This window comes from Streptomyces sp. NPDC001532 (assembly GCF_040298625.1).
GTDB lineage: Bacteria > Actinomycetota > Actinomycetes > Streptomycetales > Streptomycetaceae > Streptomyces.
On the sequence record NZ_JBEPAL010000001.1, the window covers coordinates 57,206 to 112,514 of the forward strand.

Annotated in this window: 56 protein-coding genes (2 of these 56 cut by a window edge); 22 read left to right on the forward strand and 34 right to left on the reverse strand. The window is 72.5% G+C overall.

Annotated features, from left to right (window positions below):
* A protein-coding gene (locus ABT232_RS00245; RefSeq protein WP_351833667.1) for an MmyB family transcriptional regulator crosses the window boundary here: on the reverse strand, positions 1–447 show its 5' portion. Its footprint begins 453 nt before the window's first position; only the first 447 of its 900 coding nucleotides appear in the window; the start codon lies at positions 445–447; its stop codon lies beyond the left edge, outside the window.
* Between the two features lie 101 nt (positions 448–548).
* Between ABT232_RS00245 and ABT232_RS00250 the strand changes: the two genes are divergently transcribed.
* Together ABT232_RS00250 and ABT232_RS00255 are read left to right on the forward strand one after the other, a co-directional pair.
* Positions 549–1,976: an MFS transporter gene (locus ABT232_RS00250; protein ID WP_351833669.1), complete on the forward strand. Its 1,428-nt coding sequence runs from the start codon at positions 549–551 to the stop codon at positions 1,974–1,976.
* 55 nt (positions 1,977–2,031) lie between these two features.
* A complete protein-coding gene (locus tag ABT232_RS00255) occupies positions 2,032–2,667 on the forward strand; it encodes a GNAT family N-acetyltransferase (RefSeq protein WP_351833672.1) in 636 nt (211 codons plus the stop codon).
* Between the two features lie 25 nt (positions 2,668–2,692).
* On the opposite strand, the gene ABT232_RS00260 is transcribed toward ABT232_RS00255, so the two are convergent.
* The 3 genes from ABT232_RS00260 to ABT232_RS00270 form a co-directional block, all read right to left on the reverse strand.
* On the reverse strand, positions 2,693–3,280 hold the full coding sequence (locus tag ABT232_RS00260) for a TetR/AcrR family transcriptional regulator (RefSeq protein WP_351833675.1): 588 nt from the start codon (positions 3,278–3,280) through the stop codon (positions 2,693–2,695).
* 24 nt (positions 3,281–3,304) lie between these two features.
* A complete protein-coding gene (locus ABT232_RS00265) occupies positions 3,305–4,327 on the reverse strand; it encodes an aldo/keto reductase (RefSeq protein WP_351833677.1) in 1,023 nt (340 codons plus the stop codon).
* Positions 4,328–4,499: 172 nt separating this feature from the next.
* The gene (locus ABT232_RS00270; protein ID WP_351833679.1) at positions 4,500–5,882 is read right to left on the reverse strand and encodes a glycine--tRNA ligase; all 1,383 of its coding nucleotides are present in this window, start codon (positions 5,880–5,882) and stop codon (positions 4,500–4,502) included.
* A gap of 173 nt (positions 5,883–6,055) precedes the next feature.
* Here ABT232_RS00270 and ABT232_RS00275 point away from each other — a divergent pair, with 173 nt between their 5' ends.
* The 4 genes from ABT232_RS00275 to ABT232_RS00290 all read left to right on the forward strand — a co-directional run bounded on the left by ABT232_RS00275 (position 6,056) and on the right by ABT232_RS00290 (position 9,189).
* Entirely contained in the window at positions 6,056–7,018 is a 963-nt protein-coding gene (locus ABT232_RS00275; protein ID WP_351833682.1) for a metal ABC transporter substrate-binding protein, read from the forward strand.
* Between the two features lie 17 nt (positions 7,019–7,035).
* Positions 7,036–7,803 carry a metal ABC transporter ATP-binding protein gene (locus tag ABT232_RS00280; RefSeq protein WP_351833685.1) on the forward strand — a complete coding sequence of 256 codons (768 nt, stop codon included), beginning with the start codon at positions 7,036–7,038 and terminating at the stop codon, positions 7,801–7,803.
* Positions 7,803–8,705, forward strand: a complete 903-nt coding sequence (locus tag ABT232_RS00285; RefSeq protein WP_351833687.1) for a metal ABC transporter permease — start codon at positions 7,803–7,805, stop codon at positions 8,703–8,705. The genes ABT232_RS00280 and ABT232_RS00285 overlap by 1 nt, the downstream gene beginning before the upstream one ends.
* A 61-nt stretch (positions 8,706–8,766) precedes the next feature.
* A complete protein-coding gene (locus ABT232_RS00290; protein ID WP_351833690.1) occupies positions 8,767–9,189 on the forward strand; it encodes a Fur family transcriptional regulator in 423 nt (140 codons plus the stop codon).
* A 7-nt stretch (positions 9,190–9,196) separates the two neighbouring features.
* Here ABT232_RS00290 and ABT232_RS00295 read toward each other — a convergent pair whose 3' ends face one another.
* From ABT232_RS00295 to ABT232_RS00315, 5 genes are read right to left on the reverse strand one after another with little or no spacing between them, the layout of a single operon-like run.
* On the reverse strand, positions 9,197–9,736 hold the full coding sequence (locus ABT232_RS00295) for a YcxB family protein (protein ID WP_351833693.1): 540 nt from the start codon (positions 9,734–9,736) through the stop codon (positions 9,197–9,199).
* A 25-nt stretch (positions 9,737–9,761) separates the two neighbouring features.
* Complete coding sequence (locus ABT232_RS00300) at positions 9,762–10,598, reverse strand: isoprenyl transferase (RefSeq protein ID WP_351833696.1); 837 nt, start codon at positions 10,596–10,598, stop codon at positions 9,762–9,764.
* 18 nt (positions 10,599–10,616) lie between these two features.
* Positions 10,617–11,363, reverse strand: a complete 747-nt coding sequence (gene recO, locus ABT232_RS00305) for a DNA repair protein RecO (RefSeq protein WP_351833699.1) — start codon at positions 11,361–11,363, stop codon at positions 10,617–10,619.
* Between the two features lie 27 nt (positions 11,364–11,390).
* Complete coding sequence (locus ABT232_RS00310; protein ID WP_351833702.1) at positions 11,391–12,005, reverse strand: DUF1266 domain-containing protein; 615 nt, start codon at positions 12,003–12,005, stop codon at positions 11,391–11,393.
* A gap of 45 nt (positions 12,006–12,050) precedes the next feature.
* The gene (locus ABT232_RS00315; protein ID WP_351833705.1) at positions 12,051–12,275 is read right to left on the reverse strand and encodes a hypothetical protein; all 225 of its coding nucleotides are present in this window, start codon (positions 12,273–12,275) and stop codon (positions 12,051–12,053) included.
* Between the two features lie 400 nt (positions 12,276–12,675).
* Here ABT232_RS00315 and ABT232_RS00320 point away from each other — a divergent pair, with 400 nt between their 5' ends.
* From ABT232_RS00320 to ABT232_RS00345, 6 genes are all read left to right on the forward strand, one after another.
* Positions 12,676–13,209 (forward strand): hypothetical protein, encoded by a 534-nt coding sequence (locus tag ABT232_RS00320; protein ID WP_351833707.1) that lies wholly within the window; start codon positions 12,676–12,678, stop codon positions 13,207–13,209.
* Positions 13,210–13,275: 66 nt separating this feature from the next.
* Positions 13,276–14,751, forward strand: coding sequence for an alpha/beta hydrolase (locus tag ABT232_RS00325; RefSeq protein WP_351833710.1), 1,476 nt, complete (start codon positions 13,276–13,278; stop codon positions 14,749–14,751).
* A 153-nt stretch (positions 14,752–14,904) separates the two neighbouring features.
* Positions 14,905–15,837 carry a class A beta-lactamase gene (bla, locus tag ABT232_RS00330; RefSeq protein WP_351833713.1) on the forward strand — a complete coding sequence of 311 codons (933 nt, stop codon included), beginning with the start codon at positions 14,905–14,907 and terminating at the stop codon, positions 15,835–15,837.
* Between the two features lie 103 nt (positions 15,838–15,940).
* Positions 15,941–16,471: a SigE family RNA polymerase sigma factor gene (locus tag ABT232_RS00335; protein WP_351833715.1), complete on the forward strand. Its 531-nt coding sequence runs from the start codon at positions 15,941–15,943 to the stop codon at positions 16,469–16,471.
* Entirely contained in the window at positions 16,468–17,415 is a 948-nt protein-coding gene (locus ABT232_RS00340) for a hypothetical protein (protein ID WP_351833718.1), read from the forward strand. The genes ABT232_RS00335 and ABT232_RS00340 overlap by 4 nt, the downstream gene beginning before the upstream one ends.
* Before the next feature lie 104 nt (positions 17,416–17,519).
* Positions 17,520–18,455: a dihydrodipicolinate synthase family protein gene (locus tag ABT232_RS00345; RefSeq protein WP_351833720.1), complete on the forward strand. Its 936-nt coding sequence runs from the start codon at positions 17,520–17,522 to the stop codon at positions 18,453–18,455.
* A gap of 28 nt (positions 18,456–18,483) precedes the next feature.
* Here ABT232_RS00345 and ABT232_RS00350 read toward each other — a convergent pair whose 3' ends face one another.
* The 5 genes from ABT232_RS00350 to leuA form a co-directional block, all read right to left on the reverse strand.
* Entirely contained in the window at positions 18,484–19,149 is a 666-nt protein-coding gene (locus tag ABT232_RS00350; protein ID WP_351833722.1) for a response regulator, read from the reverse strand.
* Positions 19,146–20,312, reverse strand: a complete 1,167-nt coding sequence (locus tag ABT232_RS00355) for a sensor histidine kinase (protein WP_351834761.1) — start codon at positions 20,310–20,312, stop codon at positions 19,146–19,148. Before ABT232_RS00355 ends, ABT232_RS00350 begins: the two co-directional genes overlap by 4 nt.
* Before the next feature lie 136 nt (positions 20,313–20,448).
* Positions 20,449–22,530: an MMPL family transporter gene (locus tag ABT232_RS00360; protein ID WP_351833725.1), complete on the reverse strand. Its 2,082-nt coding sequence runs from the start codon at positions 22,528–22,530 to the stop codon at positions 20,449–20,451.
* Positions 22,531–22,679: 149 nt separating this feature from the next.
* Positions 22,680–23,375, reverse strand: coding sequence for a TerB family tellurite resistance protein (locus ABT232_RS00365; protein ID WP_351833728.1), 696 nt, complete (start codon positions 23,373–23,375; stop codon positions 22,680–22,682).
* A 200-nt stretch (positions 23,376–23,575) separates the two neighbouring features.
* Complete coding sequence (leuA, locus tag ABT232_RS00370) at positions 23,576–25,297, reverse strand: 2-isopropylmalate synthase (protein ID WP_351833731.1); 1,722 nt, start codon at positions 25,295–25,297, stop codon at positions 23,576–23,578.
* Positions 25,298–25,618: 321 nt separating this feature from the next.
* On the opposite strand from leuA, the gene ABT232_RS00375 reads away from it, so the two are divergent.
* The 5 genes from ABT232_RS00375 (at position 25,619) to ABT232_RS00395 (ending at position 30,285) form a co-directional block, all read left to right on the forward strand.
* Positions 25,619–26,692, forward strand: a complete 1,074-nt coding sequence (locus tag ABT232_RS00375; RefSeq protein WP_351833733.1) for a M4 family metallopeptidase — start codon at positions 25,619–25,621, stop codon at positions 26,690–26,692.
* 21 nt (positions 26,693–26,713) lie between these two features.
* A complete protein-coding gene (locus ABT232_RS00380; protein ID WP_351833736.1) occupies positions 26,714–26,980 on the forward strand; it encodes a protealysin inhibitor emfourin in 267 nt (88 codons plus the stop codon).
* Between the two features lie 57 nt (positions 26,981–27,037).
* Entirely contained in the window at positions 27,038–28,342 is a 1,305-nt protein-coding gene (locus tag ABT232_RS00385) for a GH1 family beta-glucosidase (protein ID WP_351833739.1), read from the forward strand.
* 236 nt (positions 28,343–28,578) lie between these two features.
* Positions 28,579–30,012, forward strand: coding sequence for a S8 family serine peptidase (locus ABT232_RS00390; protein WP_351833742.1), 1,434 nt, complete (start codon positions 28,579–28,581; stop codon positions 30,010–30,012).
* Between the two features lie 51 nt (positions 30,013–30,063).
* Entirely contained in the window at positions 30,064–30,285 is a 222-nt protein-coding gene (locus ABT232_RS00395; protein ID WP_351833745.1) for a hypothetical protein, read from the forward strand.
* A gap of 136 nt (positions 30,286–30,421) precedes the next feature.
* Here the strand turns inward: ABT232_RS00395 and ABT232_RS00400 are convergent, their stop codons facing one another.
* From ABT232_RS00400 to era, 8 genes are all read right to left on the reverse strand, one after another.
* Positions 30,422–31,321 carry a TauD/TfdA dioxygenase family protein gene (locus ABT232_RS00400; RefSeq protein ID WP_351833748.1) on the reverse strand — a complete coding sequence of 300 codons (900 nt, stop codon included), beginning with the start codon at positions 31,319–31,321 and terminating at the stop codon, positions 30,422–30,424.
* A gap of 63 nt (positions 31,322–31,384) precedes the next feature.
* Positions 31,385–32,737, reverse strand: coding sequence for an LLM class flavin-dependent oxidoreductase (locus tag ABT232_RS00405; protein WP_351833751.1), 1,353 nt, complete (start codon positions 32,735–32,737; stop codon positions 31,385–31,387).
* Positions 32,734–33,468, reverse strand: a complete 735-nt coding sequence (locus ABT232_RS00410; protein WP_351833754.1) for an ABC transporter ATP-binding protein — start codon at positions 33,466–33,468, stop codon at positions 32,734–32,736. Before ABT232_RS00410 ends, ABT232_RS00405 begins: the two co-directional genes overlap by 4 nt.
* The gene (locus ABT232_RS00415) at positions 33,444–34,316 is read right to left on the reverse strand and encodes an ABC transporter permease (protein ID WP_351833757.1); all 873 of its coding nucleotides are present in this window, start codon (positions 34,314–34,316) and stop codon (positions 33,444–33,446) included. Before ABT232_RS00415 ends, ABT232_RS00410 begins: the two co-directional genes overlap by 25 nt.
* A gap of 5 nt (positions 34,317–34,321) precedes the next feature.
* On the reverse strand, positions 34,322–35,389 hold the full coding sequence (locus tag ABT232_RS00420) for an ABC transporter substrate-binding protein (RefSeq protein ID WP_351833760.1): 1,068 nt from the start codon (positions 35,387–35,389) through the stop codon (positions 34,322–34,324).
* Between the two features lie 236 nt (positions 35,390–35,625).
* Positions 35,626–36,837, reverse strand: coding sequence for an ROK family protein (locus ABT232_RS00425; RefSeq protein ID WP_351833763.1), 1,212 nt, complete (start codon positions 36,835–36,837; stop codon positions 35,626–35,628).
* Between the two features lie 85 nt (positions 36,838–36,922).
* A complete protein-coding gene (locus tag ABT232_RS00430; protein WP_351834764.1) occupies positions 36,923–37,009 on the reverse strand; it encodes a putative leader peptide in 87 nt (28 codons plus the stop codon).
* Positions 37,010–37,317: 308 nt separating this feature from the next.
* The gene (gene era, locus ABT232_RS00435) at positions 37,318–38,277 is read right to left on the reverse strand and encodes a GTPase Era (protein ID WP_351833766.1); all 960 of its coding nucleotides are present in this window, start codon (positions 38,275–38,277) and stop codon (positions 37,318–37,320) included.
* Positions 38,278–38,428: 151 nt separating this feature from the next.
* Here era and ABT232_RS00440 point away from each other — a divergent pair, with 151 nt between their 5' ends.
* Both ABT232_RS00440 and ABT232_RS00445 read left to right on the forward strand, forming a co-directional pair.
* The gene (locus tag ABT232_RS00440) at positions 38,429–39,757 is read left to right on the forward strand and encodes an ammonium transporter (RefSeq protein WP_450871576.1); all 1,329 of its coding nucleotides are present in this window, start codon (positions 38,429–38,431) and stop codon (positions 39,755–39,757) included.
* Positions 39,754–40,092 (forward strand): P-II family nitrogen regulator, encoded by a 339-nt coding sequence (locus ABT232_RS00445; protein WP_351833767.1) that lies wholly within the window; start codon positions 39,754–39,756, stop codon positions 40,090–40,092. The genes ABT232_RS00440 and ABT232_RS00445 overlap by 4 nt, the downstream gene beginning before the upstream one ends.
* Positions 40,093–40,121: 29 nt before the next feature.
* On the opposite strand, the gene ABT232_RS00450 is transcribed toward ABT232_RS00445, so the two are convergent.
* Genes ABT232_RS00450 through ABT232_RS00460 form a run of 3 tightly spaced genes read right to left on the reverse strand, consistent with a single transcriptional unit; the run spans position 40,122 to position 41,909 of the window.
* Positions 40,122–40,598 carry a hypothetical protein gene (locus ABT232_RS00450; protein WP_351833770.1) on the reverse strand — a complete coding sequence of 159 codons (477 nt, stop codon included), beginning with the start codon at positions 40,596–40,598 and terminating at the stop codon, positions 40,122–40,124.
* A 54-nt stretch (positions 40,599–40,652) separates the two neighbouring features.
* Entirely contained in the window at positions 40,653–41,006 is a 354-nt protein-coding gene (locus tag ABT232_RS00455; protein ID WP_351833773.1) for a cytidine deaminase-like protein, read from the reverse strand.
* Positions 41,007–41,033: 27 nt separating this feature from the next.
* Positions 41,034–41,909 carry a helix-turn-helix transcriptional regulator gene (locus ABT232_RS00460; protein WP_351833776.1) on the reverse strand — a complete coding sequence of 292 codons (876 nt, stop codon included), beginning with the start codon at positions 41,907–41,909 and terminating at the stop codon, positions 41,034–41,036.
* Positions 41,910–42,012: 103 nt separating this feature from the next.
* Between ABT232_RS00460 and ABT232_RS00465 the strand changes: the two genes are divergently transcribed.
* Positions 42,013–43,461, forward strand: coding sequence for an MFS transporter (locus ABT232_RS00465; RefSeq protein WP_351833778.1), 1,449 nt, complete (start codon positions 42,013–42,015; stop codon positions 43,459–43,461).
* Here ABT232_RS00465 and ABT232_RS00470 read toward each other — a convergent pair.
* The 5 genes from ABT232_RS00470 to ABT232_RS00490 all read right to left on the reverse strand — a co-directional run bounded on the left by ABT232_RS00470 (position 43,423) and on the right by ABT232_RS00490 (position 47,930).
* Complete coding sequence (locus ABT232_RS00470; RefSeq protein ID WP_351833780.1) at positions 43,423–43,782, reverse strand: MmcQ/YjbR family DNA-binding protein; 360 nt, start codon at positions 43,780–43,782, stop codon at positions 43,423–43,425. The genes ABT232_RS00465 and ABT232_RS00470 overlap by 39 nt on opposite strands.
* Positions 43,779–45,083 carry a hemolysin family protein gene (locus ABT232_RS00475; RefSeq protein ID WP_351833782.1) on the reverse strand — a complete coding sequence of 435 codons (1,305 nt, stop codon included), beginning with the start codon at positions 45,081–45,083 and terminating at the stop codon, positions 43,779–43,781. Before ABT232_RS00475 ends, ABT232_RS00470 begins: the two co-directional genes overlap by 4 nt.
* Positions 45,080–45,577, reverse strand: a complete 498-nt coding sequence (gene ybeY / locus ABT232_RS00480) for an rRNA maturation RNase YbeY (protein ID WP_351833785.1) — start codon at positions 45,575–45,577, stop codon at positions 45,080–45,082. Before ybeY ends, ABT232_RS00475 begins: the two co-directional genes overlap by 4 nt.
* 12 nt (positions 45,578–45,589) lie before the next feature.
* Positions 45,590–46,666, reverse strand: coding sequence for a PhoH family protein (locus ABT232_RS00485; protein WP_351833788.1), 1,077 nt, complete (start codon positions 46,664–46,666; stop codon positions 45,590–45,592).
* A gap of 142 nt (positions 46,667–46,808) precedes the next feature.
* Complete coding sequence (locus ABT232_RS00490) at positions 46,809–47,930, reverse strand: carbohydrate kinase family protein (RefSeq protein ID WP_351834770.1); 1,122 nt, start codon at positions 47,928–47,930, stop codon at positions 46,809–46,811.
* 253 nt (positions 47,931–48,183) lie between these two features.
* Between ABT232_RS00490 and ABT232_RS00495 the strand changes: the two genes are divergently transcribed.
* Together ABT232_RS00495 and ABT232_RS00500 are read left to right on the forward strand one after the other, a co-directional pair.
* On the forward strand, positions 48,184–48,969 hold the full coding sequence (locus ABT232_RS00495) for an IclR family transcriptional regulator (protein WP_351833791.1): 786 nt from the start codon (positions 48,184–48,186) through the stop codon (positions 48,967–48,969).
* Positions 48,970–49,164: 195 nt separating this feature from the next.
* A complete protein-coding gene (locus tag ABT232_RS00500; RefSeq protein WP_351833793.1) occupies positions 49,165–50,559 on the forward strand; it encodes an MFS transporter in 1,395 nt (464 codons plus the stop codon).
* A gap of 10 nt (positions 50,560–50,569) precedes the next feature.
* Here ABT232_RS00500 and ABT232_RS00505 read toward each other — a convergent pair whose 3' ends face one another.
* From ABT232_RS00505 to ABT232_RS00520, 4 genes are all read right to left on the reverse strand, one after another.
* Positions 50,570–51,562: an adenosine deaminase gene (locus tag ABT232_RS00505; protein WP_351833795.1), complete on the reverse strand. Its 993-nt coding sequence runs from the start codon at positions 51,560–51,562 to the stop codon at positions 50,570–50,572.
* A 20-nt stretch (positions 51,563–51,582) separates the two neighbouring features.
* Complete coding sequence (locus ABT232_RS00510) at positions 51,583–52,488, reverse strand: ribonuclease Z (RefSeq protein ID WP_351833798.1); 906 nt, start codon at positions 52,486–52,488, stop codon at positions 51,583–51,585.
* Positions 52,489–52,494: 6 nt separating this feature from the next.
* Entirely contained in the window at positions 52,495–52,848 is a 354-nt protein-coding gene (locus ABT232_RS00515) for a histidine triad nucleotide-binding protein (protein ID WP_351833800.1), read from the reverse strand.
* A 140-nt stretch (positions 52,849–52,988) separates the two neighbouring features.
* Positions 52,989–55,309 carry the 3' portion of a S41 family peptidase gene (locus tag ABT232_RS00520; RefSeq protein WP_351833802.1) on the reverse strand. Its footprint extends 874 nt past the window's final position, so only the last 2,321 of its 3,195 coding nucleotides appear in the window; the start codon falls outside the window, past its right edge — the gene reads right to left on this strand; it ends in the stop codon at positions 52,989–52,991.

The following is a 55,309-nucleotide window of genomic DNA, read 5'->3' on the forward strand; positions in this document are numbered from 1 at the left end:
GAGGATGTCGTACCGGCTGTTCTGCGCACAGGCCGGGAACGGCTCCAGTTGCTCCAGGACCGCGCGCAGCGCCGGGGTGAGCGAGGGGCAGACGGTGGCCGGGGTCGGGTCGACGGCACCGGCCAGGCGGAACAGGTGGGCGCGTTCGCCGGAGTCGAGGAGCAGGGCGCGGGCCAGGGCGTCGAGGACCTGGACGGAGACCTGGATGTCGCGGGCCTGTTCGAGCCAGGTGTACCAGGTGACGCCGACCGAGGAGAGCTGGGCGACCTCCTCGCGGCGCAGTCCCGGCGTACGACGGCGGCGGCCCCGCGGCAGGCCGACGCGCTCGGGGCTGATGTGCTCGCGGCGGTGGCGCAGGAAGGCGGCGAGTTCGTGCCGCCGGATCTGCGCGGCCCGGCCGCGGGGGGCCTCGGGATCCCGTGCGGTCTGCTCGGCCGTCGTCGTCATGGGCCAAGCCTGCCTCGGCGCGGACGCTGTTGCCAGGTGGTCCTGGTACCAGGACAAGGACACTCTGGTACCTGCCTCGGCGCCGCCGCAGGCTCGGGGTCGTGACCGAAACCATCACCTCCCGCCCGGCCCGGACCGCCGCCGAGCCACCCGTCCTCGGCGACCTGGGCCTCTGCACCGTGCTGCTGGGCGCGGCACTCCCCCTCATCGACTTCTTCATCGTCAACGTGGCCCTGCCCGCCATGGGCGAGGACCTCGCCGCGAGCGAGGCCGTCCTCGAACTCGTCGTGGCCGGCTACGGCGTCGCCTACGCCGTCCTCCTCGTCCTGGGCGGCCGGCTCGGCGACCTGTTCGGACGGCGCCGGCTGTTCCTCGCCGGCATGGTGGCCTTCGGTGTCACCTCGCTGGCCTGCGGGCTCGCGCCGACCGCCTGGACGCTCGTCGCGGCGCGGGTGGCGCAGGGGGCCGCGTCCGCCGCGATGCTGCCGCAGGTGCTCGCCACCATCCAGTCGGCCACCTCGGGCGCCCGCCGGGCCAAGGCCATGAGCCTGTACGGCGCCACGGCCGGTCTGGCCATGGTGGCCGGGCAGATCCTCGGCGGCGTGCTGGTGGCCGCGGACGTGGCCGGCACCGGCTGGCGGGCGGTGTTCCTGGTGAACGTGCCGGTCGTGCTGGCCGGCCTGGTGCTGGCCGCGCGCGCCGTCCCGGAGACCCGCTCCCCGCGTCCGGAGCCGGTCGACGGCCCCGGCACGGTCCTGCTCGCCGTGTCGCTGCTGACCCTGCTGGTCCCGCTCACCGAGGGCCGGGCCGCGGGCTGGCCGCTGTGGACGTGGCTGTCGCTGGCGGCGTTCCCGTTCGCCGCGGGCGCGTTCTGGGCGGTGGAGCGCCGGGCGGACCGGCGGGGGCGGACGCCGCTGGTGCCGCCGAGCCTGTTCGCGCTGGTCTCGCTGCGGCGGGGGCTGGTGCTGATCCTGCCGTTCTCGATCGGTTTCAGCGGCTTCATGTTCGTGATCGCGGTGGCGCTCCAGGAGGGGGCGGGCCTCGGTCCGGTCGCGGCGGGACTGGCGCTCACCCCGATGGCGGTGGTGTTCTTCCTCGTCTCCCTCGCCGGGCCGCGGCTGGTCGCCCGGTACGGCACCCGGGTGGTGACGGCCGGGGCGGTGATCCAGGGGGTGGGCGTGGCTCTGCTGGCGCTGGCCGCCTGGTCCTCCTGGCCGGACACCGGTCTGGTCGAGCTGCTGCCGGGTGCGGCGCTCGCGGGTGCGGGCCAGGCTCTTCAGCTGCCGGTCATCTTCCGTGTGGTGCTGTCCGAGGTGCCGCCGTCGCGCGCCGGGGTCGGCAGCGGCGTGATGATCACCACCCAGCAGTCGGCGCTGGCGCTGGGCGTGGCCGGCCTGGGCACGCTCTTCCTCTCCCTGGTGCCGGGCCTCGGTATGCGCGACGCCCTGGTGGTGACGCTGCTGGCGCAGGTGGCGGGGGTGGTGCTGACCGGGCTGCTGAGCCTGCGCCTGCCGCGGACGATCGGCTGAGGAGAGGCCGCCGCACCTCTTGTGGGAGCGCTCCCAGGGGCGGCACGATGCCGGGGTGACCAGCACACCCGACACACCCACCGTGCGCCCCTACCGCCCCGAGGACCGGGCGGCCCTCGACGACATCTGCGTCCGCACCGCCCACGTCGGCCAGGACAGCCGCCCCCACTACTCCGACCCCGGGATCTTCCCGGCGACCTTCGCCGCCCCGTACGTCCACCTGGAGCCGGAGCTCGCCTTCGTCCTCGACGACGGCCGGGGCCGGGCGGTCGGCTACGTCCTGGGCACGGCGGACACCCCGCGCTTCGTCGCGGAGTTCCGCGCCACGTGGCTGCCCCTGGTGGCCGACCGGTACCCGGACCCGGCCGGCCCGCCCGCCACGCCCGGCGAGGAGATCGCCAGGCTGCTGCACCGGCCCGAGCGGATGATCCTGCCCGAGCTGGCCGGCCACCCGGCCCATCTGCACATCGACCTGCTCCCCGAGTGGCAGCGCCGCGGCCACGGCCGCGCCCTGATGCACCGGTTCCTGCGGGCGCTGTCGGACGCCGGGGTCCCGGCCGTCCATCTGAGCATGGTGACGGCGAACACCCCCGCCCGCGCGTTCTACGACCGGCTGGGCTTCCGCCCGATCGACGTCCCCGACCCGGGTCCGGTGACGTACCTGGGCCGGACGACGCAGGTCGGGGCCTGACGCCCGCGCTCCGCGGCGGGACCGCTCAGGCCCGCAGCCCTCGGGTCACCAGGTCCACCAGCGCCTCGAACTCCTCCTCGGCGCCGGGCCGTTCCCACTCCTTGGCGTAGCAGGGGTCGTGGAAGCGGCCGGTGGCGTGGAAGACGGCGCGGGCGGTGGTGGCCGGGTCGGCGGAGGCGAGGGTGCCCGCCTCGGTGCCCGCCCGGACGATCGTGGCCAACTGGCCGACGAGGTCGGCGATGTGCTCGGCGACCGCCTCGCCGCTCTCGCCGGTCAGCACCATGTAGGTGGCGAACAGCTCCGGATCGTCGCCCGCCTTGCGGCGCTTGGCGTCGAACAGCGCCCGCAGCCAGGCCCGCAGCCGCTGCTCCGGGTCGCGGTCCTCGGCGACGATGTCGGCCAGCACCTCGGACGTACGGTCCAGCCAGCGCTTCGTCACGGCCTCCCGCAGGGCCGCCTTGGTGCGGAAGTGCCGGTAGACGCTGCCGTGGCTGACGCCGAGCGCGCGGGCCACGTCGACCACGGTGGCCTTGGCCGGGCCGTGGCGGCGCAGCACTTCCTCGGTGACTTCGAGGATGCGCTCGGCGGTCAGGGTCTCGCTGGTCGGTGCCATGAGGTGACGGTACCCGCGGGCCGGTCAGCGCTCGCTGTCGAGGTGTGCCATCTGCGCCGCGGGGTAGCGCTCGCCGGCCGCCGCGTCGGCGGGCACGGCCTGCTCGATCGCCGTGAGGTCGGCGGCGTCCAGCGTGACGTCGAGCGCGCCCAGCGCCTCGGTGAGCCGGTCGCGGGTGCGGGCGCCGACCAGCGGCACGATGTCCGTGCCGTACCGCTCGCCCTGGGCCAGCACCCAGGCGATGGCGATCTGCGCGACGGAGACGCCCTTGCGTTCGGCGATCTTCCGCAGCGCCTCGACGAGGCCGAGGTTGTGCCGCAGGTTGTCGCCCTGGAAGCGGGGTGAGAGGGAGCGGAAGTCACCGGCGGCGAGCTGCCGGTCGGCGGTGAAGTGGCCGGAGATCAGCCCGCGCGAGAGGACGCCGTACGCGGTGACGCCGATGCCCAGCTCACGGAGGGTCGGCAGGATCTCGGCCTCGATGCCGCGCGAGATCAGGGAGTACTCGATCTGGAGGTCCGCGATGGGGGCGGTCGCGGCGGCCTTGCGGACGGTGTCGGCGCCGACCTCGCTGAGGCCGATGTGCCGGACGTGTCCCCGCTCGACGAGTTCGGCGATCGCGCCGACCGTCTCCTCGATCGGTACGGCCGGGTCGAGCCGGGCGATCCGGTACACGTCGATGTGGTCGACGCCGAGGCGCTGGAGCGAGTACGCGGCGAAGTTCCGCACGGCCTCGGGCCGGCCGTCGTAGCCCGACCAGCCGCCGTCCGGGTCCCGCAGCGCGCCGAACTTGACGCTGACCAGGGCCTGTTCGCGCCGGGCGGCGGGGGCGGCGCGCAGGGCCTCGCCGATCAGCAGCTCGTTGTGGCCCATGCCGTAGAAGTCGCCGGTGTCGAGCAGGGTGACGCCCGCTTCGAGCGCCGCGTGGATGGTCGCGACGGACTCGGCCCGGTCCGCGTCGCCGTACAGCGCGGACATGCCCATGCAGCCGAGGCCGAGGGCGGAGACCTGGGGGCCGGTGGTGCCGAGGGTGCGCTTGTGGATCGTCATGCCTCCAGACTGACATGACAGCTGACAGATTTCAACATCTGTCAGCTGTCACTTGCCAGCGCTTCGGAGGCGGGACGTGACGCCCCACGCATTCACCCTGGACGCGCGTCGGCCCCCGCCGCAGGTCCATTCGGGAGCCTGCGTCGGGGGCCGATCGCGAAGGAGAGAGGGGTCAGCAGCCGATCAGGCGGCCGGCCAGGTAGCCCTCGATCTGGTCGAGGGAGACACGCTCCTGCTTCATCGTGTCGCGCTCGCGGACGGTGACCGCGTTGTCCTCGAGGGTGTCGAAGTCGACGGTGACGCAGTACGGCGTGCCGATCTCGTCCTGGCGGCGGTAGCGGCGCCCGATGGCACCGGCGTCGTCGAACTCGATGTTCCAGTGCTGGCGCAGCGCCTGGGCCAGGCCCTTGGCCTTCGGGGACAGCTCCGGGTTGCGGGACAGCGGCAGGACCGCGACCTTCACCGGGGCGAGGCGGTGGTCGAGGCGCAGCACGGTGCGCTTCTCCATCTTGCCCTTGGCGTTGGGCGCCTCGTCCTCGATGTACGCGTCGAGCAGGAAGGCCAGCATGGTGCGGCCGACACCGGCGGCGGGCTCGATGACGTACGGCGTCCAGCGCTCGCCGGCCTCCTGGTCGTAGTAGGCGAGGTCCTGGCCGGAGGCCTTGGAGTGGGCGCCGAGGTCGTAGTCGGTGCGGTTGGCGACGCCCTCCAGCTCACCCCACTCGTTGCCGCCGAACTGGAAGCGGTACTCGATGTCGGCGGTGCGCTTGGAGTAGTGGGAGAGCTTCTCCTTCGGGTGCTCGTACCAGCGCATGTTCTCCTCGCGCAGGCCCAGGCCGGTGTACCAGTTCCAGCGCTGCTCCATCCAGTACTCCTGCCACTTCTCGTCCTCGCCCGGCTTGACGAAGAACTCCATCTCCATCTGCTCGAACTCGCGGGTGCGGAAGATGAAGTTGCCGGGCGTGATCTCGTTGCGGAAGGACTTGCCCATCTGGGCGATGCCGAACGGCGGCTTCTTGCGGGAGGCGATCTGGACCTGGGCGAAGTTGGTGAAGATGCCCTGGGCGGTCTCGGGGCGCAGGTAGGCGATGGAGCCGGAGTCCTGGGTGGGGCCGAGGTGGGTCGACAGCAGGCCCGAGAACTGCTTGGGCTCGGTGAACTGGCCCTTGGTGCCGCAGTTGGGGCAGTTGATGTCGGCGAGGCCGTTCTCCGGGGCGCGGCCCTTCTTCGCCTCGTACGCCTCTTCCAGGTGGTCCGCGCGGAACCGCTTGTGACAGGAGGTGCACTCGGTGAGCGGGTCACTGAAGGTGGCGACGTGGCCGGAGGCGACCCACACCTCGGGGGCGAGGATCACGGACGAGTCGATACCGACGACGTCCTCGCGCGAGGTCACCATGTAGCGCCACCACTGGCGCTTGATGTTCTCCTTGAGCTCGACACCCAGCGGCCCGTAGTCCCAGGCGGCGCGCTGTCCGCCGTAGATCTCACTGCACGGGAAAACGAAGCCACGGCGCTTGCTCAGGCTGACGATGGTGTCGATCTTGTCGGCGGCCACGGTGCTCTCTTCATTACGACGACGGGCGACGAAGCGAGGATGCTTCAGAGCGAATGCCTCAGCGTACCGGCGTGGCCTGCCTCTCAATCAAATCGGTGCCCTTACGGGACCGCTCCGGCCCAGCTCAGAGCGTTTGTTGACAATGGTTTCCATCTCGGCTGAAAATGACTGTCATGAACGTACGACGACAGCACATATCCGGGATCGCCCTCGCGGCGACCGCGGCCCTCGGCATCGGCACCCTCACCGCCTGCTCCTCCGACAGCAGCGCCGCGGGCAACACGGAGAAGTTCGACGTCGTCGCGTCGTTCTACCCGATGCAGTTCCTCGCCGAGCGGATCGGCGGGGACCACGTGAACGTCACCACCCTCACCGAGCCCGGTCAGGAACCGCACGACCTGGAGCTCAGCACCAAGCAGACCGCGCAGCTCCAGGAGGCCGACGCGGTCCTCTACCTCAAGAACCTCCAGCCCGCCGTCGACGAGGCCGTCGGCCAGGCCGATGTGCGGAACAAGATCGACGCGGCCTCGCTCACCGAGCTGGAGGACCACGGCAGCGTCGAGCACGAGCACGCCGGCGAGGAGGAGCACGCGGAGTCCGAGGAGGAGGAGCACGCCCTCGACCCGCACGTCTGGCTGGACCCGGTGAAGTACGCCGAGATCGCCCGGGGCGTCGGCGCCGCCTTCGAGAAGGCCGACCCGGACCACGCGGCCGACTACCAGAAGAACACCGACGCGCTGGTCGCCGAGCTCACCGAACTGAACACGCAGTTCGAGACCGGTCTGAAGAACACCGGCACCAAGGTCTTCTTCACCAACCACGCCGCCTTCGGCTACCTCGCCGAGCGCTACGGCCTGACCCAGGAGGCCATCTCCGGCCTCGACCCGGACTCGGAGCCGAGCCCCGCCCGGATCAAGGAGCTCCAGGAGGAGGCCGAGGCCGACGGCGTGACCACCGTCTTCTACGAGACACTGGTCAGCGACAAGACCGCGAAGACGCTCGCCAAGGACGCCGGCCTCAAGACCGACGTGCTGGACCCGCTGGAAGGCATCACCGACAAGTCCGAGGGCGACGACTACATCCAGGTCATGCGGTCCAACCTCAGCGCGCTGAAGACGGCCCTCGGCGCCAAGTGATCGTTACGGAGGCCACATTGAGCGAGCCCGTCATAACCTTGCGCGGCGTACGCGCCGAGCTGGGCTCGCGCCCCGTCCTGCGCGGCATCGACCTCACGGTCACCCGTGGCGAGGTCGTCGCGCTGCTCGGCGCGAACGGTTCCGGCAAGTCCACGGCCGTACGCAGCATCATCGGCCAGGTGCCCGTCAGCGCCGGGGAGATACAGCTGTTCGGCACGGACCGCCGGCGTTTCCGGCAGTGGGCGCGCATCGGCTACGTCCCGCAGCGCACCACCGCCGCGGGCGGCGTGCCGGCCACGGTCGGCGAGGTGGTCTCCGCGGGCCGCCTGTCCCGCACCCGCTTCGGCGTCTTCCGCAAGGACGACCGCGCGGCGGTGCGCCGGGCCCTGGACCTGGTCGGCATGGCGGACCGGGCCGGCGACTCGGTGAACGCGCTCTCCGGCGGCCAGCACCAGCGGGTGCTGATCGCCCGCGCGCTCGCCTCCGACCCCGAGCTGCTGATCATGGACGAGCCGATGGCGGGCGTGGACCTCGCCAGCCAGGAGGTGCTCGCCGCGACCCTGCGCGAGCAGGTCGCCCAGGGCGCGACCGTCCTGCTCGTCCTGCACGAACTGGGCCCCCTGGAGCCCCTGATCGACCGGGCGGTCGTCCTGCGCGACGGCTGTGTGCTGCACGACGGCCCGCCCCCGAAGGCGGTCGGCCAGCACGCGCTGCCCGGCCACGACCACGTCCATCCGCACGCGGCTCACGACGCCGAACCGATCCGGACGGGACTGCTGAGCTGATGGAATTCCTGAACTACGACTTCATGCAGCGGGCCCTGCTCGCCGCCGTCCTGGTCGGCATCACCGCCCCCGCGGTCGGCATCTACCTGGTGCAGCGCCGTCAGGCCCTGATGGGCGACGGCATCGGCCATGTCGCGATGACCGGCGTCGGCCTCGGCTTCCTGCTGAGCTGGTCGCCGGTGTGGATGGCGACCCTGGTCTCGGTGCTCGGCGCGGTCCTGATGGAGCTGATCCGCTGGTACGGCAAGACCCGCGGCGACATCGCGCTCGCCATGCTCTTCTACGGCGGCATGGCCGGCGGTGTGATGTTCATCAACCTCGCCCCGACCGGCTCCAACGCCAACCTCACCTCGTACCTCTTCGGCTCGCTGTCGACGGTGTCCGAGTCGGACGTCACGGCGATCTGCGTCCTGGCCGCGTTCGTGGTGCTGGTCACCCTCGGACTGCGCCGCCAGCTCTTCGCGGTCAGCCAGGACGAGGAGTTCGCGCGGGTCACCGGTCTGCCGGTGCGCGCCCTGAACCTGCTGACGGCGATCACGGCGGCCGTGACGGTGACGGTCGCGATGCGCGTGGTCGGCCTGCTGCTGGTGTCCGCGCTGATGGTGGTGCCGGTGGCCGCCGCCCAGCAGCTCACCCGCAGCTTCGCGGCGACCTTCGCGATCGCGGTGGCGATCGGGGTGAGCGTGACCATCGGCGGCACCGTCACCTCGTACTACCAGGACGTCCCGCCCGGCGCGACGATCGTGCTGCTGACCATCGGCGCGTTCGTGCTGCTGACCGTGCTGGCGACCCCGCTGGCCCGGCGGCGGGCCCGTGCCCTGGCCGCCGCGCACCCCTCCGGGGACCCGGCGGAGTGCGCGATTCCGGCCAGCCGGAGGACCGGGGACGAGATCGGCGTCTGACCGCTGTCGGTCCGGGCTGGCACAATGGCCCGGACTGAAGCAAGACGTGAGGAGGCAACCGGTGACGACCGCTGGACCGCCCGTGAAGGGCCGCGCCACCCGGCAGCGTGCCGCCGTGGCGGCAGCCCTCGACGAGGTCGACGAGTTCCGCAGCGCTCAGGAACTGCACGACATGCTCAAGCACAAGGGCGACTCGGTCGGGCTCACCACCGTCTACCGCACCCTCCAGTCCCTCGCCGAGGCCGGTGAGGTCGACGTCCTGCGCACCTCCGACGGCGAGTCCGTCTACCGCCGTTGCTCCAGCGGCGAGCACCACCACCACCTGGTCTGCCGCGCCTGCGGCAAGGCGGTCGAGGTCGAGGGCCCGGCCGTGGAGAAGTGGGCCGAGGCCATCGCCGCGGAGCACGGCTATGTGAACGTGGCGCACACCGTGGAGATCTTCGGCACCTGCGCGGACTGCGCGCGGGTCGCGGCGGAGAACTGAGCCGGTCTCAGACCCGGGTGAGATGGCGGTCCAGAACCGCCCGCAGCCGGTCCTCGCCGTCCTCGCCCTGAATCCCCCGCTTGGGCAGCACCGTGACGCCGACGGCCTTGGCGTCACCGCTGAGCAGGACGAACACATCACGGGTCTCCGCGAAGCGCGGCAGCGCGACCCAGTTCGTCGTCGCCGTACCGGTGTCGGTGACCACGCTCAGCCCGGCATCCGACACCACCGCGCGGAACGTGCCCTGCCGTGCGGCGAGACGCTGGAACTGGCGGGCCTGGAGCCAGGGCAGCACCGGGAACATCCCCGCCATCAGCAGCATCCAGACGATGAACTGAGTGTCCCAGTCGCCGCCCGCGATGCCCCTGGCCGCCTGCAGTGCCGCCAGCACGGCGAAGACGGCGGGCAGCCACCGCTGGATCCGCCCCGCCCGGCTGGCCCGCATCCTCGCCCGCAGCGCCTGGGTGAGGTCTCCCACCGTCGGCTTGTACGTGAGTTCGACCGTGCTCTCGTCCCGCACGGCATCCCGCCCCATGTCCATGACCATGAGGCGGGATCGTAGGCGAAAACGATCAGCCCTGCTGGCGGCCTTCCATGGCCAGCAGCTCCTCGTTCGGGATGGCCCCGCCGAAGCGGCGGTCGCGGGAGGCGAACTCCAGGCAGGCGCGCCACAGGTCCCGGCGGTCGAAGTCGGGCCACAGGACGTCCTGGAAGACCATCTCGGCGTACGCGCTCTGCCACAGCAGGTAGTTGGAGGTGCGCTGCTCGCCGCTCGGGCGCAGGAACAGGTCCACGTCCGGCATGTCCGGGTAGTACAGGTACTTCTGGAGGGTCTTCTCGTTGACCTTCGACGGGTCGAGGCGGCCCGCCTTCACGTCCTCGGCGAGGGCCTGCGCGGCGTCGGCGATCTCCGCGCGGCCGCCGTAGTTCATGCAGAAGTACAGGGTGAGCCGGTCGTTGTCCTTGGTCTGCTCCTGGGCGACCTGGAGCTCCTTGGCGACCGACTTCCACAGCTTGGGCATCCGGCCCACCCAGCGCACCCGGATACCCAGTTCGTCGAGCTGGTCGCGGGTCTTGCGGATGAAGTCGCGGTTGAAGTTCATCAGGAAGCGCACCTCGTCGGGCGAGCGCTTCCAGTTCTCGGTGGAGAAGGCGTACAGCGAGATCGCGCCGACGCCCATCTCGATCGCGCCCTGGAGCACGTCGAGCACCCGCTCGGCGCCGACCTTGTGGCCCTCGGTGCGGGGCAGGCCGCGCTCCTTGGCCCAGCGGCCGTTGCCGTCCATGACGATCGCCACATGGTTCGGCACCAGCTCGGCGGGGAACTTCGGCGGCCGCGCGCCGGACGGGTGCGGCTCCGGCGTCCGGTACTCGCGCCGCTGGCGTCCCAGGAACCCGCGTACGACCATGTGCTTCTCGTCTCCCTCTTACTTTTCCACGTACCGAAGGGAACGCAGCCCGCGTTCCAGATGCCAGTGCAGATAGGCGGACACCAGCCCGCTCCCCTCCCGGACGTGCCGCGGCTCACAGGCGTCAGCGGTCTCCCAGTCCCCGGTGAGCAGCGCGGCGAGCAGTTCGAGCGTCTGCGGCGACGGTACGACGCTACCGGGCACCCGGCAGTCGGCACACACGGAGCCTCCGGAGGCCACGGAGAAGAACCGGTTGGGTCCCGGCATGCCGCACTTCGCGCAGTCGCCGAAGCTGGGCGCGTAGCCGTTGACGGCGAGGGAGCGCAGCAGGAAGGCGTCGAGGACGAGGTGGGGCGCGTGCTCCCCGCGGGCGAGGGTCCGCAGCGCCCCGACCAGCAGCAGGTACTGCTGCACGGCCGGCTCTCCCTCGTGGTCGGTGAACCGCTCGGCGGTCTCCAGCATGGCGGTGCCCGCGGTGTACCGGGCGTAGTCGGTGACGATCGCCCCGCCGTACGGCGCGATGGTCTCGCTCTGGGTGCACAGCGGCAGTCCGCGCCCCACCAGCTCGCTGTTGCGGGCGAAGAACTGCACGTCGACGTGGGAGAAGGGTTCGAGACGGGCCCCGAACTTCGACTTCGTCCGCCGCACCCCGCGCGCCACCGCGCGTACTCGTCCGTGACCGCGGGTGAGCAGGGTGATGATCCGGTCCGCCTCACCCAGCTTCTGGGTGCGCAGCACGATGCCGTCGTCGCGGAACAGACTCATGGACTCATTCTCCCGTACGCCCGGACCTCACCGTGCCCGCTCCGGCTGACGGATGCTGTCCCAGGGGGCCAGGTTCCAGGGGCTGGACCGGTTCGCCGGGTCCAGCAGGGAGCGCAGATGGGCGTCGGCGGTGGCCTGCGGCGCGGGGAGGGGGTCGTCGGAGGTCTGCCGGAGGCCGTCCCGCCACACCTGCCGGCCGAGCAGGTAGTGACCGGCGTACTCGTGCCAGGAGGCGTAGGTCCCCGCGACCGCCGGCACGATGTTCTTCAGCGCGGTCCAGGCGTCGGCCTCGGTCAGCAGGCCGCAGGCGAAGCCGCGCCGGGAGATGTCGACGTACAGCGCGGCGTCCCAGGCGAGCGGCGCCACGCCGAGCAGGCGGTGGGCGCGCGCCCGGTAGCCGGTGCGGGCGAGGTCGTCGAGCCGGCCGACCAGTTCGTCACGGGTGGTGATCTCCCACTGGTCGGCCAGCCAGCGCCGGGCGCTGTCGTCGTCGATCCGGGTGAACGGGTACAGCGTGGTGCGCGAGGCGTCGGGGCCCCGGTGCACCGGCGCGCCCAGCGACACCATCCACAGCTGGTGCGTGGTGAGCGGGACGCGGTAGCGACGTGCGGCCCTGGGCTTCTTCCGTCTCCACTTCCACATGGGCCCGCACCCTACGTCAGCGCACCCGGCCCGCCGCGCCGCCCGTCAAGGGACCTCGCCGCGGCTGCGGGCGTTGGCGTACGCGGTGGCGGCCCGCAGCCGCTCGGCGGGGGTGGCGTGCCGCACGGTGCGCGGGTCGGCGTCCCACTCCCTGCCGCCGCCGTACGGTCTCAGCTGTACGTAGGGTCCCTCGTGGCCCATCACGATGCCCACCTTTCCGGTGCGGGTGTCGACGACGTACGAGCCGATCGGCGGCTTCGTCGGTGTCATGGGGTTCCGGCCTTTTCGTGCGGTTCGCATTTTCTGTATTCGGCTTCGTGCCTCCCGGTGGCTCCCCTGAGTATTCGGGTTTCACTCTTTTCGTCTCGGCCGTGGTCCGCGACGCCTACACTCGGCGGGAGCTTGTGTGCGGCATCTGCCGTGCAGGCCAGAGGCGTTGCCGTGCGGTTCGAGCGGGCAATTCGAAAACCTCGGCCGAATTGCGTGCGGCGCTTCGCTCAAGGGCCGTCAACCGACGGTGTCTTCGAATGGCCGAGCCGCGCTCCCGTCAATGAGCGACCGTTCGCCATGCCCGTCCCGCACTAAAGAGGCCGCCGGAACCCAGGGGTGCGGCGACACCCGTCCGCGACCCGTTTTTGAACACGTTCAACTCCAGGCGTACGCTGCCCTCATGAGCGATGCGAGCGGCAGAGCCGCCTTGCTGAAGGGCATCCGTGCCTGGCTGGTCCTCTTCGTCGTCTGTCTGGTGCTGAGCGGTGCCACCGCCTTCCCGCTGGTGCACGAACTGCGCTGGACGGAGAGCGCGTTGCGGGCCCTGTCCGCGCCGGAGCACCTGCCCGGCCTGATGGACTGGATCGAACGGGTGCGGGACGGCCTCGACGAGGTCGACGCGCGCCACCCGTTCGTCCTCTACGGCACCGACTGGCTGGCCTTCGCGCACCTGGTCATCGCGGTCGCCTTCTACGGGCCCTACCGCGACCCGGTCCGCAACATCTGGGTCGTCGAGTTCGGGATGATCGCCTGCGCCGGGATCGTCCCGCTCGCGCTGATCTGCGGGCCGATCCGCGGGATCCCCTTCTGGTGGACGGTGATCGACATGTCCTTCGGGGTGTTCGGGGTCATCCCCCTGTACGTCGTGCGCCGGAAGATCAAGCGCCTGGCCCTGCTCGTCCCAGGGACGACCCCGAGCCTGGCATTGGGGTGAACCCCCGGAAAGACAAGGGAGTTGCCCGGATGTGGGGGCGGGTGGAGATCGGCGAGGCTCGTGGACATGAAGAACACCACCCGCACCGCCGGTCTCGTCGCCGCCTCCGCCGCCCTGCTGCTCTCCGGACTCGCGGTGCCGTCCGCCGCCTCCGCCCGGCCGTCCCTCGCCTGGGAGGAGTGCCCCGGCGGCGCTCCCGACCCCCGGCAGCGGTGCGCCACCGTCGACGTGCCGATGGACCACGCCGATCCCGGCGGCGAGCAGATCGAGATCGTGATCTCGCGCATCCCCGCCGAGGATCCCGCGAAGCGGCGGGGCGCCCTGCTGCTGATCCCGGGCGGGCCCGGCGGCTCCAGCCTCGGCGACCCGTCGAAGAAGGGGCAGAAGTTGCCGCAGGAGGTGCGCGACGCGTACGACCTGATCGGGTTCGCGCCCCGCGGCCTCGCTCCGTCCACCGCCGTGAGCTGCGGCCTGGACCACGCCGACCTCGCCACCTCCCGGCTGCGGCCCTGGCCGGCGGCCGACGGCTCCGTCACGGAGAACATGACCACCGCCCGCCGGATGGCCGAGGCCTGCGCCCGAGGCGGCGGCGAGCTGATCCGGCATCTCAGCACGGAGAACGAGGCCCGCGACATCGACCGCGTCCGGGCGGCCCTCGGCGAGCGGAAGCTGTCCGCGTGGGGAGTGTCGTACGGGACGTACGTCGGCGCGGTCTACAGCCAGCTGTTCCCGCACCGCACCGACCGGATCGTGCTCGACAGCAACGACGACCCCGACCCCCGCCGGGTCGCCCGCGCCTGGCTCGCCGGGCACGAACAGGGCGTCGAGGACGTGTTCCCCGAGTTCGCGAAGTGGGCCTCCGCCCCGGACAACCCCCACCGCCTCGCCGGCACGGCCGCGCAGGTGCGGCCGCTGTTCCTGCGGCTCGCCGCCCGCCTGGACACCGAGCCGATCCCCTGGCCGGGCGCCAACCCGGCGGAGCTGAACGGCAACGTGCTGCGCCAGACCATGCTGGACAGCCTCTACTCCCCCGACCGCTTCCCGGCCCTCGCACAGCTGATGCTGGCCGCCGAGCGCGGCACGGTGCCGCCCGCGCCGCAGACCCCGCCGGAGGAGGTGCTCCAGAACGTCACCGCGGTGGGCGCCGGAACCCTCTGCAACGACGTCGCCTGGCCCCGGGACGCCGCCGCCTACCAGAAGGACGTCACCAAGAGCCGGAAGAGGTTCCCGCTGACCGCGGGCATGCCGCGCAACGCCATGGTCTGCGCCGCCTGGCCGTTCCAGCCGCAGCGGCCGCCGGTGCGGATCACCGACCGGGGGCCGTCCGACATCCTGCTCATACAGAACGAGCGTGACGTGGCCACCCCGCTCAGCGGCGCCCTCAGGCTCCGCGAGGCCCTGGGGGACCGCGCCCGCATGGTCACGGTCGACTCCACCGGCCATGACGCCTACCTGGCCCACGGCAACGCCTGCGGCGACGCCACGGTGTCCCGGTTCCTGGCGACGGGCGAGCGGCCGGAGGCGGACGTGTACTGCGAGTAAGGAGCGGCGGGCGGTGCAACCGGCGCGCCGGGCGGCCGCGTCGGTCAAGGGAAGGAAGATCGCCGAGACCGGCGAGATCCGCTGAGAGTCGCTGAGATGGGCGAGATCCGCGGAGATCGACCGGAACCGCCGAGACCGGCGCGATCCGCCGGGATGGACCGAGCGAAGGAGTCCGAGATCTCAAGCCCCGAACCGTCGCCCCGGGCGACGACCACCCGACGCACCCTGCTCACCGCCGGCGCGGCCGGCGCCGCGGCCCTGCTCGGCCCGGCCGCGGCGCACGCCGCAGGACGACCCGCCGGTGTCCCCGGACGCCTGCGCGAGCTGGAACGGCGCCATGACGCCACCCTGGGCGTCTACGCCCGCAATCTGCGCACCGGGCGGACCGTCCGGCACCGCGCCGACGACCTGTTCCCGATCTGCTCCCTCTTCAAGACGCTCGCCGCCGCGGCCGTCCTGCGCGACCTGGACCGCGACGGAGAGGTCCTCGCCCGCCGCGTCCACTACACGGAGGACGACCTGGTCGAGGGCTCCGACAAGACACGCGAGCACCTGGCCGACGGCATGACGATCGCCGAACTGTGTGACGTCGCCGTCCGGTTCAGCGACAACGCGGCCGGCAACCTGCTCCTGCGCGAACTGGGCGGGCCCACCGCGATCACCCGCTTCGCCCGCTCGCTCGGCGACCCGGTGACCCGCCTGGACCGCTGGGAGACGGAGCTGAACTCGGCGGAGCCGTGGCGAACCACGGACACCACCAGCCCGCGCGCGATCGGCCGCACCTACGCCCGTCTGGTCCTCGGCGACGCCCTGCCCGCCGCCGACCGCGACCGGCTCACCCACTGGCTGCTGAACAACACCACCAGCGCGGACCGGCTGCGCGCCGGCGTCCCGGACTCCTGGACGGTCGCCGACAAGACCGGCGGCGGCGAGTACGGCACCAACAACAACGTCGGCATCGCCTGGACCCCGGACGGCACCCCGGTCGTCCTGGCCGTCCTCTCCCGCAAGGCCGACCCCGCCGCGGTCCGGGTGAACGCCCTGATCGCGGAGACGGCACAGGTGCTGACGGAGGCGCTCGGCTAGAACGCCGGGACGGCACCGCCGCGGCGAACTCCGGAAGATCCCCGAACCCTCCGGGCAACCGATTCCGTCCGACCCGTGGTCTGGAGGGCGAGGAGGGTGCTTGATGAAGGCCGAATCAGAGGCCCAGTTCCAGGAGTTCGTCAGAGCGAGATGGTCCCATCTGGTGCGGACCGCCTATCTGCTGACGGGCGATCCGCACCACGCCGAGGACCTGACGCAGACCGCGCTCGCCAAGGCCTACCGGTCCTGGCGGCGCATATCGCGCAGCGACAGTCCGGAGGCCTACGTCCGCCGGATGCTGGTCAGCTGCAACAGCGACCGCTTCCGCAAGCGGCGGGTGTCCGAGGCCCTGACCGCCACCCCGCCCGAAGCGGTGGGGCACGACCAGGCGGTGGCGCGGGTCGAGGAGCGCAGGTCGCTGCTGAGCGCGCTGGCCGGACTGCCGCCGCGCCAGCGGGCGGTGGTCGTCCTGCGCTACTGGGAGGACCTGTCCGAGGCGGAGGTCGCCGACACGCTCGGCTGCTCGCCCGGCACGGTCAAGAGCCAGGCGTCCAAAGGGCTGGCCAAGTTGCGTACGTATCCGGGGCTCGCGCAGATGATGGGCGTGCCGTCCAGGCAGGGAGACAGCAGGTGAACGGGGAACAGCAGGTCGGCGGGCAGTCAGGCGGGGACGGCGGGCGGGACTTCGAGGAGCGGGTGCGCTCGCTGCTCGCCGACGACGCCCTCACCATCCGGCCGTCGGCGGTGCCGTATCCGGCGATCCGGCGGCGGGGCGCGGTGGAGCGGCGCCGTCGGTTCGCGGCGGTCGGGGCGGTGCTGGTGACGCTGGCCGCGGCGCCGGTGGGGGCGTACGCGCTGAGCGGCGCGGACCGGGGCGTGGACACGGCGTCGCCGGCGGTGTCGGCGTCGGCGACGCGGTCGCCCGCGTCGAAGCCGACGCCGACGGCGACACCGTCCGGGCCGAAGGCTCCGGCCACGGCAGGGCAGTTGCTCGACGGCATCACCCTGGAGACGGCGAAGTCCGCGGTCCAGGACTGCCTCACGGCGGACATGGGCCCGGTGAGCAGCCGTTCGGACCTGGGCGAGGCCGAGGACTACCGGATCCTGCTCGCCATGCGCAGCACCGGCGACAGCAACGCCCCCGGCGACGGCTACTTCGTGGTCGCCGCGCGCACCGGTGACCCCGAGCACCTGCGGGTGATCTGCAACATCAAGGACGGCGAGGTGTCCGGGCTGAACTCCGGCGGCGTGCAGACCGGGCTGCCGGACGAGGGGAAGGTCGTCCCGGACATCAACGGGCAGAAGCTCTACTCGCAGTCCGTCATGGACCGCGGCAACTGGAAGCTGCCCTTCCGCTGGGGTGCCATCGGTGTCGTCGACCCCTCGGTGACCGAGGTGACCGTCTCCTACGGCGACGGCGAAGCCCGGCCCGCGGTGCTGGACGACGGCTGGTTCGTCGCCGCCGGCGAGCTGAACCAGCAGGTGACGCGGGCCCCGCACATCAAGGGCTACGACGCCGCGGGCGAGCTGGTCTACGACTCCGACGACGACAAGTACTACATGGCCGACCTGCCCTGACGGCCCGTCGGACAGAAGTGGGCGGGCGGCGCCGCACAGAGGTCGGCGCCGCCCGCTTCGTACACTGTTCTCCCGCTGTGGTCCCGACCGCCGAGGGAGCTGCCATGCCGATCCCCGCCCCGCTGACCGGTGTGATCCCGCCCGTCTGCACCCCGCTGACCCCGGACCGCGAGGTGGACGTGGGCTCGCTGCGCCGGCTGCTCGACCATCTGACGTCGGCCGGGGTGCACGGACTGTTCGTCCTGGGCTCCACCTCGGAGGCCGCTTATCTGACGGACCGGCAGCGCGAGCTGGTGGTGGCGGAGACGGTGGCGCACGTGGGCGGGCGGCTGCCAGTCCTGGCGGGCGCGATCGACATGACCACGCCCCGCGTCCTGGAGCGGGTGGCGGCCGTGGCGGCGGCGGGCGCGGACGCGGTCGTCGTGACCGCGCCCTTCTACGCCCGCACCCATCCGGCCGAGATCGCCCGCCACTACCGGGTGGTCGCCGCCGCCTCGCCCGTCCCGGTCCTCGCCTACGACATCCCGTCCGCCGTCCACAGCAAGCTCCCCGCCGGCCTGGTCCTCGACCTGGCCGCCGAGGGGGTGCTCGCAGGGCTGAAGGACTCCAGCGGTGACCTCGCCGCGTTCCGCGAGGTCGTCACCGGCGCCCGTACCCGGCCCGGCATCACCGGCTTCTCCGTCCTCACCGGCTCCGAACTGTTCGTCGACGCCGCCCTCGCGCTCGGCGCGGACGGCGCGGTGCCCGGCCTCGCCAACGTCGACCCGCACGGCTACGTCCGCCTGCACCGGCTGTGCCGGGCCGGCGATCATGCCCGCGCCCGCACCGAACAGGAGCGGCTGTGCGCGCTGTTCGGCCTGGTGCACGCCGGCGACCCGGCCCGGATGGGCCGGGGTTCCTCGGCCGTCGGCGCGTTCAAGGCGGCCCTGCACCTGCGCGGGGTGATCGACTGCCCGGCGACGGCGGAGCCGCAGGTGCCGCTGGACGCGGCCGAGACCGAGCGGGTGAGCACGTTCCTCGCGGCGGCGGGCCTGCTGTAGGGCCTGGCAGACACCCCCTGGGGCCGGTTCACCCGCCGCCCGGCGTCACCAGCCCCGACTCGTACGCCACGATCACCAGCTGCGCCCGGTCCCGCGCCCCCAGCTTGCCCATGATGCGGCTGACGTGCGTCTTCGCAGTGAGCGGGCTCAGGCCGAGGGCCTCGGCGATCTCGGTGTTGTTCAGGCCGCGCGCGACCAGGGCCAGCACCTCCCGCTCCCGCTCGGAGAGGCATTCCGGGCCCGCGGCCGGCGGGACGGCGGCGGGGCCGCGCAGGAAGCGGGCGATGAGCCGTGAGGTCGGGCCGGGTGACAGCAGCGCCTCTCCGGCCGCGACCGTGCGGATGGCGTCCAGCAGATCGGCGGGCCGGGTGTCCTTCACCAGGAAGCCGGAGGCACCGGCGCGCAGTGCCTCCACGATGTGCTCGTCGGTGTCGTAGGTGGTGAGCACCAGCACCCGCACGCCCGCCAGGTCCTCGTCGGCGGCGATCAGCCGGGTCGCCTCGATGCCGTCGAGGTCGGGCATGCGGATGTCCATCACGACCAGGTCGGCGCGCTCGGCGCGGGCCGCCTCCACCGCCTCCCGGCCGGTGCCGGCCTGTCCCACGACCTCCATGTCCGGCGCGGACTCGACGAGCATGGCGAACGCTGCCCGGACGAGGGTCTGGTCGTCGGCGAGCAGGACGCGGATGGTCATGTGGCTCCTCCCAGCGGCAGCACGGCGGTCACTTGGAAGCCGCCCCGGGGGCACGGCCCGGCGTCGAGTGTGCCGCCGACGCTGCGGGCGCGCTCGCGCATTCCGACGAGCCCGAAGCCCGGCGTCTTCCCGGGGGCCGGCCCGGTGCCGTCGTCGCTGACCGCGAGGTGCAGGGCGCCGTCCTTCTCGCGCAGGTCGACGACGACGGCCGGTTCGGGCCCGGCGTGCCGTACGGCGTTGGTGAGCGCCTCCTGGACGATGCGGTAGGCGGCGGCGCCGACGGCGGGGGGCGCCTGCCGGACCCGTACCGTCTGTTCCACCTTCGCGCCCGCGAGCCGGGCGGCCTCCACCAGGTCGGGCAGTCCATCGAGGCCGGGCAGCGGGCCGCGCGCGTCCGGGCCGTGCTCGCGCAGCACCTCCAGGGTGGTGCGCAGTTCACCGCGGGCGGCGCGGCAGGTCTCGGCGATGTCGTCGAGGGCGGCGGCGACGGCGGCCCGGTCCAGGCGGCCGGGGTCGGCGTTCAGCACATGGGCGGCGACGGAGGTCTGCACACCGATCAGCGTGATGCTGTGGGCGAGCAGGTCGTGCAGGTCGCGGGCGATGCGCAGCCGTTCCTCGGCGACCCGGCGGCGGGCCTCCTCCTCGCGGGTGCGCTCGGCGCGTTCGGCGCGTTCGACGATGGCGGCGATGTACTGGCGGTAGTGGCGCACGCTGATGCCGACGAAGACGACGGCGACGACCCAGCCGTAGATGCGCAGCAGTTCGGTGGCCTGCTTGTTCCCGCCGAAGGTCAACATCGCGGCCAGGGAGAGGCTGAGGCCCGCGGCGGTCACCATCAGGGTGCGGGCGGGGCGCTGGGTGACGGTGACCGTGTACAGCGCGATGAACGAGGCGAGGACGGGCGCGCCGTGGCTGTTGTCGAGGGCGTGGTACGGCAGGACGAGCGCCACCTCCGCCGCGAACACCGGCAGCGGCCTGCGGCGCCGCCACACGATCGGCACATGGGCGGCGAGCAGCAGCGTCCAGCCGAGCGCGTCGGGGCGGCGGGCGGCGTCGGTGGTCAGCGCGAGGACCGTGGCGAGCACGGCGGACAGCACGGCGAGGATCGCGTCGTTGCGGGTGCCGTGCGCGGCGGTGAGCGGATCGCGGTTGACCGCGGCCATGATCCGCTCACCGATACGGGGCTTGTGGGCTTCGGGCACGGGCTCATCTTCCGGGAGGAGGGCGCCCCTCCGGCAGGGAGGGGCGCCCGGTGGCCGGTACGGGCTTTCCGGTGGCCGGTACGGGCTTTCCGGTGGCCTACACCGGCTCCGGCTGCCGTTCGGGCCGGGCCGCCGGTTCGGCGGGCGCCTTCGACAGCCGCCCCGGCCACCACACGCGCCGTCCCAGGGCCACGCTCGCGCTGGTCACCAGATAGGTGCGGACGAGGAAGGTGTCCAGCAGCACCCCGACCGCGATGACGAAGCCGAGCTCGACGAGCTGCACCAGGCCCATGTTCATCAGCACCGCGAAGGTCGCGGCGAGGACGACCCCGGCGGAGGCGATCACCCCGCCGGTGGTGCGCAGCGCGGTGAGCGCGGCGGTGACCGGGTCGGCGCCGCGGACCGACTCCTCCCGCATGCGGTGCATCAGGAAGATGCCGTAGTCGACGCCGAGGGCCACCAGGAAGACGAAGGACAGCAGTCCGAGTCCGGGGTCGGTGCCCTCGAAGCCGAACAGCGGCTCGAACACCAGCCCGCCGATGCCGAGGGTGGCGCCCCAGACCGCGACCACGGCGGCCACCAGGAGCAGCGGCGCGACCAGGGACCGGAGCAGGACGATCAGGATCAGCAGCACGGAGACGATGACGAGCGGGACGACGGCCCGGGTGTCCCGGGCGTTGGCCTCCTTCAGGTCGATCTGCTGGGCGCTGGCCCCGCCGACGTAGGAACCGTCGAGCCGGTCGCGCAGCTCCTCGATGGTGCGGGTCTCGGCCGCCGACTGGGGCGGGTCGGTGGCGATGACGGAGACCTCGGTCCAGCCGTCCCCGGTGCGTCCGGCCGTGGCCTCGGTGACGCCGGGGGTGTCGCGGATCTCGGCGAGCGTGGCGTCGGCGCGGCCGGCCGGGGTGAGGACGGTGATGGGCTGGCCGGAGCGCTCGGGGAAGGCGTCGGCCAGGGTCCGCATGGCGGTCACGGACTCCGGCCGGTCGACGAAGGAGTCCTCCTGCTTGACGGTGCCGGGCAGGTTGAACGCGCCGAGCGCCAGCGCGCCCAGCAGGACGGCGCCGCCCGCGAGCACGGTCAGCGGGCGCCGGCCGGCTGAGGTGCCCATCGCGGCGAACAGCGACCGGCGGGCCTTGGGCGTGCTGCCGTAGGCCGGGACGAGCGGCCAGAACACCCGGCGGCCCAGCAGGACCAGGAGGGCGGGCAGCAGGGTGAGCATGGCGAACAGCGCGCACAGCACGCCGACGGTGCCGAGCGGGCCCATGCCGCGGTTGGAGTTGAGGTCGGCGGCGAGCAGGCAGAGCAGTCCGGCGGCGACCGTCCCGGAGGAGGCGAGCACGGCGGGCCCGCAGCCGCGCAGGGCGGCCCGCATGGCATCGTACGGCCGCTCGATCCGGCGCAGTTCCTCCCGGTAGCGGGAGACCAGCAGCAGGGCGTAGTCGGTGCCGGCGCCGAAGACGAGGATCGTCATGATGCCGGAGCTCTGGCCGGAGACCTGGGTGCCGAAGGCCTGGTTGAGGCCGTAGGCCACGCCCATGGACAGGAAGTCGGCGATGCCCGCGACGACCAGCGGCACCAGCCACAGCACGGGGCTGCGGTAGATCAGGATCAGCAGGACGGCGACGACGGCGACGGTCGTGTACAGCAGCGGCCCGCCGAGCGACTGGTACACCTTGGCGGCGTCCGTGCCGAGCGCGCCCGGCCCGCCGACCTCGACGCTCAGCCCGTCCCCGCCGCGGACGGTGTCGCGGATGTCCTCGACGAACGCGTCGCGCTTCTTCTCGTCGCCGCCGGGCGCGTTGCTGGCGACGGGGTACATCAGGGTGGTGCCGTCCTTCGAGGGCACGCCCCGCGGGGGCGCGGCCAGCTCGTGGGCGCCGGCGATCGTGTCGACCTGCCGCGCGGCGGCGGCCCGGTCGGCGGCGGTGAGCCCGCCGTCTCGGTGGTAGACGAGGACCAGTTCGGTGGTCTCGCCGCCGGGCAGCCGCTCCTGGATCTCGGCGACCTGCGTGGAGTCGGCGTTCGCCGGCAGATAGTCGGTGACGCGGTCGCGCTGTACGTCGGCGAGCTGCGCGGCGAACGGCGAGGCGATCGCCAGCACGCCGACCCACAGCGCGAGCACGAGCCACGGCACGGCACGCCGCCGGTCGCGCGCGGTTGTCTCTCCGGCCCCCATGATCGGGCCCTCCCTCCGGAGCGGATGTCTGGATGCGCTTCCAGACTTCCGTCCCGGCCGACCGCCTGCGTCGAGCCCGAGACCGACTTCGCCCCTACGCCGGGGGGTGACCGCGGGGGCGGGTTACTCCCTGGGGAGTACCGGACCCGTCACGACGGGGTGCGTGCCGCTGCCAGCAGGCGCGTCACGTCGTCCGAGCAGATGGTGAGGGCGCTGCCGACCGTGGTGAGGGCGTCGCGCTCGGCGGGGGTGTAGGGGCCGTCGGCCAGGGCGATGCGCGCGCCCTGCAGCAGGATCGATTCGCGGCCGGCGGGCGCGAGGTGCGGGGCGAGCGGGTCCAGCGCCTCGTGCAGCTCTATGGCCAGCCCGGGGCCGCAGGGCTCACCGGTGATCCGGCCGGTGTCCGCGGCCAGCGCCTCGACGAGCGCGGCCAGCTGTTCCTCCGTGCAGTCGTCGAAGCCGGCCGCGCGCACCGCGCAGGCCGCCGCCTCCAGCGCCGTGCGCGAGCCCGCGCCGCCCGCGGCGAGCACCGCGAGGGCGACGGTGTGCACGGCGTCGCGCAGCATCGCGGAGAAGCGGGTGGTGGTGGGGTGGTCGAGGACGTCGGTGCCGTAGTGCCGGCGGCAGGCCGCGCACTCGACGACCGGCCCGCCGGCGCCGCGCGGCAGCACGGGCACGCCGAGCAGGGTGAAGCGGCGCCGTCCGGTCAGCCGCTGGTAGTTGCGGTCGCCGCCGCAGCCGGGGCAGAAGAACTCCCCGTCGCCGATGGCCGTCCACGCGGTACGGGTGCCCACCATGCGCGAAAGCACCGTGACACGGCCGTCTCGTCCCCGTCCTGGCAGCACGTCGCAGCACCTCCGTAACCCCGCGGCAACATCGCCGCGCTGGCGTGATGTTAGCCACATCGGTGAGCACTAGTCAGTACCCCGGACGAGACCTTTCCGTGACCTGAACGGGTGGGTGGCCGGTAAACGACGGGGTCCCGCCCGCCGGAGAACGTCACAAAAACGGCGGACGGGACCCTCAAACCCCCGGTGGGGACGGTTCAGCGGGCCGCGCGGTTGACGGCCGAGACGACCGCCTTCAGCGAGGCGCGGGTGGTGTTGGCGTCGATGCCGATGCCCCACAGCACCTTGCCGTCGATCGCGCATTCGATGTAGGAGGCGGCCTGCGCGGAGGCACCCTCGCTCATCGTGTGCTCCTGGTAGTCCAGCAGGCGTACGTCGATCCCGACGGACTGCAGCGCGTCGAAGAAGGCCGAGATCGGACCGTTGCCCGTGCCGGTCAGCACGGTGTCCGCACCGTCGACGGTGGCCTCCACGGTCAGCGTGTCGACGCCGTCGCGGTCGGTCGTGGACTGACCGTTCTTGACCTGAATACGACCCCACGGGTTCTCGGGGTTCGGCAGGTACTCGTCCTCGAAGGTCGCCCAGATGTCCTTCGGCGTGACCTCGCCGCCCTCGGCGTCGGTCTTGGCCTGGATGATCTTCGAGAACTCGATCTGCATCCGGCGCGGCAGGTCCAGCTTGTGGTCGTTCTTCAGGACGTACGCGATACCGCCCTTGCCGGACTGCGAGTTGACCCGGATGACCGCCTCGTAGGAGCGGCCGACGTCCTTCGGGTCGATCGGCAGGTACGGCACCGCCCACTCGATGTCGTCGACGGTGACGCCCTTGGCGGCCGCGTCGGCCTCCATGGCGTCGAAGCCCTTCTTGATGGCGTCCTGGTGGGAGCCGGAGAAGGACGTGTAGACCAGGTCGCCCACGTACGGGTGGCGCGGGTGGACCTCCATCTGGTTGCAGTACTCCCACGTGCGACGGATCTCGTCGATGTCGGAGAAGTCGATCTGCGGGTCGACGCCCTGGGAGAACAGGTTCATGCCCAGGGTGACCAGGTCGACATTGCCGGTGCGCTCGCCCTGCCCGAACAGGCAGCCCTCGACGCGGTCGGCGCCGGCCATCAGCGCCAGCTCGGCGGCGGCGACGGCGGTACCCCGGTCGTTGTGCGGGTGGACGGACAGGCAGACGTGCTCGCGGCGGGAGAGGTTGCGGCCCATCCACTCGAAGCGGTCGGCGTGGGTGGAGGGGGTGGAGCGCTCGACGGTCGCCGGCAGGTTCAGGATGATCTCGCGATCCGGGCCGGGCTGCCAGACGTCCATGACGCCCTCGCAGACCTCCAGCGCGAAGTCCAGCTCGGTGTCGGTGAAGATCTCCGGGCTGTACTGGTAGCCGAAGTGCGTCTCCGGGCCCAGCAGCTTCTCGGCGTACTCCATCACCAGGCGGGTGCCGTCGACGGCGATCTGCCGGATCTCGTCCTTGGAGCCGCGGAAGACGACCCGGCGGAAGACCGGCGCGGTCGCGTTGTACAGGTGGACGGTGGCCCGGTGGGCGCCCTTCAGGGACTCCACGGTCCGCTCGATCAGGTCCTCGCGGGCCTGGGTGAGGACGGAGATGGTCACGTCCTCGGGGATCGCGCCCTCCTCCTCGATGATGGAGCGCACGAAGTCGAAGTCGGTCTGGCCGGAGGCCGGGAAGCCGATCTCGATCTCCTTGTAGCCCATCTTCACCAGCAGATCGAACATGGCCCGCTTGCGTACCGGGGACATGGGGTCGATCAGGGCCTGGTTGCCGTCTCGCAGGTCGGTGGAGAGCCAGCGGGGGGCCTGGGTGATCCGCTGGTCCGGCCAGGTGCGATCGGGGATGTCGACCTGGTCGTAACGGCCGTACTTGTGGATCGGCATGGAACTGGGCTGCTGGCGGTTGGCCATGATGCGGGGGCTCCTCAAGGTGTCCGGAAGGACGGCCGACGACGCAACGCCAAGCTCCGCGGGGAGGGAGTCGACCTGGACTACAGGCCCTCGCCGCGGCAGCTAAGAAGAAGCAGCCCGAAACGCATGATGCGCAGCATGCTAGCCGAGCCGCTCCTGGACGCGGGGCTGTGTATCAGTATGCGGGACCGGCACGGACATAAGGGGCGTAATGTGCGCTATACCACTCGGCGCGAGGGTGGCGCGTCCATTGTCCCCATATTTCACCGATCATGGTTGCGGGTGGTGACAGTTGCGTCACGCAGTGCGATGGTGCCGGGCATGACCACCCACGGGGGCCACGAGCCCGTCTTCTGCACCGTCGTACCGCCGCACGTCCTCGACAGGCTGGCCCAGGCCGACGACCCCGTCCTGGCCGGTCCGGCCCGCCGCACCCTGGAGCGGGACGCCCTGGAGCGCACCCGCCGCCGGCTGACCACCGTCCTCGGCGCCCCGGCCGTCGCGCCGCCCGCCGACGCGGAGCCGGGCCGGCCGCGGCGCACGATCCACGACGCCGGTCACGGCACCGAGCTGCCCGGCACCAAGGTGCGCGGCGAGGGCGACGAGCCCGGCCAGGACGCCACCGTCAACCGCGCCTACGCGGGCCTCGGCGCCACCTTCGACCTGTTCCTCAAGGCCTTCGAGCGCGACTCGATCGACGGCGGCGGGCTGCCGCTGGACGCGACCGTGCACTACGACCGCGACTACAACAACGCCTTCTGGAACGGCGAGCAGATGGTCTTCGGCGACGGGGACGGCGAGATCTTCCTCGACTTCACGCTCCCGATCGACGTCATCGGCCACGAGCTGAGCCACGGCGTCACCCAGTACACCGCCAACCTCACCTACTTCGGCCAGCCCGGCGCGCTCAACGAGTCCCTGTCGGACGTCTTCGGCTCGCTGATCAAGCAGTACTCGCTCGGCCAGACCGCCGCCGAGGCCGACTGGCTGATCGGCGCGGGTCTGCTCGCCCCGCGCGTCACCGGCGTGGCCCTGCGCTCGATGAAGGCACCGGGCACGGCGTACGACGACGACGTCCTCGGCAAGGACCCACAGCCCGCCACGATGGACGACTACGTCCGCACCGGCCGCGACAACGGCGGTGTGCACATCAACTCGGGCATTCCCAACCACGCGTTCCACCTGGCCGCCGTCGCGCTCGGCGGGTACGCCTGGGAGCGGGCGGGCCGGATCTGGTACGACGTGCTGACCGGCGGCGAGCTGCGCCCGCAGGCCCTCTTCACGGACTTCGCCAGCCTCACCGTGAAGGCCGCCCGGGAGCGCTACGGCGACGGCGGCGACGAGCACGAGGCGGTGCGCAAGGCCTGGGAGCAGGTCGGGGTGCGCACGCTGTAGTTCCGTACTAGACAGGGACCCATGCGAATTCAGGTGAGGCGCACGGGCGGGTTCGCGGGCGTCGAGCGGTACGCCGAGGTGGACACCTCGGGCCGCTCCGACGCCGGCGAGTGGCACGCCCTGGCCGAGCGGGCGGTGGCCGCGGGCCGGGACACGCCGCCGGTCGGGGTGCCGGACGGCTTCAGCTACCAGATCACGGTGGACGGCGACACGGTGTACGCGAGCGATCCACGGCTGACGGACGAGCAGCGGGCGCTGATCACGCGGGTGCTGAAGGAGGGCGCGTAACTCCCGTCTGTCACCTGGGCGTTGACTTCGCTCGGCGGCGGTGCGGATGATCCGCCCATGGCGACGAACCCGATACCGCAGTTCCCCGCCGGTTTCCTGTGGGGCGTGTCGACCTCGGCCCACCAGATCGAGGGCGCGGCCGGCCTGCGCGAGCCGTCCGTGTGGGACGCGTTCACGGCCGGGCCGGGGCGGGTGAAGGACGGCTCGACGGCGGCGGTGGCCTGCGACCACTACCACCGCCACCGCGAGGACGTCGCCCTCCTCGCCGAGCTGGGCGTGGACGCGTACCGCTTCTCGGTCTCCTGGCCCCGGGTGCGCTCCACGGGCGGCCTCGACTTCTACGACCGGCTCGTCGACGACCTGTGTGCGGCGGGGGTGCGCCCGGTGCCGACCCTGTTCCACTGGGACCTGCCGCTGGGCCTCGACTGGCTCGACCGGGACACCGCCGCCCGGCTGGCCGAGTACACCGCCACCGTGGCCGACCGGCTCGGCGACCGCGTCTCGAAGTGGATCACGCTCAACGAGCCCGCCGAGCACACCCTGCTGGGCCACGCCCTCGGTGTGCACGCTCCTGGCGAGCGGCTGCTGTTCGACGCGCTGCCGGTGGCCCACCACCAGCTGCTGGCGCACGGTCTCGCGGTACGCGCCCTGCGCGCGGCCGGGGCCACGGACATCGGCGTCGCCAACTCGCACGGGCCGACCTGGGCGGCGTCCGAGGAGAGCGCGGACGTGGAGGCGGCCGAGTTCTACGACGTCCTGCTCAACCGCCTGTTCGCCGAGCCGATCCTGCTCGGCACCTATCCGGCGGGGCTCGGGGAGCTGATGCCGGGCGATGTGGCGGCCGATCTGAAGGTGATCGCCGAGCCGGTCGACTTCTACGGCGTGAACTACTACGCGCCGACCCGGGTGGGCGCCCCGCAGGGCACGGAGATCGACTTCGGCGGGGTGCGGATGCCCGCCGAACTGCCGTTCTCGGTCCGGGAGATCGCGGACCGGCCACTGACGGACTTCGGCTGGCCGGTGGTGCCGGAGGGCCTGACCGAGCTGCTGACCGGCTTCCGGGACCGCTACGGCGACCGGCTGCCGCCGGTCGTCATCACCGAGAACGGCTGCTCGTACGACGGCCTGGACGACCAGGACCGCATCGCCTACCTGGACGGCCACATCCGGGCCCTTCACCGCGCCCTGACGGCGGGCGTGGACGTGCGCGGCTACTTCGTCTGGTCCCTGCTCGACAACTTCGAGTGGGCGGAGGGGTACGCGCGCAGGTTCGGCCTGGTGCACGTGGACCGCGAGACGCTGGAGCGCACCCCCAAGGCGTCCTACCGCTGGTTCCGGGAGGTGCTGCGGGCCCAGCGGTGACGGACGCGGCGCACAGAGGCCCAGGCCGTGCAACTGTCAACCATATGTCCCAAGTTGCACCCGACGAGCCGAATTCATAGATTTGTGGTAGCTGCCGATTCCTGAGGAGCAACGCGCCGAGCGGCGCCCCGGCCCGCACCGGCCGGGGCGCACAGGGGGCCTCTTACCGTCACCGTCCGACCCGCTGCCGCGGCGCCCCGGCACGGCTGCCGGCGGGTCGAGAGGAAGGCCGAGTCATGGCCAAGATCAAAGTGCTGCTGGAGATCGAACCGCCCGCCACCGCGCAACACGACGGCTTCGGCGCGTTCCGGGAGGCCATGGCCTCCGAGACCTCGGCGATCGACCAGGGCCTTCCCGGCCTCGACCTGGTGGCCGGGCTGGGGGTCGAGCCGGACGAGAGGTTCGTGCCCGTCCCCATGTTCAGCACCTCTCGGGAGGGAGCCGAAGGAGCTGGCGGGACCCAGGAGCCGCTGGGCGCTCTGATGGAGTTCGGCGTCCCGGAGACCAATCCCGACATGGCGCCGACCTCCGTGATCCTTCCGGTCGAGGTCGCCCCGACCCGGCTGGCGGAGCTGCGCGAGCGCGACGGTGTCGCCGTGTGGCCGAGCTCCCCGCTCCACCTGTACGAGGAGGACGAGCAGGCGCCGGGCGCGGATGTCCAGGCGCACGCGTTCGATCTCGCCCGCTCGGTCGCCGGCCTCGACTGCCGGCCCTTCCGGCCCGGCGTCACCGTCGGCACCGTCCGGGCCCTGCTCGGCGTCGCCCGGCCGTGGCAGGACGGCTTCCGCGGGCAGAACATCGTCGTCGGCATCCTCGACGAGGGCGTGAACGGGCAGGTCTATCCGGTCGCCGGCGGCTTCACCCACCCGGGAGCCGACCTCCAGCCGGGGGACGCCCCGATCACGAGCCACGGCTCGATGTGCGCCGCCGACATCCTCGTCGCGGCGCCCTCGGCACGGCTGTACGACTATCCCTTCCTCGGGCGGCCCGACTCCGGCGGGGCGCTGACCATGTTCCAGGCGGTCCTGGAGCACCGCAGGCTGGACGGCACACCGCAGCTGACGAACAACAGCTACGGGTTCGTGAGCGTCCCGCGCCGCGACCAGGCACCCGGGCACGAGATCTGGGACCTCGACCATCCGCTCCACCGCAAGGTCCGCGAGGTCGTGACCTCCGGCGCGGCGGCGTTCTTCGCGGCCGGCAACTGCGGCGTGCAGTGCCCGAGCCTCGCCTGCCGCCGCAGCGGCATCGGCCCCGGACGCTCCGTCCACGCCTCCAACAGCCTCGCGGAGGTCATCACGGTCGCGGCGGTCAACAGCCGCGGCGAGCGCGTCGGTTACTCCTCGCAGGGGCCCGGCATGTTCGAGGAGCAGAAGCCCGACTTCGCCTCGTACACGCACTTCTTCGGCAACTTCGGGCCGGGCCGGCCCGGTGGGGTGCCCGAGCCACCGAAGTCGCCCTTCGACAACGGGACGTCGGCGGCCACACCGGTCGCGGCGGGCGTCGCGGCGCTGCTGCTGTCCGCGTTCCCCGAGCTGACTCCGGAGGGGCTGCGCGAGGCGCTGCTGGCCGGGCTGGTCAACCCGACGGGCAAGGTCTGGGACGCCGGCTACGGGCGTGGCATCGTGAACGCCGCGGCGTCGTACTCGTTCCTGCTGCGGAAGTCCTGAGCCGACGTCCGGCTCGGCACACCGCGGCCCGGCGGCCCTGGGAGGGCGTGCATGAAGTGGCTCCTGACCGTGCCGGCCGGCATGGACCTCGGCGACCTGGCGGCCAGGCTGTCCGCCGTCGGCGGCACCCTGCTCGACGTCGACCCGGTCCCGCTGGGCGAGACCGAAAAGGTGGTGCAGGGCGAAGGGCCGGCCGACCTGGACACACGGGTGGCCGGCCTCGGCCTGCCGGTCCGGGTGAACCCCAGCTCGGAATTCGACCTGGGCTTCTGACCCGCGCGTCCGTCCCCGGCTCCGCCCGGTGATCGCCGGCGGGCCCACCCACCTGCGAAGTCCGGGCGGTCTCTCCGAGCTCGAGGAGAGACCGCCCGGGCTTCGGCATCCGGCCGTGCGGAGGGTGCGGGCGCGGTTACGCCGCGGCCACGACCGTGTAGTGCGCCGCGTCCCCCTCGATCGAGTAGCTCTCCTTGCCGTCGATGCCCACCGGCACGTCGCCGGCCGCGGTCACCCGGTGCAGGCGGCGCGGCGCGCCGTCGTAGTTGTCCACCGCGTAGTGCTGCGTGATGCGGTTGTCGAACAGGACCAGCTGGTTCTCCGACCAGCGGTGGCGCAGGATGTTCTCCGGCCGCACCACGTACGCCTGGAGCAGGTCCAGGACCTTGCGGGACTCGGCGGGCGACAGGCCGACGATCCGCTGCGCGAAGCCGCCGATGAACAGGCCGCGCTCGCCGGTCAGCGGGTGGACGCGGACCACCGGGTGGACCGTGCGGTACTTGATCGACGTGAACTGGGCGCGCTGGGCGGCCTGCTCCTCGTCGATCTGCTCGGCCGGCACCGCGTAGTCGTAGTCGTTGGTGTGCTCGGCCCACAGGGTGTCGGCCAGCCGGCGCAGCGGCTCCGGCAGCTGCTGGTAGGCCGCCGCGGAGCTGGCGATCAGCGTCTCGCCGCCGTACGGCGGGATCCTGAGGCTGCGCAGGGTGCTGGCCTGCGGGGGGTTGAGGACGAAGGTGACGTCGGTGTGCCAGTGGTTGGCGGCGCGGCCGCGCTCGCTGTCGACGGGGAGCACGTTGGGCACGCCGTCGACGGACGAGACGGTCGGATGGGCGGTGGTGAGGTCGCCGCCGAACCGGCGGACGAAGGCCTGCTGGCCCTCGTCGTCCAGATCGACCTCGTCGAAGACCAGGGCCTTGTGGACGTTCAGGGCCTCGCGCAGGGCGGTGACGTCCTCCTCGGCGAGGGGCTTGGAGATGTCGACGCCGAAGACCTGGGCGCCGATGTTCGCGGTGACCTTGCGGATCTCGATGGACATGCGAGCGGTCCTTTCAGACGGTCGGGAAGAGCTGTCGGATGGGTCGGGCCGGACGCTCGGGCGTCACACGGTGGCGAGTGCGGGGCCGACGTGCTGGTTGTCCGGGCGCGGGAGGCCGTAGCGCTCCCGCAGGGTCTGCCGCGGGCCGTATCCGGTGCGCAGCAGGCCGCGGGCGCGCAGGATCGGGACGACGTGGTCGACGAAGGCGTCGAGGCCGGAGGGCAGGACCGCGGGCATGATGTTGAAACCGTCGGCGGCGCCCTGGGTGAACCAGGTCTCGATCGTGTCGGCCACCTGCTCGGGCGTGCCGGCGAAGGTCAGGTGCCCGCGGCCGCCGCCGAGCCGTCCGATCAGCTGCCGCACGGTGAGGCGCTCGCGCCGGGCCAGCTCCACCACGAGCGTGTAGCGGCTCTTGGCGCCCTCGATGGCGTCCTCGGGCGGCAGGTCGGCCGGGAGCCGCGAGTCCAGCTCCAGGGTGCCGGGGGCCAGTTGCAGCAGCTGCTCCAGGCGCCCGACGCCGTGGCTGTGGACGATGTGGTCCTCGAGGACTTGCTCCTTCGCCAGCGCCTCGGCCTCCGTGGAGCCGATCACCGGCACGATCCCGGGCAGCACCTTGATGTGCCCGGGGTCACGGCCTGCCGCCACGGTACGGGCCTTGAGGTCGGCGGAGAAGGCCTGCGCGTCGGCGAGGGTCTGCTGGGCGGTGAACACCGCCTCCGCGTACCGGGCCGCGAAGCCCTTGCCGTCCTCCGAGGAGCCCGCCTGCACCAGCAGCGGGTAGCCCTGCGGCGAACGGGGCACGTTCAGGGCGCCCTCGACGCTGAAGTACGTCCCCTGGTGCCGGGGCGGGTGGACCTTCGCGTCGTCGCCCCAGACGCCGGACTCCTTGTCGGCGACGATCGCGTCGTCCTCCCAGCTGTCCCAGAGCTTCAGGGCCACGTCGAGGAACTCGGCGGCACGGGCGTACCGCTCGGCGTGCGCGGGCTCGGCGTCCAGGCCGAAGTTGCGGGCGGCCTCGGCGCCGGCGGTGGTGACGATGTTCCAGCCGGCCCGGCCGCCGCTGATGATGTCGAGCGAGGCGAACTTGCGGGCCAGGTTGTAGGGGGAGTTGTAGGACGTGGAGGCGGTGGCGATCAGGCCGATGTGCTCGGTGGCCGTCGCCAGCGCGGTGAGCAGGGTGAGCGGCTCCAGGGCGCCGGCCGGGCGCTGCGCGATGTTGCCCCACAGTTGCGGTGAGTCGGCCAGGAAGAGGGAGTCGAAGGTGCCGCGTTCGGCGATCCGGGCCAGGTGGACGTAGTGGTCCAGCTCCACATGGGCGTGCGGGTCGCTCTCCGGGAGCCGCCAGGACGCCTCGTGGTGGCCGGTGTTCATCAGGAAGGCGTTGAGGTGGAGCTGTCTGGTGGGTTCGGTGGTCACTGGTGGTCCTCCGTGACGCCCAGGGCGGCGAGCAGCCGCTCGCGGTACTCGCTCAGCAGCGGGTCCCGGTTCGAGCGGGGGTGGGGCCGGTCGATGGTCAGGTCGAGGCCGATACGGCCGTGGTCGAGGACGAGGACGCGGTCGGCGAGCACGATCGCCTCGTCCACGTCGTGGGTGACGAGCAGCACCGAGGGCCGGTGACGCTTCCACAGCTCACGCAGCAGAGCGTGCATCTTGATCCGGGTCAGCGCGTCCAGCGCGCCGAACGGCTCGTCGGCGAGGAGGAGTTCGGGTTCGCGGACCAGCGAGCGGGCCAGCGCGGCGCGTTGCGCCTCGCCGCCGGACAGTTCGTTGGGCCAGGCCCGCTCCCGGCCGGCCAGACCGACCTCGGCGAGGGCTTCTCGGCCCTTGGCCTCCGCGTTCTCGCCGTCGAGTCCGAGCAGGACGTTGTCCAGCACGCGCCGCCAGGGCAGCAGCCGGGAGTCCTGGAAGACGACCGACACCCGTTCCGGGGCGCTGAGCTGTCCGCTGCCGACGACCTCGTGGTCGAGGTCGGCGACCGCTCGCAGCAGGGTGCTCTTGCCGGAGCCGCTGTGTCCGAGGAGGGCCACGAACTGTCCGGCGGGGATGTCGAGGTCGAGGTTGTCGAGGATCTTGCGTCCGTCGAACGACCGTGTCAGCGAGCGCAGCTGGACGGCGGGCCGGGTCAGCTGCTCAGTGTGCGGCGCCACGACAGCACCCTCCGTTCGATGAGACGGACCCCGGTGTCGGAGAGGAGACCGAAGATGCCGTAGATGAGGAGGCCGACCAGGATGACGTCCGACTGGCCGTAGTTCTGGGCCTGGAACATCATGTAGCCGAGGCCGCTGGTGGCGTTGATCTGCTCCAGGACCACCAGGCCGAGCCAGGAGCCGGTCACTCCGAGCCGCAGCCCGACGAAGAAGCCGGGCAGGGCGCCGGGGATCACGATCTGCCGGATGAACTGGAGCTTCGACAGCCCCTGCACCTCGGCCAGCTCGACGAACCGGTTGTCGATGCCGGACAGCGCGGCATGGGTGTTGAGGTAGATCGGGATGTACACGACGATGGCGATGATCGCGATCTTGAAGGTCTCGCCGATGCCCAGCCAGAGGATGAACAGCGGGATCAGACCGAGCGTCGGGATGGCCCGGTTGAGCTGCACCGTCCCGTCGATCAGTGCCTCCCCGGTCCGGGTGAGCCCGGACGCGAGGGCGAGCAGCACGCCGGCGGTCAGGCCGATCGCGAAGCCGTAGGCGGCGCGCTCCAGAGAGGTGAGGATGTCGGTGGTCAGCGTCCCGTCGGTCCACAGGTGGGCGCCGGTCTTCACCACCGTCCAGGGCGCGGGGATCGCGCCGGTGTCCAGTTGTCCGGCGGCCGATGCGACGGCCCACAGGGCGATGACGAACAGGGGTCCGACGAGCCGGGAGGCGGGCAGCGGTTTGCCGGGGGCGAGTCCGCGGCGTCGGCGGCGGACCCGGGGGCCGTCGGCGCCGGTGTCGGCGACGGCGGGGACCGCGGTCGCGGTCGGGCTGGTGGTCGCGCTCGCGCTGGTGGTCATGGCGGTCACCTCCGGTACTCGGCTGCCACCGACTTGGCGGCGATGCCCTCGAAGCGGTGGTCGAAGAGCGAGGAGACGTCGAACCGCTTCACGAAGCCGCCCTCCGCGAGGAGGTCCGCGGTCTCCTGCTCCCACTCGATGGCCTCGTCCCAGCTCGGCGGGAACAGCGGCTTGTTGGCGAGCTCGGTGATCGACTGGGCCTGTTCGAGGGTCAGGTTCTGCGTCTTGACGTAGAACTCCTCGTTCCAGACGTCCGGGTGCTCGTACTGCCACACCTGGCCCTGCGCCCACTGCGGTATGTAGGCGGCGACGGCGGCCGCCTTCGCCTTGTCGTCGAGCACGGACGCCGGCGCCCACAGCAGGTTGAGCAGGTCGACGACGTCGGTGGTGATGACGCGGGCGCCCTTGGACTCGTACTGCTTGAGGTAGGCGGGCGACTGTGAGTTGCCGAGCGGGGCGATGTCCACCTGGCCGGACTGCAGGGCGGTGAGGAACTGGTTGCTGGTCAGCGGGACCAGCTTCACGTCGTCGTACTTCAGGCCCGCCTTCTTCAGCGCCCGCAGCAGGACGACACCCTGCGCCTGCCCCTGCGAGAACGCCAGCTTCTTTCCGCGGAAATCGTCGACGCTTCCGATGTCGCTGCCGGGCTTCGTGGCGAATACGTAGTTCGGCTTGCGGGTGATGTTGATCGCGACGATCTTCGCGTCGAATCCCTGGTAATGCGCCTGGATCGGCGGAATGCCCGCGTTGTTGGCCAGGTCCAGCGACTTCGCCCGGAAAGCGTTGATGACGTCGGGACCGGCGCCGATGTTCAGCCAGCTCGACACCTCGAAGGGCAGCTCGGGCAGTTTCGCGAGCTTGAACTGCAACTGCTGTGTGCCCTGATAGGAGGCGATCTTCAGGCTTGTGCCGGCCGGCACCTTGTCGGCGAGCGGAGCCGTGGAGGCGCCCTTTCCGCCGGTGGCGGCGTTGCTCTCGGCGCAGCCGCTGAGACCGGCGACCCCCGCGGCGGCACCGAGCAGTGAGGTGAGGAAGAGACGTCGGTCGACGCCGGACGCACGGGAAACGGGCATGGGAGGACCCCCAGAGGAAACGGAAAGCACAGACACAGCGAGGTGGAATTCCGGGCACGGCGAAACCGGCGGCAGGAATTCACGCAGATTTACAGAAGGAGCTCACACGGCGACGAAGGCGTGGAGAGGGGCGCGCTCCCGGCGCGCCGGGGGCGTCAGCAACAGAAAGTGCGACAGCTCATGAGGAAGATTTTCTTGTCTGTGTGCGAGGCCTGTCAACATTCAGAGTTTCTGAATTAAGTCAGCGCGGGTGAGACGCACGGCGATGCCAGCGGATCCCGGTAGAGCACGTCCAGGGCGACCGCCCCGCCCGCCATCGCGAGCACCGCGTCGGGGAAACTGCTCGGCGAGACGGCGGCGCTCCGCTCCGCCCCGACCTCCTCGCGCAGCACGGCCAGGCAGTCCTCCCGGTACAGCGCCCCGATCTCGGTGACGACGACACTCTCCGGGTTCAGCACGTCCAGCAGCAGCCCGGCGGCCCGCCCCACCATCCGCGCGCGCTCCCGCAGCAGCCGTACGGCCACCGGACTCCCGGCGTCGGCCGCGGCGACGACGTGCATCGGGTTGACGCCGTCGATCACCCCGGCCTCGCGGGCCCGCCGGCACAGGGTCCGCTCGCTGAGCTCGGCCTGGAGGCAGCCCACCCGCCCGCACAGGCAGGGCTCGGTGCCGCCGGCCAGCGGCAGGTGCGCGATGGTGCCCGCCTGGGAGCGCGGGCCGTGGTGCACCTCGTCGTGGGTGGCGAACGCCGCGTCGACCATGTTGCCGACGAACAGGTGCAGCGCGCTGCGGCTGCCGCGCGCCCGCCCGAACAGCCGCTCCGCGTTCACCAACGCCCGTGCGTGGCCGTCCACGTGCACCGGCAGTCCGGTGCGGTGGCCGACCGCGTCCCGCACCGGCACGTCCCGCCACCCCAGCAGCGGATGCTCGACGACGGTCCCCGAATCCCGGTCCACCCAGCCGCCGGTGGCCACGCCCACGCCCAGCGCACGCCGGCCGGGCGCGTCACCGAGCAGCGCGTCCAGCCCGTCGGCGGCCCGCGCCAGCACCTCGCGGGGATCGAGACCGCGGTGCTTCAGCTCCCGCCGTGCCAGCACCCGGCCGCGCAGGTCGAGCAGCGCGACGGTGGTGTACGGCACGGCCACATGCACCCCTCCCACCACGAACCGCGAGTCGTCCAGGTCCACGGGGACGTGCGGACGGCCCACCCCGTTGCTGCGCCGGGGCACGGCTGCCTCGCGGATCAGCCCGAGGTCGGCGAGCCGGGCGCAGTGGTCGGTGACGGAGGCGGGGGACAGCCCGGTCAGCCGGGCGATGGTGGAGCGCGCGACCGGCCCGTGCTCCAGCACGGACCGCAGGATCACGCTGGCGCTGGTGCGCCGCCGGTCGCTGTCGGCGACCCGGGTGACAGGGGAGGCGGGAAGGAGGGGAGCCGCGGTACGGGGCATGGGGAACTTCCTCGGACGTCGGGAGCCGGTCCAGCACTGCGCCGTCTGTGGGGCGCTGCGTGCCGGGTCATCGGCTCCGCCCGCCTCACACCGGAGGGCGACAGGCGGCCGCGCTCACGCGTCGCAGGTCGACGTGGCGACGCGACGAGAAGTTCCGGGCCTGGGCAACCATGGCTCGAAACTAGCAAAGTGGAACAGCCGTGCCCAGACGGCGACCGACGGGCGAGACGGGCGCCGTTCGACGGGCAGGCCCTCGCCGGCCCGCTCCCCGCCTCCCGGGGCCGAGCGGCACACCCGCGTCGGGCCCGGGCCGGGGCACGGTCAACGACGGCCCCGGGCACGGTCACACGGCCCCGGCACGGTCAACCACGGCCCCCGGCACGGTCAACCACGGCCCCAGGCACGGTCAACCCGGCCCCGCGCACGGTCAACGACGGCCCCGGGCACCGTCACCGACCGCCGGGCACGGTCACCGACGGCTCAGAAGCCCAGCTTCCGCAGCTGCTTGGGGTCGCGCTGCCAGTCCTTGGCGACCTTCACATGCAGGTCGAGGAAGACCGGGGTCCCGAGCAGCGCCTCGATCTGCTTGCGGGACTTGATGCCGACATCCTTCAGGCGCTTGCCCTTGGGGCCGATGATGATGCCCTTCTGGCTGGGGCGCTCGATGTAGACGTTGGCGTGGATGTCGAGCAGGGGCTTGTCGGCGGGGCGGTCCTCGCGCGGCAGCATCTCCTCGACGACCACCGCGATGGAGTGCGGCAGCTCGTCGCGGACGCCCTCCAGCGCGGCCTCACGGATCAGCTCCGCGATCATGACCTGCTCGGGCTCGTCGGTGAGGTCGCCCTCGGGGTACAGGGCGGGGCCCTCGGGCAGCATCGGGATCAGCAGGTCCGCCAGCAGGTCGACCTGCTGGTTGGCGGTCGCCGACACGGGGACGATCTGCGCCCACTCGATGCCCAGTTCCTTGCCCAGCTGGTCGATCGCGATCAGCTGCTCGGCGAGGGCCTTGGAGTCGACGAGGTCCGTCTTGGTGACGATGGCGACCTTCGGGGACTTCTTGATCCCCGCCAGCTCCTTGGCGATGAAGCGGTCACCGGGACCGATCTTCTCGTTGGCCGGCAGGCAGAAGCCGATCACGTCGACCTCGGCCCAGGTGGTGCGGACCACGTCGTTCAGCCGCTCGCCCAGCAGCGTGCGCGGCTTGTGCAGGCCGGGGGTGTCCACCAGGATCAGCTGGGCGTCCGGGCGGTGCACGATCCCGCGCACCGTGTGCCGGGTGGTCTGCGGCTGGTTGGCGGTGATCGCCACCTTCTGCCCGACCAGTGCGTTCGTGAGGGTGGACTTGCCCGCGTTGGGGCGGCCCACGAAACAGGCGAAGCCGGCGCGGTGGACGGCCCCGGTGGGGTCCGACGGCTCGGAGGACTGGGTACGAACGCTCATGCCGCCCATTGTCCCTGATCCCCGGAGCGCCGCCGCACCGTGAGCTTCAGGAAACCCGACGGCAACGAAACGTCACGGAAACACACTCGTACGCGACAGGAAACGCACACCGGTGACGCTCGGACGCAGCCCCGACCCCGTTGGAGACCCCGTGACGACCGTGACCCTCGCCGCCGGACGGCCGGCGCTCGACACCGGTGACACCGCCTGGCTGCTCGCCGCCACCGCCCTGGTGCTCCTGATGACCCCCGGTCTGGCCCTGTTCTACGGCGGCATGGTCCGCACGAAGAGCGTGCTCAACATGCTGATGATGAGCTTCGTGTCGATCGCCCTGGTCACGGTCGTCTGGCTGGCGGCCGGCTATTCGCTGGTGTTCGGCGAGGACGCGGCGGGCGGTCTCATCGGCGGCCTGGACCACCTGGGCATGGCCGGGATCGGCCCGGACAGCGTCCAGGGCACGGTCCCGACCCTGCTGTTCGCCACCTTCCAGCTGACCTTCGCGATCATCACGGCGGCGCTGGTCAGCGGCGCGATCGCGGACCGGGCGAAATTCGCCGCCTGGCTGGTGTTCGTCCCGGTCTGGACGCTGCTCGTATACGTTCCGGTCGCCCACTGGACCTGGGGCCCCGGCGGCTGGATCCTCGACCGGCTCGGCGCCCTGGACTTCGCCGGCGGTCTCCCCGTCGAGATCACCTCGGGCGCCTCCGGTCTCGCCCTCTGCCTGGTCCTCGGCCCGCGGCTCGGCTTCAAGAAGGACGCCATGCGGCCGCACAACCTGCCCATGGTCGTGCTGGGCGCCGGGCTGCTCTGGTTCGGCTGGTTCGGCTTCAACGCGGGCTCGGCGCTCGGCGCCAACGGCCTCGCGGCGGCCGCCTTCCTCAACACGCTCGCCGCCGGCTGCACCGGCCTGCTCGGCTGGCTCTTCGTGGAGCAGAGGCGGGACGGCCACGCCACCACGCTGGGCGCCGCCTCCGGTGCCGTCGCGGGCCTGGTCGCGATCACGCCCTCGTGCGGTTCGGTCTCCCTGCTCGGCGCCCTCGTGGTGGGCCTGGCCGCCGGTGTGGTCTGCTCGTACGCGGTCGGCTGGAAGTTCAGGCTGAACTACGACGACTCCCTCGACGTCGTCGGTGTGCACCTGGTCGGCGGTGTCATCGGCACCCTGCTGATCGGCGTCTTCGCGGTGGAGTCCATGACCGGCGGCGCCGAGGGCCTGCTGTACGGCGGCGGGCTCGGCCAGCTCGGCCGGCAACTGGTGGCCGTGGTCGCCGTGGGGGCGTACGCGTTCCTGGTGACGTACGGCATCGGCAAGCTGATCGACAGGGCGATGGGCTTCCGGGCGAGCGAGGACCAGGAGCACACCGGGCTGGACCTTACGGTGCACGCCGAGACCGCCTACGATCACGGGGTCCTGGGCGGCCACGGCGGCCCGGTCACCTCCTCCCCCGTCTCCTTTGCGCAGAAGGCCAGGCCGCAGGCATGAAGCTCATCACCGCGATCGTCAAGCCGTACCGCCTCGACGAGGTCAAGACCGCTCTCCAGGAACTGGGTGTGCAGGGCATGACCGTGACCGAGGCCAGCGGCTACGGCCGCCAGCGCGGCCACACCGAGGTCTACCGTGGCGCCGAGTACCAGGTCGACCTGGTGCCCAAGGTCCGTATCGAGGTCGTGGTGTCGGACGCCGACTCCGACGCCGTCATCGACGCCATCGTGAAGGCCGCGCAGACCGGCAAGATCGGCGACGGCAAGGTCTGGGCGCTGCCGGTGGAGACCGTCGTACGGGTCCGCACCGGTGAGCGGGGGCCGGACGCGCTGTGACGCCCGGCCCGCCGGTGGGGGTCGGACGGTCAGTCGAAGACGAACGGGCCCGGTGACTGCGGTCCGGACGCCGCGCAGGTGAGCGTGAATCCGGACAGCGTCAGCCGCAGCGAGCCGCCGTCGGCGGTCAGGCGGTCGCCGGAGGCGACGGTGCCCTTGAGCGGGCCGATGGTGACGGTGCCGCCGGCGGGCATCGCCGGGTTCTCCGTGCCGGAGAAGGCCACCGTGCCGCCGCCCGCTCTCGCCAGGGTGAGGGTCGAGCTGATCGAGTCCGCCGGGACCGCGATCGGGGTCGTGACGGCGGCGGCCCTGAGGGTGATCGTGGCGGTGCTGCCGCTCTGGGCGGCGACCAGCGTGACGGCGCCTTCGCCGAAGCCTCCGCAGGCGAGGGTGAAGGTCGCCGACTGCGGGGTCACGGCGGAGGCGGTGGGCGCGAAGGTCAGTCCTGCGGCCGCGAGGGCCGCGACGGTCAGTGCGGTACCTGTTCCGATGCGCTTGGCTCTCATGCCTTCCATGCTCCCCACCCGCGAGCCGTCCCGCATGTGGGGAGCGGAGCGCGGTCAGCCCGCCGTCACGGTGGCCCGGACCGTGCCGTCCGGAGCCGCGACCAGCACCGGCGTCCCGGGCCCGCCCAGGTCCCGTACGGCGGCCAGGTCGTCCGCGGCGGCGGTCTCCGCCTCGGTCACCACGGCGGCCGCCTCCAGCGACTTCGCCCCGGACGCCACCGCCATCGCCACCGCCGTGCGCAGGGCGCTGAGCCTCAGCGAGTCCAGGTCCACGGTCCCGGCGACGTAGGTGCGGCCGGTCTCGTCGCGTACGGCCGCCCCCTCGGGCACACCGTTGCGGGCCCGGGCGGAACGGGCCAGGGTGACGATCTTGCGGTCCTCGGCGTCAAGCGCGCTGCTGTCGGTCATGATCCGAGCATACGTAGCGCCCCCGGCTCACCCGGCGACCGGATGCAGCGCCCCGCGCCGCCCCTCCGGCGACGCCAGCCAGCGCAGCTTGGCGTCGGTGTTCGCCTCGTCCAGCGGGGTGTGCAGAACGATCGTCAGATCCGGCCGGACCGGGACCTTCATCGCCGTGGACTCCACGACCAGCAGGCCGACCACCGGATGGTCCAGCTCCTTGCGGATCTGCCCGGCGTCCTCGATGTCCCGCTCCTCCCACAGCCGGGTGAACTCCGGGCTGGCCTCGCGCACCTGGGACAGCACCGCCGCGAACCCCTCGTCGTCGGGGCGGCTGGAACTCGCGGCCCGGAACTGGGCGACGACCGTGCGCGCGTTGCGCTCCCAACTGCGCGAGCGGGAGCGGTACATGGGGTCGGTGAAGAAGTCGACGAGGCAGTTCTGCGTCTGGTCGGGGCGCATGCCGAGCACCGTCGCGGCCGCGTCGTTGTACAGCACGCAGTTGTAGTACAGGTCCATGATGTGCGCCGGGTACGGCATCCAGGTGTCGATCAGCCGCCGCAGCCCCTCGCACATGTCCCGCTTCTCCGGGGCCACTTGGGGCGCGGGCGGGTTGAGTCCGGCGAGCACGTACAGATGCCGGTGCTCGGCGTCGCTCAGCCGCAGCACCCGCGCGACCGCGTCGAGGACCTGCGGGGAGACGGAGATGTCGCGGCCCTGTTCCAGCCACTGGTACCAGGAGGCGCCCACCCCGGCGAGCACGGCCACCTCCTCCCGGCGCAGTCCCGGCGTACGGCGCCGGGCGCCGCCGTCGGGCAGGCCCGCCTCGGCCGGGGAGACCCGGGCCCGCCGGCTCCTCAGGAACTCGCGCAGCTCATACCGTCGACGACTCTTCGACACGCCTTCGGACACGTAACGGATCCCCCTCGTACCGCCGGTGCTCTGGCTGGTGGTGCCACCACCACCATAAGTGCCGACTCCCCAGGCGTATTCCGGCCGCCGCAAGCTCATGCACATGGCGATCGACACCGACACCTCCCCCGCTCCCCCGGCCCCGCGCACCTCCGGCACACCCGGGCTGTCGACGCGCGACCGGCTCGTCCTCTTCGTCCTGTGCGCGGCCCAGTTCATGGTCGCGCTGGACTTCTCCGTGCTGAACGTCGCCCTGCCCGTGCTCGGCGCCGACCTGGGCATGAGCCCGTCGGCGCTGCAGTGGGCGGTGACGGCGTTCGCGCTGCCGTCCGGCGGCTTCCTGCTGCTGTTCGGCCGGGTCGGCGACCTGTACGGCCGCCGCAGACTCTTCCTGGCCGGCCTCGCCCTGTTCGGCGCGGCCTCGGTGCTGGCCACCGTCGCCTGGGACCCGGCGTCGTTCCTGGCGGGACGCGTGCTCCAGGGCCTGGGCGCGGCGGCGATCGTGCCGACCGGGATGTCCCTGCTCACCACCACCTTCCCGGAGGGCCCGGCCCGGGACCGGGCGCTCGGGATCTCCGGCACGCTGCTGTCGCTGGGCTTCACCGTCGGCATGGTCGCGGGCGGTGTGCTGACCGATCTGCTCGGCTGGCGCTCCACGATGGGCCTGCTGGCGCTGTTCGCGCTGATCGTGCTGCCGCTGGCGCCCGCGCTGCTGCCGGAGTCGCGCACCCCGCTGCGGCCCCGGCTGGACGTGCCCGGCGCGGTCACCGTCACCGGCGGTCTGCTGGCCCTGATCTACGCCCTGTCGACGGCCGCCGAGCACGGCTTCGGCCGCGTGGACGTCCTGGCCGGGCTGGCCGCGGGGCTCGTGCTGCTCACCGTGTTCGCCGTGGTCGAGTCCCGTTCGTCCGCGCCGCTGGTGTCCCTGCCGATGCTGCGGCGGCGCACGGTGGCGTGGGGCAACCTGGGCGGCCTGGTGACGTTCTCGATGATGTCGACGGTCGTGTTCGTGCTCACGCTGTACCTGCAGGAGGTCCTGGGCCTGTCCGCCTTCGAGACGGGGCTGGTCTTCGGGGTGCAGGGGGCACTGTCGGTGGTGGCGGGCTCGTACACGCCGAGGGTCGTCGCCCGGCTCGGCGCCCGCCGCACCCTGGTCGTCTCCCTGGTCGGACAGGGCGCGCTGGTCGCCACGCTGCTCGGCCTCGGCACGGGCGGCTGGTCGGTCTGGCTCGCCACCGCCGCCGTGTCGCTGGCCAGCATGTTCCACCTGGGCGCGATCATCTCCTACGGCCTGGTGGTCACCTCCGGCGTCCCCGACGCGGAGCAGGGCCTGGCCACCGGCCTGGTCACCTCCACCCAGCAGGTCGGCATCACGGTCGGCATCCCGCTGCTCGGCGTGCTGGCCACGGCCTCCGGCGATCTGCTGTCCGGCGTCCGCACGGTGATCGCCCTGGACGCGGGGATCGTGCTGGCGGCGGCGGTGCTGGTCGCCGCGGGGCTGCGGCGCCGGGGGTCAGGGGCGGTCGAGGCGGAGGCGGTCGGCGCGCGGTAGCCCGGCGACGACCAGGTCGTACGAGTCCTCCACGAGCTCCCGGACCAGGCGGTCCGGGAGTCCGGCGTCGGCGGTGACGGTGTTCCAGTGGCGCTTGTTCATGTGGTAGCCGGGGACGATCAGGCCCGGGTGCTCGGCGCGCAGCCGGATCGCGTCCTCGGGGTCGCACTTGAGGTTGACGGTCAGGGGCCGCGCGTCCAGGTTCGTCAGGGCGAACAGCTTGCCCAGGACCTTGAAGACCGAGGTCTCCGGGTTGAACGGGAAGTCCTCCACGGCCGCGTTGAAGGACAGGCACAGGGCGCGCAGCTCCTGAGGGGTCACTCGGCCTTCTCCTCCTCCACCGGGTCGGCCGCGGGCACCGGCTCCACCAGCACCGTCACGATCTTGTTCCGGCGGCCGGCAGCGGCCTCGGCGGTCAGCCGCAGATCGCGGCCGTCGGGAAGCGGGACCACGGAGGAGGCACCGGCGATCGGCACCCGGCCGAGGGCCTTGGCGAGCAGTCCGCCGACGGTCTCCACGTCCTCGTCGTCGTACTCGTCGAGGCCGTACAGGTCGCCGAGGTCGGTGATGTCGAGGCGGGCGGTGACCCGGTAGCGGTCCTCGCCCAGCTCCTCCACGGGCGGCAGTTCGCGGTCGTACTCGTCGGTGATCTCGCCGACGATCTCCTCGAGGATGTCCTCGATGGTGACGATGCCCGCGGTGCCGCCGTACTCGTCGATGACGACGGCGACGTGGTTGCGTTCCTTCTGCATCTCGCGCAGCAGGTCGCCCGCGTTCTTGGTGTCCGGCACGAAGAACGCGGGCCGCATCGCGGTCGACACCAGTTCGCTCTCCGCGTCCCGGCTGATGTGCGTCTTGCGGGCCAGGTCCTTGAGATAGACGATGCCGACGATGTCGTCCTCGCTCTCGCCGGTCACCGGGATGCGGGAGAAGCCGGAGCGCAGGGCGAGGGTGAGGGCCTGACGGATCGTCTTGTAGCGCTCGATCACGATCAGGTCGGTGCGCGGGACCATCACCTCGCGGACCAGGGTGTCGCCGAGTTCGAAGACCGAGTGCACCATCCGGCGCTCCTCGTCCTCGATCAGGGACTCCTTCTCCGCGTAGTCCACCAGTGCCCGCAGTTCCGCCTCGGAGGCGAACGGGCCGTGCCGGAAGCCCTTGCCGGGTGTGAGCGCGTTGCCGATGAGGATCAGCAGCGACGGGATCGGGCCCAGCACCCGGGCGAGCGGCAGCAGGACGTACGCCGCCGCGGTCGCGGTGTGCACGGGGTGCTGGCGGCCGATGGTGCGCGGGGAGACCCCGACGGCGACGTACGACAGCAGGACCATCACCGCGATGGCGATGACCAGTGCCTCGGCGGTGCTGTCGAACTCCCGCAGGCAGCCGTGGGTGATGAGCGCGGCGGCGGCCATCTCGCAGGTGACGCGGACCAGCAGCGCCAGGTTGAGATAGCGGGTGGGGTCGGCGGCGAGCTGGGCGAGCTTGGCGCTGCCGCGCCGCCCGGAGCGCACGGCCTCCTCGGCACGGAAGCTGGAGACGCGCGCCAGGCCCGCCTCCGCGCAGGCGGCGAGCCAGGCGACGACGACCAGGGCGATCGCGCCGGAGACGAGCGGGAGGCTCATGAGACGGTCGGGGCCGGGGAGGGGCCGGTGATGCCCTTCTCCGTGCGCCAGCCGTCCACGATGGCCGCCTGGAGGCCGAACATCTCGGCCTTCTCGTCGGGTTCCTCGTGGTCGTAGCCGAGCAGGTGCAGCACGCCGTGGACGGTGAGCAGTTGCAGCTCCTCGTCCATGGAGTGCTGGGTGGGCGCCTCGGCGCCCTGCTTGGCGGCGACCTCGGGGCAGAGCACGATGTCGCCGAGGAGGCCCTGCGGGGGCTCGTCGTCGTCCTTCGACGGCGGACGCAGCTCGTCCATCGGGAAGGACATGACGTCCGTGGGCCCCGGCAGGTCCATCCACTGGATGTGCAACTGCTCCATGGCGTCGGCGTCCACGACGATCACCGAGAGTTCGGAGAGCGGGTGGATGCGCATCCGCGCGAGCGCGTAGCGGGCGATGTCGAGGATCGCCTGCTCGTCGACCTCGGTTCCGGACTCGTTGTTGACGTCGATCGACATGGTCGTGCTGGTCTACTTCCCTTGGTGGCCCTTGGCACCGGACTTGCCACGGCCCTGGTGCGCGCCGTTCGCGGTGCCGTGCTTGCTGTCGTACAGCTCGTACGCGTCGACGATACGGCCCACCAGCTTGTGCCGGACGACGTCGTGGGAGGACAGCCGGGAGAAGTGGACGTCCTCGACGCCTTCCAGGATGTCCTGGACCTGACGGAGACCGGACTTGGTGCCGTCGGGCAGGTCGACCTGGGTCACGTCACCCGTGATCACGATCTTCGAGTCGAAGCCGAGGCGGGTGAGGAACATCTTCATCTGTTCGGGGCTGGTGTTCTGGGCCTCGTCCAGGATGATGAAGGCGTCGTTGAGGGTGCGTCCGCGCATGTACGCGAGCGGCGCGACCTCGATGGTCCCGGCCGCCATCAGGCGCGGGATGGAGTCGGGGTCGAGCATGTCGTGCAGCGCGTCGTACAGCGGGCGCAGATAGGGGTCGATCTTCTCGTAGAGCGTGCCGGGCAGGAAGCCCAGGCGCTCGCCGGCCTCGACCGCGGGGCGGGTCAGGATGATGCGGTTGACCTGCTTGGACTGCAGGGCCTGCACCGCCTTGGCCATCGCCAGGTACGTCTTTCCGGTGCCGGCGGGGCCGATGCCGAAGACGATCGTGTGCTTGTCGATCGCGTCGACGTACCGCTTCTGGTTGAGGGTCTTGGGGCGGATCGTACGGCCGCGGGAGGACAGGATGTTCTGCGTCAGCACCTGGGCCGGAGTCTCCGGGCCGTCGCTCATCCCGTCCTCGCTCGCCTTGAGCATGGCGATCGAGCGTTCCACTGCGTCCTCCGTCATCGGCTGCCCGGTGCGGAGCACCAGCATCATCTCGTCGAACACGCGCTGGATCAGGGCGACCTCCCGAGAGTCGCCGACCGCGCTGATCTCATTGCCCCGGACGTGGATGTCGGCCGCCGGGAAGGCCTTCTCGATCACACGCAGCAGGGAGTCGCCGGATCCCAGCACGGTGACCATGGGGTGCTGGGCGGGGACGGTGAACTGTGCTCTCGCCTGTCCCTGCGCGGGGGTGTGAGCTGTGGGTGTCTGAGTCATGGGCCGGCGCTGAAGGCCTGCGGTTCCTCCTCATCACGGCCGCGTAGCTGAGGGCGGCCTCGCGATTCCAAGGGTACGACGGGGCACGGACAACGCCGTAGGGCTTTTCGCCGAGGGCTGTAGCGAGGGGCTGCCGCCGGGGTCACGCCGAGCGCCGGAACCCGATCGTCGGCACCGCCCGCCGCAGCGGCCACGGTCTCCCCTGCTCCTCGGGGACCAGGCCGGCCAGGAAGGCGTAGCGCTCCAGGGCGGCGGGGTCCTGGTCGTCGAGGGAGCGGACCTTGCGCCACCAGGCGGCGATCTCGGACCAGCCGGGCGCGGAGAGGGAGCCGCCGAACTCCTGGACGGAGAGGGCGGCGGTCAGTCCGGCGAAGGCGATGCGGTCGGCGAGGCGCCAGCCGGCGAGGGTGCCGGTGACGAATCCGGCCACGAAGACGTCCCCGGCGCCGGTCGGGTCCAGTGCCTCGACCTCGATGGCCGGGACCTCGGCGGTCTCGCCGGTGCGGCGGTCCACGGCGTAGGCGCCGTCCGCGCCGAGGGTGACCACGGCGACCGGGACGTGCTCGGTGAGGGCGTGCGCGGCGGCGCGCGGGCAGCTCGCGCCGGTGTAGCGCATCGCCTCCTCGGCGTTGGGCAGGAACGCCTCGCAGTGCCTCAGGTCGGTGAGGCCGGCCAGGTCCCAGGCGCCGGTGTCGTCCCAGCCGACGTCGGCGAAGATGCGGGTGCCCTGCGCGGCGGCCTGGGCGACCCAGGGCGCGGGGGCGCCGGGCACGAGGGAGGCGACGGCGGCCCGGGCGCGGGGCGGCTGGTCCGGTGCCGGTGCCGGTTCCCGGGGCGGCGGCTCGTGGCCGTGCGAGACCATGGTGCGCTCGCCCTCGTAGGCCATGGAGACGGTGACCGGGGAGTGCCAGCCGGGGACCGTCCGGGACGGGGCGAGGTCGATGCCCTCGCCGTGCGCCAGCGCGTCCCAGCAGTACTCGCCGTAGTGGTCGTCGCCGAACGCGGCGGCCAGGGAGGTCCGCAGGCCGAGCCGGGCCAGCGCGGTCGCCATGTTCGCCACGCCGCCGGGGCTGGAGCCCATGCCGCGCGCCCAGGACTCGGTGCCCCGCACGGGCGCGGAGTCGAGGCCGGTGAAGATGATGTCGAGGAAGACGGTGCCGGTGAGGTAGACGTCCCAGGGCGGGTCTCCGGGGGCGCGCAGGGCGGCGAGCGGGTCGACCTGGGGCGGGCAGCCCGCTCTCCTGCCGGCGGGCGCGGTCGGCACGGTGGCGGTGGCACCGGCGGGTGCGGTGGGGCGGACGGACGCGTTCACGGTGGGCACTCCCTGAACGTGGTGCGGATCCAGCCAGTGTGCACCACACCCCTGACAGCGCGTCCCGGGTCACGCCGGTGTCGGCAACCCGTACGGGGCCCTGTTCGAACGTGCGGCGTCCGGTGAGGACGTCCTCGCACCGCCAGGGGTACGCGGACGGCGAACCGTCGGGGACCCGGCCCGCCGCCGCACTACGATCGCCCCCATGTCGGAGTCAGGCGGCGGGGTCCGCGAGGTGAAGTCGGCGGCGCGCACCGTCGAGTTGCTGGAACTGCTCGCCGCGCGCGGCGACCGCCCGGCACGGCTCCAGGAGCTGGCGGACGAGCTCGGCGTCCCGCGCAGTTCGATGTACGCCCTGCTCCAGACCCTGATCTCGCGCGGCTGGGTCCGCACCGACGTCACCGGCTCCCTCTACGGCATCGGCATCCACGCCCTGCTGACCGGCACCAGCTACCTCGACTCCGATCCGCGCGTACGGGCCGTCCGTCCCTACCTCGACGAGGCGTCCCAGGCGCTGGGCGAGACGATCCACATGGGCCGGCTGGACGGCCCGGACGTGGCGTACCTCGCGACCCGGGAGTCGCACGAGTACCTGCGGACCATCAGCCGGGTGGGCCGCAGGCTCCCCGCCCACGCCGGCGCCCTCGGCAAGGCGCTGCTGGCCGAGCGGTCCGACGACGACCTGCCGGCGGAGCCCTACCGGGCGCTGACGCCCCGCACCCACACCACGCGGGCGTCGCTGGCCGCCGACCTCGCCGAGGTGCGGGCGCGCGGCCACTCCGTCGACCGCGAGGAGGGCGTGCCCGGGATCGTCGGCTTCGGGTTCGCGCTGCGGTACGACTCCCCCGCGCAGGACGCGATCAGCTGCTCGGTGCCGGTGGCCCGGCTGACGCCGGAGCACGAGGAGCGGATCGTCGCCGTCATGCGGGAGATCCGGGTGAAGATCGAGGCGACGGCACCGGCGGCCGGAGGCGCCGTGCACTGGCGCTAGCCGCCGCCGGCCTGGGGAAACGGCCGCTTCTACCCGGCCTTCCCCACCCCAAACCGAAGAGTGACCCAGATCACGTCACCCGGGCTTCATCGCGCAACTCCGTGCTTGATACAAATTGCCCGCGCGTTCCTGTCCGTCGACGGCTGCGCCCCTCCCCCACTTCAGCCGCTTCTTTCGCATGCCCCGGGAACGCCCGTGCTCGCCCCTCGCACCCTGCCCTGGCCCCTGATCGCCCTTTTCACGGCCGGGTACCTCGCCCCTTACCTGCTGCCGACCACCGTCGGCCGCCTCGACTCGGGCCTTGCGCTGACCGCCACCCAGGCGGGCGCCGTCGGCAGCGCCCTGCTCCTCGCCTCGGCCTCGGCCGGGTTCCTGCTGGCCGGGCGCGTCGACCGGCTCGGAGCCCGCGCCCTCGCCCGCGCCGGACTCGCCCTCGCCGCCCTCGGCTACGGCGCCGCCGCCCTCACCACCAGCGTCCCGGCCGTCGTCGCGGGCGCGGTGCTCGGCGGGTTCGGGTCGGGCACGGTCACCGCGGTCGCCGCGTCCGGCATCGCCGCCCACCGCGACCCGCACCGCGCCTCCACCACCGGCCTGCTCGGGGTGTCGGCGCTCGCGGGCGCGCTCTATCTGACGGTCCCGCACCTGGGCCCCGGCCACGGCCTCCCGCTCGCCGCGATCGCCCTCACCGCCCTCGCCGTCTGGCCGCTGACCGGCCGGCTGCCCGCCCGCGCGGCCGCCGTCGCGGTCCGGCGGGAGAGGGCCCGCCTCCCCCATCTGCGCTCCGGACTGCTGCTCGCCGCCGCCATGCCCTGCTGGTCGCTCGCCCAGAACGCCCTGTGGGGCGTCAGCGGCCGGATCGGGCTGACGCAGGCACACCTGACCGAGGCGGCCGTCGGCGTGGTCTTCGCCGTGGCGCTCGGCGCGGGACTGCTGGGCGTGCTCTGCGCCGGAGCGCTCGGGGCGCGGCTCGGACGGGCACTGCCGATCGGCGTGGGCACCACACTGATCGCCGGATGCATCGCGCTCAGCGCCTCCGCGACCACGCTGCCGGCCTTCGCCGCGGGCGAGATCGCCTGGAACGCCCTCTACCCGGTGGTGCTCTCGTACGTCATCGGCCTGGCCGCCTCCCTCGACCCGCGCGGGCGCTGGGCGGTGCTGGTCGGCTCGGCGTCCTCGCTGGGCACGGCCGCGGGACCGCTGACCGGCAGTCTGCTGTCCGCGCGGGCGGGCTTCGACGGCATGGGGCTGATCCTGGCCGCGGGCCTGCTGGTGATCGCCGTCCCGATGACCGCGGTCGCCCTCCGCACCCGCCCGCGCCCGGCCCCGGCGGAGATCCCGGCCGCCGAGATTCCGGTCGCCGACATCCCCGTCGTCGAGATCCCCGTCGTCGAACTGCCGGTCGCCGGCACCCCGTCCGTCGGCACCCCGTCCGTCGGCACCCCGTCCGCCGGCACCCCGTCCGCCGGCCTCCCGGCCGTCGACATCCCGGTGATCGAGTTCCCGCTGGAGAGCCCGGCCGGGCCCGCCGAGCGGGCCGCCTACGGCGCGGCGGGGCCGCGGGAGGCCGTCGCCGCGCCGGGTGCCGTCTGAGGCCGCCGGCCTACGGGAACTCGTACGCCTCCACCTCGGCGAGGTACCGGGCCCGCCGCTCCTCGTCGTGCTCCAGGAAGGCGGCGCGGAAGGAGTTGCGGGCCAGCTCGCGGAGCCGGTCCTCGGTCAGCCCGAGGGTGCGGCGCACGGCGTCCAGGTTGTCGCCGGCGTAGCCGCCGAAGTAGGCCGGGTCGTCGGAGTTGACCGTGCACAGCAGCCCGGCGTCGAGCATGGCGGGCAGCGGATGGTCGGCCAGGGTGTCCACGGTGCGCAGGCGGACGTTCGACAGGGGGCACAGGGTCAGCGGGATCCGGTCCCGGACCAGCCGCTCCACCAGCGCCGGGTCCTCCATGCAGCGCAGGCCGTGGTCGACGCGCTCGACGCCGAGCACGTCCAGGGCCTCGGTGATGTACTCCGGCGGCCCCTCCTCGCCCGCGTGCGCCACCCGGCGCAGCCCCAGCGCGGCGGCGGCCTCGTACACCTCGCGGAACTTCGCCGGCGGATGCCCGACCTCGGCGGAGTCCAGGCCGACACCGGCGATCCGGTCCAGGTGGGGACCCGCCGCGTCCAGAGTGGCGAGCGCCGACTCGGCGGACTCGTCGCGCAGGAAGCACAGGATCAGCCGGGTGGAGATGCCGTGGTCGGCCTCGCTGCGGCTCAGCGCCCGCCACAGCCCCTCCACGACGGTGCCCATCGGGACTCCCCGGGCCAGGTGGGCCTGCGGGTCGAAGAAGATCTCGGCGTGCCGGACCCCCTGCGCGGCGGCGCGGGCGAGGTAGGCGTCGGCCAGGTCCTCGAAGTCCCGCTCGGTGCGCAGCACGGCCATCAGCTCGTAGTACAGGTTCAGGAAGGACTGGAGGTCCTCGAACCGGTACGCCTCACGCAGCTCGTCCGTGGTCGCGTACGGCAGCGGCACCCCGTTGCGCGCGGCCAGCTCGAACGCCAGCTCCGGCTCCAGAGTTCCTTCGATGTGCAGGTGCAGTTCTGCTATGGGGAGGGGCATCAAGGAATCGTACGCCCCATTTACCTGCGTTTCGGAACCGGCACTCTCTGCAGATCGTGCGCCACCGTCAGCTCACCCTCGAACCCGGCGGCCCGCGCCTGGCGCTCGAACTCCTCGGGCTCGCCATAGCGCTGGCTGAAGTGGGTGAGCACCAGGTGCCGCACCTGGCTGTCCCTGGCCACCCGCGCCGCCTGACCCGCCGTCAGATGGCCGTGATCGGTGGCGAGGTGCTCGTCCTCGTCGAGGAAGGTCGACTCGATCACCAGCATGTCGCAGCCGTCCGCCAGCGCGTACACGCCGTCGCACAGCCGGGTGTCCATGACGAACGCGAACCGCTGCCCGCGCCGCACCTCGCTGACGTCCGCCAGGGCGACCGGGCCCAGCGAGCCCTCGCGCTGGATGCGGCCCACGTCCGGGCCCTTGACGCCGTGCGCGGCCAGCCGCTCGGGCAGCATCCGCAACCCGTCGGGCTCGACCAGCCGGTAGCCGAAGGACTCGACGGGGTGCGAGAGCCTGCGGGCCTGGAGGGTGTACGAGCCGGTCGTCACGAGGTCGCCGTCGGCGTCGACCGGCGCCTCGGTCACCCCGACCGTCTCCCGGTAGGCGGTGGCGTACCGCAGCCGGTCGAAGAAGCGCTGCCCGGAGCGCGGGTAGTGGGCGGTCACCGGGTGCGGCACCTGGTCCAGGTTGATCCGCTGGATGACGCCCGGCAGGCCCAGCGAGTGGTCCCCGTGGAAGTGCGTGACGCAGATCCGGTTGAGGTCGTGGGCGGCGACACCGGCGCGCACCATCTGCCGCTGGATGCCCTCGCCGGGGTCGAAGAGGATGCCCTCGCCGTCCCAGCGCAGCAGGTAGCCGTTGTGGTTGCGGTGCCGGGTCGGGACCTGGCTGGCGGTGCCGAGGACCACCAGTTCACGGACGGACACGCCGGATTATCCGGGAGGCCACTGGAGGCCGCGGCCGCCGAGGACGTGCGCGTGCGCGTGGAAGACGGTCTGGCCGGCACCGCTGCCGGTGTTGAAGACGATGCGGTAGCTGTCCAGTTTGTCGTCGTCGGCGACCGCCTGCGTCTCGCGCAGCACGTCGGCGGCGAGCTGGGGCGCGGCGACGGCGAGCTCGGCGGCGCTCGGCCAGTGCTCCTTCGGGATCACCAGGACGTGAGTGGGCGCCTGGGGGTTGATGTCCCGGAAGGCGACGGTCGTCTCCGTCTCACGGACGATCGTCGCCGGGATCTGGCCCGCGACGATCTTGCAGAACAGGCAGTCGTCCTGCGGTTCCCCTGCCATTTTCCCTCCGGCGTCTCGCGGTGATCGTCTCTGTGGGCATCGTATCGTCGCCGGGGGCGCGGGGCCGCGGCCGGTCGCGCCCACGCGGCACAGCCGCCCATCGGCTCCGCCCCGCGCCCCCGAGTGGCTGTCGCGCCCCGCTATTCGAGATTCGGCGGTGTTTTCGCCGGGGTCTCCTCCAGGGCCTCCAGGGCCAGGCGGATCGCCTCGTCCAGCTGGGGATCGCGGCCCGCGGCGTGGTCCTGCGGGCGCTGGACGACCTCGACGTCCGGGTCGACGCCGTGGTTCTCGACGCCCCAGCCGTACCCCTCCAGCCAGAAGGCGTACTTCGGCTGGGTGACCAGGGTGCCGTCGACGAGGTGGTAGCGGCTGTCGATGCCGATGACGCCGCCCCAGGTGCGGGTCCCGACCACCGGTCCCAGCCGCAGCGCCTTGATCGCCGCGTTGACGATGTCCCCGTCGGACCCGGAGAACTCGTTGGCGACGGCGACGACCGGCCCGCGCGGCGCGTCCTCCGGGTAGCTGTACGGCCGCATCCCGCGCGGCACGCCCCAGCCGACGATCCGCCGGGCCAGCTTCTCCACGACGAGCTGGGAGGTGTGTCCGCCCCGGTTCTCCCGGACGTCCACGATCAGCCCCTCGCGGGCGACCTCCACCCGCAGGTCGCGGTGGATCTGCGCCCAGCCGGGCGCCTGCATGTCCGGCACGTGCAGATAGCCGAGCCGCCCGCCGGACCGCTCGCGCACGTACGCCCGCCGGTCGGCGACCCAGGCGTGGTAGCGCAGCGGCTCCTCGTCGGCGACCGGTACGACCACCGCGTGCCGCGGCTCGCCGCCGCCGGCCGGGGAGACCGTCAGCTCGACCGGCTTGCCCGCGGTGCCCACGAGCAGCGGGCCCGGCCCGGTCACCGGGTCGACGGGCCGGCCGCCGACCGCGAGGATCGCGTCGCCGGCGCGCACCGCGACACCGGGCGCGGCGAGCGGGGAACGGGCGTCCGGGTCGGAGGTCTCCGAGGGCAGCACCCGGTCGACGCGCCAGGTGCCGTCCTCGTGCCGGGAGACGTCCGCGCCGAGCAGTCCCTGCCGGTCGCCGTCGCCGTGGCCGCCGCGCGGGGCGACGTAGGCGTGCGAGGTGCCGAGCTCGCCCTGCACCTCCCACAGCAGGTCGACGAGGTCGTCGTGGGTGGCGAGCCGGTCCAGGACGGGCCGGTAGCGGTCGAGGACACCGTCCCAGTCGACGCCGCTCATGTCCGGCCGCCAGAAGTGGTCCCGCATGATCCGGCCGTTCTCGTCGAACATCTGGCGCCACTCGGCGGCCGGGTCGACGGTCTGGCGCACCCGGGTCAGGTCGACGGCGACGTTGGTGTCGCTGTCGTCGTCGCCGGAGGCCCGGCGGTCGCTCGGTACGACCTTCAGCCGTCCGTCGGTCCACAGCAGCACCCGCTTGCCGTCGCCGCTGACCTCGAAGTGGTCGGCGTCGACGGCGAGGTGTTCCAGGCGCTGCTGGGCGAGGTCGTAGCGCTCCAGCTCGGTGTGCGGGTCGGGGTCGTCGGGGGTGGCCCGGGAGACGCCGAGGACGCCGCGGACGGGGTGCCGCAGCCACAGCACGCCGTCCTTGGCGGCCCGCAGGTTGGAGTAGCGGCCGGCCTCCACCGGGAACGGCACGATCCGGTCGGCGAGTCCGTCGAGGTCGATCCGGGTGGCCGGGGTGCCCTCGCTGTCCGGTGTCTCGTCCTTGTCGGGCGCCTCGAAGGGCCGGCCGTGCCGCTGCGGCCCGAACGGCGAGGGGGTGGTGGCGGCGAGGGTGATCAGGTGCGGGCGGTCGCCGATGACGAACGCCAGGTCGAAGACGTGTTCGTCGTAGACCGGGTCGAAGGAGCGGTTGGAGAGGAACGCGAGGTGCTTGCCGTTGAGGGTGAAGGCGGGCGCGTAGTCCTGGAACCGCAGCGGGGTCGCCTCGGTGACCGACAGGTCGGTGGTGTTGGCGAGCTTCAGCTGGCACAGCGGGTGCGGTCCCGGGTGCGACCAGGCGAGCCAGGCCGAGTCGGGCGAGAACACCAGCCCGGAGACATCGCCGTGCTCGCTGCGGTCGACCTCGCGCACCTCGCCGGTCTCCCGCTCGACGAGCAGCACCCGCCCGTCGTGCGCGGCGACCGCGGCCCGGCTGCCGTCGGGGGCCATCGCCAGGCCCAGCACCCGGCCGAGCTGCCCGGCGGCGAGCCGGCGCGGGGTGGCGGCGGGGGCGAGGCCGGTGGCGGGCGCGAACTCCAGGGCGTCCTCGCCCTCCGCGTCCGTCACCCACACCACCCACTCCTCGCCCTCCACCCGGAAGGTGCGCGGCAGCCGGGCCCGGACACCGGGTGTGGCGGCGAGGGCGCGGGTGGGACCGGCGCGGTGGGTGACCCAGTGCACGGTGCCGCGCACGGCGACCGTGCTGCCGCGCGCGGTGTGGTCGGGAGCGG

Excerpts from the sequence above, each read along its gene's own strand:
- ABT232_RS00385 (WP_351833739.1), top strand. The coding sequence starts at position 27,038 with ATGGCGACGAACCCGATACCGCAGTTCCCCGCCGGTTTCCTGTGGGGC.
- recO (WP_351833699.1), bottom strand. The coding sequence starts at position 11,363 with ATGAGTCTGTTCCGCGACGACGGCATCGTGCTGCGCACCCAGAAGCTG.
- ABT232_RS00260 (WP_351833675.1), bottom strand. The coding sequence starts at position 3,280 with ATGGCACCGACCAGCGAGACCCTGACCGCCGAGCGCATCCTCGAAGTC.
- ABT232_RS00400 (WP_351833748.1), bottom strand. The coding sequence starts at position 31,321 with ATGTCCATCGAGATCCGCAAGGTCACCGCGAACATCGGCGCCCAGGTC.
- ABT232_RS00335 (WP_351833715.1), top strand. The coding sequence starts at position 15,941 with ATGAAGGCCGAATCAGAGGCCCAGTTCCAGGAGTTCGTCAGAGCGAGA.
- era (WP_351833766.1), bottom strand. The coding sequence starts at position 38,277 with ATGAGCGTTCGTACCCAGTCCTCCGAGCCGTCGGACCCCACCGGGGCC.
- ABT232_RS00465 (WP_351833778.1), top strand. The coding sequence starts at position 42,013 with ATGGCGATCGACACCGACACCTCCCCCGCTCCCCCGGCCCCGCGCACC.
- ABT232_RS00390 (WP_351833742.1), top strand. The coding sequence starts at position 28,579 with ATGGCCAAGATCAAAGTGCTGCTGGAGATCGAACCGCCCGCCACCGCG.
- ABT232_RS00285 (WP_351833687.1), top strand. The coding sequence starts at position 7,803 with ATGGAATTCCTGAACTACGACTTCATGCAGCGGGCCCTGCTCGCCGCC.
- ABT232_RS00375 (WP_351833733.1), top strand. The coding sequence starts at position 25,619 with ATGACCACCCACGGGGGCCACGAGCCCGTCTTCTGCACCGTCGTACCG.
- ABT232_RS00345 (WP_351833720.1), top strand. The coding sequence starts at position 17,520 with ATGCCGATCCCCGCCCCGCTGACCGGTGTGATCCCGCCCGTCTGCACC.
- ABT232_RS00415 (WP_351833757.1), bottom strand. The coding sequence starts at position 34,316 with ATGACCACCAGCGCGAGCGCGACCACCAGCCCGACCGCGACCGCGGTC.
- ABT232_RS00355 (WP_351834761.1), bottom strand. The coding sequence starts at position 20,312 with ATGGCCGCGGTCAACCGCGATCCGCTCACCGCCGCGCACGGCACCCGC.
- ABT232_RS00315 (WP_351833705.1), bottom strand. The coding sequence starts at position 12,275 with ATGACACCGACGAAGCCGCCGATCGGCTCGTACGTCGTCGACACCCGC.
- ABT232_RS00395 (WP_351833745.1), top strand. The coding sequence starts at position 30,064 with ATGAAGTGGCTCCTGACCGTGCCGGCCGGCATGGACCTCGGCGACCTG.
- ABT232_RS00445 (WP_351833767.1), top strand. The coding sequence starts at position 39,754 with ATGAAGCTCATCACCGCGATCGTCAAGCCGTACCGCCTCGACGAGGTC.
- ybeY (WP_351833785.1), bottom strand. The coding sequence starts at position 45,577 with ATGTCGATCGACGTCAACAACGAGTCCGGAACCGAGGTCGACGAGCAG.
- ABT232_RS00265 (WP_351833677.1), bottom strand. The coding sequence starts at position 4,327 with ATGACGATCCACAAGCGCACCCTCGGCACCACCGGCCCCCAGGTCTCC.
- ABT232_RS00455 (WP_351833773.1), bottom strand. The coding sequence starts at position 41,006 with ATGACCGACAGCAGCGCGCTTGACGCCGAGGACCGCAAGATCGTCACC.
- ABT232_RS00350 (WP_351833722.1), bottom strand. The coding sequence starts at position 19,149 with ATGACCATCCGCGTCCTGCTCGCCGACGACCAGACCCTCGTCCGGGCA.
- ABT232_RS00450 (WP_351833770.1), bottom strand. The coding sequence starts at position 40,598 with ATGAGAGCCAAGCGCATCGGAACAGGTACCGCACTGACCGTCGCGGCC.
- ABT232_RS00430 (WP_351834764.1), bottom strand. The coding sequence starts at position 37,009 with ATGGTTGCCCAGGCCCGGAACTTCTCGTCGCGTCGCCACGTCGACCTG.
- ABT232_RS00300 (WP_351833696.1), bottom strand. The coding sequence starts at position 10,598 with ATGGTCGTACGCGGGTTCCTGGGACGCCAGCGGCGCGAGTACCGGACG.
- leuA (WP_351833731.1), bottom strand. The coding sequence starts at position 25,297 with ATGGCCAACCGCCAGCAGCCCAGTTCCATGCCGATCCACAAGTACGGC.
- ABT232_RS00295 (WP_351833693.1), bottom strand. The coding sequence starts at position 9,736 with ATGGTCATGGACATGGGGCGGGATGCCGTGCGGGACGAGAGCACGGTC.
- ABT232_RS00485 (WP_351833788.1), bottom strand. The coding sequence starts at position 46,666 with ATGACTCAGACACCCACAGCTCACACCCCCGCGCAGGGACAGGCGAGA.
- ABT232_RS00475 (WP_351833782.1), bottom strand. The coding sequence starts at position 45,083 with ATGAGCCTCCCGCTCGTCTCCGGCGCGATCGCCCTGGTCGTCGTCGCC.
- ABT232_RS00320 (WP_351833707.1), top strand. The coding sequence starts at position 12,676 with ATGAGCGATGCGAGCGGCAGAGCCGCCTTGCTGAAGGGCATCCGTGCC.
- ABT232_RS00420 (WP_351833760.1), bottom strand. The coding sequence starts at position 35,389 with ATGCCCGTTTCCCGTGCGTCCGGCGTCGACCGACGTCTCTTCCTCACC.
- ABT232_RS00360 (WP_351833725.1), bottom strand. The coding sequence starts at position 22,530 with ATGGGGGCCGGAGAGACAACCGCGCGCGACCGGCGGCGTGCCGTGCCG.
- ABT232_RS00505 (WP_351833795.1), bottom strand. The coding sequence starts at position 51,562 with ATGCCCCTCCCCATAGCAGAACTGCACCTGCACATCGAAGGAACTCTG.
- ABT232_RS00495 (WP_351833791.1), top strand. The coding sequence starts at position 48,184 with ATGTCGGAGTCAGGCGGCGGGGTCCGCGAGGTGAAGTCGGCGGCGCGC.
- ABT232_RS00275 (WP_351833682.1), top strand. The coding sequence starts at position 6,056 with ATGAACGTACGACGACAGCACATATCCGGGATCGCCCTCGCGGCGACC.
- ABT232_RS00325 (WP_351833710.1), top strand. The coding sequence starts at position 13,276 with ATGAAGAACACCACCCGCACCGCCGGTCTCGTCGCCGCCTCCGCCGCC.
- ABT232_RS00380 (WP_351833736.1), top strand. The coding sequence starts at position 26,714 with ATGCGAATTCAGGTGAGGCGCACGGGCGGGTTCGCGGGCGTCGAGCGG.
- ABT232_RS00425 (WP_351833763.1), bottom strand. The coding sequence starts at position 36,837 with ATGCCCCGTACCGCGGCTCCCCTCCTTCCCGCCTCCCCTGTCACCCGG.
- bla (WP_351833713.1), top strand. The coding sequence starts at position 14,905 with ATGGACCGAGCGAAGGAGTCCGAGATCTCAAGCCCCGAACCGTCGCCC.
- ABT232_RS00515 (WP_351833800.1), bottom strand. The coding sequence starts at position 52,848 with ATGGCAGGGGAACCGCAGGACGACTGCCTGTTCTGCAAGATCGTCGCG.
- ABT232_RS00310 (WP_351833702.1), bottom strand. The coding sequence starts at position 12,005 with ATGTGGAAGTGGAGACGGAAGAAGCCCAGGGCCGCACGTCGCTACCGC.